Raw genomic sequence first — 50,805 nt, 5'->3', positions numbered from 1 at the left:
TTTCATCGAGAATCGCCATCGAAAGATTCACAGCCTCGTAGGGTGGGCAAAGCGGACGCCCGCAGGGCGGTCGCGTGCCCACCGTCGTGCCGCGCGGTCGGAGCCAGACGGTGGGCACGGCGCGCCCGTGAGCGTCGCACCAGACACGCAGCGCGGGCGCGCCTTTGCCCACCCTACTCCATCATCGTCACGACCCCGCCTGCCGCGCCGCCGGCTTGCGCTCCAAGGGGTGGATGTCGATGCCGCGCAGGCGGCCGAGGCGCAGCACGTCCATCGCGAGCGTGCGGCCGATGCGGTCGCGGTCGAGGACGCGGATCAGGTCGTCGACGCCGTTGATGTCGACGCCGTCGAGCTTGATGACAACATCGCCCGGCAACAGGCCGGCGCGCGCCGCCGGACCATCCGGCTCGATCTGCATCAGGAGCGCGCCGAGCTTGTTCTCGACGCCGGCCAGCACCGCATGGCGCCGCGGCACCGGCGCGGTCTGGCCGGACACGCCGATATAGGCGCGGCGGACATAGCCGTGGCGGATGATCTCCGACAGCACGAACTGCGCGGTGTTGCTGGCGACCGCAAAGCAGATGCCCTGCGCGCCCTGGATGATGGCGGTGTTGATGCCGATCACCTCGGCCGCCGACGACACCAGCGCGCCGCCCGAATTGCCGGGATTGAGCGCCGCATCCGTCTGAATCACGTCCTCGATCATGCGGCCCGAGACCGAGCGGATCGAGCGGCCCAGCGCCGAGACCACGCCGGCCGTGACCGTCGATTCGAACCCGAGCGGATTGCCGATCGCCACCACGAGTTGGCCGCGGCGCAGGCTCTTGGAGTTGCCGAGCGACGCATAGCGCAGGTCGCGCGCATGGTTGGCGCGCAGCAGCGCCAGATCGGTGTCGGGATCGACGCCGAGCACCTGCGCCTCGGTGACGACGCCCTCGACGTCGCGCAGCCGGATCGCCTTCGAGGTGCCGACCACATGGCTGTTGGTCAGCACGAGGCCGTCCGGCGAGATCACGATGCCGGAGCCGAGGCCGCCGCGCTCCGTGCGCCCGCCGGCTTTGGGCCCGGTCTCGACGCGCACGACGGCGGGACCGACGCGCTCGGTGACGTCGATGACGGCATTGGAATAGGCGTCGAGCAGCGTCTGGTCATCGACCGCAGCACTGGACGCCTGCGCCGGCGACAGCGCGTCACCGGCAACATCGGAGGTAAAGTCCAACATGGCAAGATTTCCTTCGCCACATCAGATGGGTAGCAGGCCCTGCGGGCGCAAGGCACCTGCCCCGGCGCTAGTCCGCCGGGCCGGTCACCTTGCCGCGGATCGCCTTGACCGCATCCGCCGCCACCGGGCTTGCCGCATTGCCCCAGCTGTTGCGGACATAGGTGACGACCGCCGCGATCTGCTCGTCGTTCAGGCGATAGCCGAACGAAGGCATGGTCGGCGCGGTCGGATGCGTCGCTGTCGCCGCCGCCTGCCCGCCGGTGATCACGATATGGATCAGCGAGGCCGGATCATCCTGGGTGACGACCGTCGCGCCCGCGAGCTTCGGGAACACACGCGCAATGCCTTCGCCAGAGCGGACATGGCAGGCCGCGCAGGTGTCGACGAAGATCGCCTCGCCGACCTTCATGCGGCCGTCGCTCGCAGCGACCGGGGTCGGCGCCGGCCCGCCGGCTGCGCCGCGATCCTTGAGAAAGACCGCCATCGCCTTCAGATCCGCATCCGGCATCTTCGCCGTCGAGTTCTCGACGACGTCCTTCATCGGACCACTGGCGATCACGCCGCGCGCCTGCCCGGTCTTGAGATATTGCACGACGTCGTCGACCGACCATTTGCCAAGCCCGGCCTGCATGTCATTGGTGATGTTCGGCGCGGTCCAGCTGTCGATCTGGCCGCCCTGCAGATAGCGATCGGCCTTGTTGGCGCCGAGGGCGTTGAGCGGGGTATGGCAAGCGCCGCAATGGCCGAGGCCTTCGACCAGATAGGCGCCGCGGTTGTACTCCTCCGATCTGTTCGGGTCCGGCTTGAACTCGCCGGCCGTGAAGAACATTCCGTTCCACACCGCCATCGAGCTGCGGATGCTGAACGGGAACGGCAGCGTGTTGCGGTCGACGCTGTTCGAGACCGGATCGAGCGAGCGCAGATAGGCGAAGATGGCATCCGAATCCGCCCGCGTCACCTTGGTGTAATAGGTGTAGGGAAACGCCGGATACAGCCGCGTGCCGTTGGGGCGCCTGCCCTCGTGCATGGCGCGGGCGAAATCGTCCGCGGTCCAGCTGCCGATGCCGGTCGCGTTGTCCGGCGTGATGTTCGGCGTCATGATCGCGCCGAATGGCGTCTGCAGGGCCAGGCCGCCGGCGAACGGCTTGCCGCCCGGCGCGGTGTGGCAGGCGACGCAGTCGCCCGCGGTCACCAGCGCCCGGCCGCGGCCCGCCTCGACGAAATTGTCGGAGTCGGCCAGAGCAGCCGCGGGCATGGCCAGCAGCGTGGCTGCGACAATCCTGCGCATCGGCATGCGACGCAGCCACGCGCGGGTCCCGGTCCAGTTCGTCTTCACGTTCGCACTCATTGCTGCACCAGGGCGCCAGGTGATTTCAGATATTTGCTCTGGATGGCATCGAGCGCCCAATAGGTCAGCGCTCCCACGGTCCCGGTCGGGTTGTAGCCGGCGTTCTGCGGGAAGGTCGACGCACCCATGACGAACACGTTCGGGACGTCCCAGCTTTGCAGATAGCGGTTCAGCACGCTGGTCCTGGGGTCGTTGCCGGTGACGGTGCCGCCGGTGTTGTGCGTGCTCTGATAGGGCACGGTCGACCACGGCGTGTTGAGCCGGTTGATCTGGGTGGTCTTGGCGCCCATCGCCTTGGCGATCGCCTCGCAGCGCTCGGCCATCCAGTTGGCCATCTTGATCTCGTTCGGCTGATAGTCGAACGTCATCCGCATCAGGGGCCGGCCGAGCGGATCCTTGTAGGTCGGATCGAGATCGAGATAGTTGGCGCGATAGCTCATCACGCTGCCCTGCGCGCCGACATTGGTGACGCGCTGATAGGTCTCGCGCACCGCCTTCTTCCAGGCCGAGCCCCAGGCCGGCGTGCCCCGCGGCGTCGGGCGGTACTGGATCGGCCGGCCGTTGGTGTAGGCATTGGTGATCGAGGCGCCGCCCACGAAGCCGTGAGGACCGTGGTCGAAATTGTCGCTGTTGTAGTCGTCGAGCGCCGCGCCGAGCGAGCCGGCCGCTGCGAACGGGTTGAAGTTGACGTTGTCGAAGAACGCGGTCGCGCCCGAGCCGGTCTGATAGGCGTAGTTGCGGCCCACCACGCCCTCGCCCGTGCTCGGGTCGTAGGGCTTGCCGATGCCGGACAGCAGCATCAGCCGGACGTTGAACAGGCCATAGGCGCACAAGAGCACCAGATCGGCCGGCTGCTCCCACTCCTCGCCGATGGCATCGACATAGACGACGCCGGTCGCCATCTTGCCGTCGCCGGAGAGCTTGACCTTGGTGACCTCGCATTCGGTGCGGGCCTCGAAATTGGGCTCGCGCACCAGCGCCGGCAGCACGCAGGTCTGAGGCGACGACTTCGAGTAGTTGGAGCAGCCGAAGCGCTCGCAGAAGCCGCAATAAGTGCAAGGCGCCATGCTGCAGCCATACGGGTTGGTGTAGCCCGTCGAAAGGTTCGCCGACGGACGCGGGAACGGGTGCAGCCCCAGCTCCTTGGCCGCCTTCGTGAACAGCTCCTGCGAATAGCCCTGCTTCATCGGCGGCGTCGGATAGTCGCGCTCACGCGCGCCCTCGAACGGATTGCCGCCGGGCTGGATCTGCCCCTTGATGTTGCCGGCCTTGCCGGAGATCCCCGCGACATATTCGAACTTGTCATAGAACGGCTCGAGCTCGTCATAGCTCATCGGCCAGTCCTGGATCTGATGGCCCTCGGGCATGATGCCCTCGCCATAGCGCTCGATCATGTGGCTGCGGATGCGGAAATCATCCGGCAGGAACCGCCAGGTCTGGCCGTTCCAGTGCGATCCGGCACCGCCGACGCCATTGCCGGGCAGGAAGCTGCCCCAGCGGCGGATCGGCAAAGCCGTCTGCGAGGAATTGTTGCGCATGGTCAGCGTTTCCTGACGCGTGCGCAGGAAGAGGTCGTGCCGGACCGCATAGCGCAGCTCGTCGGGCGCCGTGCCGATGTTGAAGTCGGTCGCGGTGTCGCGCCAGGGGCCGCGCTCGATGGCAACGACATCGAGGCCGGCACGGCACAGTTCGAGCGCCATGATCGACCCGGTCCAGCCGAGGCCGACGATGACGACATCCTTGCGTGGAAGACGACGTGTCATGTCAGCGGACTCCCCAGGCGGGCTGGCCCTGCATGCCGACCGGAGGCAGCGTGTAGGGCTTGTTCGGATTGTCGATCACGTCGCGGAAGTCGTAGCGGACGCCGGGGAAGCCGATCAGCTTCCAGCCCGCCATGTCCTTGTTGCCGCCGTAGATCGGATCGGCGAAGAAGCCTTCCATGGTGTTGGCATGCACCGCGTTGAACAGCATGCGGCTCGAGAAGCCGTCGAACTTCACGTCGCCCTTCTCCATGCCCGCGAGCAGTCTGTCCTTGTCCTCGGCGGAGAGATCGGCGAAGCCGCGGCCTCCGAAATTCGCCTTGCAATAGGCGGCGAGCGCAGCAAGGCCCTGGCGATATTGCTGCCGCGGCGTCAGCGGCGACTGAAGGCCCTGCGTCGGCAGCGGATTGGACGAGAACGGGCCCTGCATGTAGAGCCAGTCGTGGCCGCCATAGGGGCCGGTCAGCTGGCGATCGATGAAGGTGGTGACGCCGGAGTCCTTGGCGCCGGGTCCGAGTTCATCAGCCGGGATCAGCCGATCGACGATCGCGTCGACGACGGAAGCTTCCTCCGCGGTGAAGAACAGCCAGCCGCCCGGCACGACCGGGGGGACCGGATAGGCCTCGTTCGGCCGCCACGGCAGCACCTTCGTCACCACCTTGGCGGTCGCGCCGGACGTGGTGATCAGCAGCGCAGCCGTCGCCAGCAGGCTGCGGCGCGACATGCCTGCATGTCGGGGTTTTTCGGCCGGTGGCGCGAACTTCGCGCGCATTGCCGATCGATCACTGGTGTCAATCATCTTCCCTCCGCCGAAGCTCGCTTCAGATGGTCCGCAGGCTCCCTCTCCTTAGACGGATTCGTAAAACAAATTGCCGCCGATGGAATGCAATCGGCTCATGAAGCTCTGCGCCGGAGGCGGCGAGCGGCAGCGCCGACGATTCCCAAGCATGAAATTGATCCCGCGAGGCGCCGGGTGCTAGGACTACAGGATGGATCGCGGGGGACAAGGCATGCAGGGGTGGTGCACGGTGGGGCGGACAGGTGTGATCATCGCTCTCGCGATCGGCGGCGCGCTGAGCCCAGCGCTGGGTGCCGGCACCATCGTCCGCAGCGGCGACACCATCCAGCTTGGCGACACGGTGTTCCGGCTCGACGGCATCGATGCGCCGGAGGTCGACCAGCTCTGCATCGACGACCACGCCGATCCCTGGAGCTGCGGCGTCGAGGCACGGGAGCAGCTGACCAAGCTGATCGGCGGCCGCTCCGTGCGTTGCGACGATCTCGGTCCCGACAAGCCGCTGAAGACCCGCAAGATCGGCCTCTGCACTGTCGATGGCGACAAGGCCAGCCTGAACCTACAGATCGCCCGCGCCGGCTATGCCGTCAGCGCCGACCCGGCCGTCAAGGTCCGCGCCAAGGACGATATCGCCGCAGCCAAGGAGGCGTTGCGCGGGCTATGGAAGGGCTGCTTCGTCGCGCCAGCCGAGTTCCGCATCGACAAGAAGGACGGCGCCCTGCTCGGCGCCTCCTGCCGCACCGACCGCGACCGCGAGATCCGCGCCGTGCTGTTCCCGGACGCGCCGAGCGCGCCGCCCGGCTGCACCATCAAGGGCAAGTTCGCGGTGCGCGCCCGCGTCACCGGCAATATCGGCATCTATCATCTGCAGGGCTGCCCGAGCTATCCGGCGACCACCGAGCCCGACCGCTGGTTCTGCTCGGAGGACGACGCAAGGGCCTCCGGCTTCCGCCGCGCCTTCAACTGCCGGGCGGCGAAGAAATAGCAGCTCGTGGCCGCTTAACGGGTGACGCGCCAGATCGTGCCGTTGCCGTCCTCGGAGATGAGAAGGCTGCCGTCGCGGGCCACGGTGACGCCGACCGGCCGGCCCCAGACCTCGCGGTCGTTGATGACGAAGCCGGTGACGAAGTCCTCGTACTCGCCGGTGGGCACGCCGTCCTTGAGCCTGACGCGGATGACCTTGTAGCCGGTGCGCTTCGACCGGTTCCACGAGCCGTGCTCGGCGGCAAAAGCGTCACCGCGATACTCAGGAGGAAACAAGGTTGCGTCATAGAAGGTGAGGCCGAGCGAAGCCGAATGCGGCTGCAGCAGCACATCGGGCACGGTGACCCTGCCCTTGAGGTCGGCGCGCTCGCCGCGATGCCGCGGGTCCTCATTGTCGCCCATGTAGTACCAGGGCCAGCCATAGAAGCCGCCCTCCTTCACCCGCGTCACGTAGTCCGGCACGAGATCGTCGCCGAGGCCGTCGCGCTCGTTGGTCGAGCACCAGGGCAGGCCGGTGGAGGGCTGGATGGCGAGGCCGACGCAGTTGCGGATACCGGTCGCGAACAGGCTCTGGTTCCTGCCATCGGGATCGAAGGCGAGCACGCCGGCACGATCGCTCTCGCCGCCCCAGGCCGCCCCCAGCGGATGCGCCTTGATCCAGGCGGTGAGGCCCCCTGCGGGATCTCCCAGCGCTTCGCCGACATTGCCGGCCGACCCGACCGACACCAGCATGCGCTTGTCGTCCCTGGTGAAGACGACGTCACGGGTCGAATGGCCGTAGCCGGCAGGCAGATCGGCGATGGCCTGCGGCGCCGCCGAAGCCTTCATGTCGCCCGGACGATAGGGAAAGCGCATGACGCGCTCGGTGCTCGCGACATAGACCCATTGCGGATCGCTGCTCGGATAGAACGCGATGCCGAAGGGATGGCCGAGCCGGTCGGCGAAGATCTCGCTGGATGCGACCTTGCTGCCGTCCTCGCTCGGGCGCAGCACGCGGACGCGGCCTGCCCTGGTCTCGGCGACGAAGATATCGCCATTCGGCGCGGTGCGGATGATGCGCGGCCCGCTCAGCCCCTCCGCGAACAGCGCGATCTTGAAGCCGTCGGCGACCTTGGGCACGGCCGAGGCCGGCCGCTGCACCACGCGCGAGACGTTGGCGGCCGAGGCCGTCGCGCCGGGCTTCGGCAGATCCTCGGGGCGGATCAGCCTGATTGTGCCGGGCGCATCGCCCTGCCAGCTGCCGAACGCGTCCCTGCCCTTGAGCACCGCAGGCTCCGCGACAGCGACCGTCGCTGCCAGCACACCCAGGGCCGCCACGACAGCCACTCTCGTCCGTCTCGTCATGCAGTCCTCACGTGTCTCGAACGGCCCGCAGACTACTCCGTTCCCGGCCCTGACATCAGCCGTCGCGGCGATGTGACGCGATCACGACAGCGCGCCGAGCACGCCGCGCGTCGCCTGGTCGATCTCCTCGACATAGCGGCGGCGCGCAAAGGATTCGGTCAGGAAGCCGATCACCTTGCGGCTGGTCTCGGACTCCAGCACAGCAAGCTCCTCGGCACCGGAATCGTCGAAGATCTTCATCGCCGTCTTGACGTTCATTTCAGGCAGCAGCGCGACCTCGAAATATTTGGCGAGCTCGACCACCTGGATCTCGTCGGCGATGGAGTCCAGCTCGCCCGAGAACAGGTCGGGCAAGGACACCAGCCCGCAATAATCGTCGCTGTTGTTGACCACCACCACCGCCTGCCGCGTGCCCAGCGCGAATTCGCGCCGGCAGGCCGCGATCGTGGTCGTGGTCGGCACCTTGGCAACGTCGGAGCGCATCAGGCGCTCGACGGTGAGGTTGCGCAGCCAACCGACGTCATTGGCGCTGCGGATGGTCTCGCCGCGCAGATGGAGCCGCCAGGTGGAGAACGAGTGCCCGAACAAGACGCGGACGCAGACCGAGGTGACGATGCAGGTGGCCAGCACCACGGCGGTGACATCGACGCTGCGGGTCATCTCCAGCACCAGGAACGACATCGTCAGCGGCCCGCCGACGATGGCCACGCCCAGCGTCGCCATGCCGGTCAGCATGGCGACCAGCGGGTCGATCGCGAGCCCGAGGCCGGCCATCGCGAGCAGCCCTGCGAACAGCTTGCCGAGCAGGCTGCCGATGAACAGCGACGCGAAAAAAAGTCCGCCGCGGAAGCCGGAGGCCAGCGAGATCAGGCAGGCGGCGAGCTTGAGCACGATGATGGTCGCGATGAGGCCGACCGCCATCTCGCGATGCAGGTCGAGCAGCATCGCGCCGTGGCCCGCCGCCAGCACCTGCGGCGTCACGATCGCCATCGCGCCCACGCAGAGCCCGCCGATGACGGGCCGAAGCCAGACCGGGATGCGCACGAACAGCCGCTCCACCGCCGGCGAGGCGCGCATCACCACGATGCCGATGCCGGCGACGAGCAGCGCGAGCACGAACAGCGCGACGTACTGCTCGAAACCGACCGCGCCGACCTTCTGGACCTCGAGCGAATACGGCGCACCGGCGAGATATCGCGAGGTCAGCGCGCCGGCCAGCGAGGCCGCCAGGATCGGTGCCGCGCTGCCGACCGCGTAGACGCCGACGATCAGCTCGCAGGCATAGAACGCGCCCGTGATCGGCGCGCCGAACGCGGCGGCAATCGCGGCGGCGGCGCCGCAGCCGAGGATGAGGCGCATATCGTTGCGGCGAAGGGTGAGGTACTGGCCGAGCAGCGAGGCGATGCCGGCGCCGATCTGGGTATAGCCGGCCTCGAGACCGACCGAGGCGCCGGAGCCGTTGGAGACCAGGGTCTGGCTGCTCACCACGATGCTGTCGCGCATCGACAGCCGTCCGCCGCGCAGTGCATTGGCCTCGACCGGGTCGACCGCCGGTGCGATCTTCCAGCGCCGCCGCAACCATTCCATTACGCCGAGGATGAGACCGCCGCAGGCCGGCGCGATCAGCGCGGTGGCCGGATTGACCCAGGCATTGGCGCTGAGCCGGACGTCGATCGGGATGCCGTAGATGATCATGTGGGCGAATTGCGCGATCAGGCTCATCACCGTCACGGTCGCACCGGTGGCGACGCCGATCACGAGCGCCAGCGGTATCAGGTAGAACTCGTTGCTGCGCAGCAGCGCCCGCAGCCGCGTGACCACCCGGTTCGAGGCCTTGCGATCGATGATATGCGACAGCGTCGACAGCACGGAGAGCCATTTCTTCTACGAGGAGGCCTCTCCGTGGCAATAACCTGCTGCATTTTGCGGAACAAGCGCGAATTCTTGTTTACGCGAAACTTGGTTGACCGGTTCGGAAAGTGGAACCGCCGCATCCCGAAAACGACGGCGCCCGCGACAGCGGCCTGCAGCGGGCGCCGGCAATGGTGATCAGGGAGACGGACCGTCAGACCCTCTCGATGATGATGGCTGGCGCCATGCCGCTGGCGGCGCACATCGTGACCAGGCCGCGCTTGAGATCGCGACGCTCGAGTTCATCGAGCACGGTGCCGATCAGGATGGACCCGGTGGCGCCGATCGGATGTCCCAGGGCGATCGAGCCGCCGTTGACGTTGACCTTGGCGCGGTCGAGCTTGAGGTCGCGGATATACTTCTCGGCGACGACCGCGAACGCCTCGTTGATTTCGAACAGGTCGATGTCATCGATGCTGAGCCCGGCCTTGGCGAGCACCTTGCGGGTCGCCGGCACCGGCGCGTTCAGCATCAAGGTCGGGTCGTCGCCCATATTGGCCATCGCCACCACGCGGGCGCGGGGCTTGAGGCCATGCGCCTTGGCGTAGGATGGCGAGGCGAGAAGGATTGCGGCCGAACCGTCGACGACGCCCGACGAATTGCCGGCGTGATGCATGAACGAGATCTCGAGGCCGGGATAGCGCTGCAGGATCAGGCCGCGATAGGTCGTGCCCTTGTCATCGAGCGCGTAGTCGGCGACTGCCGGAAACGCCGGCTTCAGCCCGGCCAGCGCCTCGGCCGTGGTCTGCGGCCGCGGATACTCCTCGTGGTCGAGCGCGAGGCTGCCGTCCTCGCGATGCACCGGCACCAGGCTCTTCTTGAAACGGCCGGCCGCAATCGCCGCCGCCGCCCGCTTCTGGCTCTCCAGCCCGAGCGCATCGACATCGGCGCGGGTGATGCCTTCCATGGTGGCGATGGCGTCGGCGCAGACGCCCTGGTGCGACTGCGGATGCAGCGCGCGCAGATGCAGATTGCCGGCATCCATCATCAGCGGCCCCTCGCCGCGCCGGCCCTCCATCGACATCATCTCGCAGCCGCCCGCGATGACGAGATCCTCTTGGCCCGCCATGATCGAGGCTGCGGCGATATTCACGCTGGTGATGCCGGAGCCGCAGAAGCGGTCGAGCGTGACGCCGGATGCGCGGACATCGTAGCCAGCGTCGAGCGCCGACATGCGGCCGAGATCACCGCTCTGCGGCCCGCGTTGCGACGAGCAGCCCCAGATGATGTCGTCGACGTCGCCGGTGTTGATGCCGGTGCGGTCGGCCAGCGCGCGCAGCACGGTGGCGCCGAGATGCTGCGGATGCAGCCCGGCGAGCGCGCCCTTCCCGGCCTTGCCAATGCCGCGCGGAGTCCTGCAGGCGTCGATGATGAGCGCGTCGACCATGGTGTTTCCTTTGCCCGATAGTGTTGTGAGCTTTGCAGTCAGGCAGCGTCAGCACGACCGCCATTTCTTGCTGTCGCATAACATTCCACCCGCGGTGCCGACAACGCCGCTCGACGCTGTCACCGTATGCCGAGAACGCGCCTCATATCTTTGAAACGGCTTACCTTTCCGCCACGCGAACAATTCACTTCAACCGCGCGCGGGAAGAGCTCCTCGGAGCAAGGTTGAAGACGCCCCGTTGCTCGCGCGGAGCTGCTGCAGCGCACATCGGCTTCCTGCTTCGGTCAAAGCCGCCGATCACGCTTCAGGTCATTGTCCAAACGGGCGAACTGACCGTTCGCCTAACGCTCCTTGTCAACTCCGAAGCGCTGCAGAATCCTGGGATGCCAGAACGGACCAGATCGCTGCGCCGGAGCGCGCGGCGCCCATGCCCGTGCCGGGCACGTCATCTGGCGTCGTCCCGCTACGGCAGGTTGCCCGCGCGACAATGACGTCTCGAGAGCGGGAAGCCGACCTTCGTCAGAGACGCTCACCGTCAGCTGTCGACGATCAAGAGCGCGGAAGCAAAAAAAAATCACAGGTGGGAGGATACGATGAAGATACGCGGAGGTGTCGTCCTAGCCCTGCTGGCACTGTGGCCTCTGGCCGCCCAGGCCGCCGATCCGATCAAGCTCGGCATGGTGGTGCCGCTGACCGGGCCGATCGCCGACGCCGGCCGCTACGGCGTACAAGGCGCGAAGCTCGCGGTGGAGGAGATCAACGCCGCGGGCGGCGTCCTGGGCCGTCCGATCGAGCTGATCATCGAGGATGACCAGACGCAGAATCCGACGACGGTCCTCGCCTTCACCAAGCTCGCCGACAACAAGGACATCGTCGCGTTCCTGGGGCCGACGCGCAGCACTCAGATCCAGGCCATCGCGCCCAGCGTGCTGCAGGCGGGCCGGCCGGTGATGATCGGCGGCACCGACCCGACCCTGACCAAGTCGGGCAATCCCTGGTTCTTCCGCTTCCGCCCGAACGACACCTACACCGCACGCGCGATGACGGCCTTCGGGATCGGCAAGCTCGGCAAGAAGAGCTGGGCCATCGTGCATGCGACGGACGCCTTCGGCAGCAATGCCAAAAGCCTGTTTGCGGAGGCGCTGAAGGCCAACGGCATCACCCCGGTTCTGATCGAGGGACAGCCGAACAATGCTCCCGACTACACCGCCGTCGTGCTAGCCGTGAAGCAGTCCGGCGCCGACGTCCTCGCCACCTTCATCACCTTCGAACCCGACGTCGCGATCTTCGCGCGGCAATTGAAGCAGCTGGGCGTCAACCCCGTCTGGCTCGGCTCCCCCTCGATCACCACCACGACCGCACGCAAGCTCGCAGGCCCGTCCCTGCACGGCACCTATGCCGTGGCGGATTTCCACCCCGATGCCAATCCGGAGGCCAAGGCTTTTGCCGCGAGATACACCGCGGCCTACAAGACCACGCCCGATTTCTTCGCATCCTGGCCCTATGATGCTGTGCATGTGCTGGCCAAAGCCATCGCAGCCGCCGGCGACACCAGTCCGGAGAAGATCCGGCAGGCGCTGCTCGCGGTCAAGGACTACCACGGCGTGGAAGGCACCTACAATTTCGACGCCAATGGCGATGGCCTGCATGGCTACAACATCGTCAAGAACAGCAACGGCGAGATCGTCGTCGAGCAGCGCATCGACTTCAACGATTGAGAAAGAGAATGCAATGACACGAATCCTGGTGCTGCAGGGCGCCAACATGTCGGCGCTCGGCAAACGCGAGCCCGAGCTCTACGGCACCACGACGGCCGCGGAGCTCGACGCCTTGATGCACAAGCATGCAGACAAGCGCGGCCTCACGCTCGACATCCTCTACACCAACCACGAAGGCGACGCGATCGACCGCGTCTATGCAGCCGTCGAGGACGGCATCGAGGGCGTGCTGATCAACCCGGCCGGCTTTCTCCATGCAGGCTTCGCGCTGCGCGACTGTCTGCATGGCATCAAGCCGCCGGTGGTCGAAGTCCACATGACCAACATCGACAAGCGCGGCAGGCGCTCGGTGACGGCCGAGGCGGCCCAGGGTGTGATCACCGGCTTCGGCATCCGTTCCTACCTTTTGGGACTGGACGTTCTGGGTGAGCTGATCGGCGATCGCCGGACCAACGCGGCGACGTGATCGCCGCAAAGATTCTGAGCAAAGGAAGAGCATGATGTTGCGACGAGAGCTATTGGCGGCAATGACCGGGTTGGGCGTTGCCTCGGCGCTCGCTGCGGGCGGGTCACCGCTCGCGGCAGAGGACGCCAAGATCCCCGCCATTGCCGGCCCGGATCCGGCGACGAAAACCCCAAGCTACAAGGCGCCGCCGGGCAGCGTCGACACCCACACCCACATCTTCGGGCCGGCAGCGACCTATCCGTTCTCGCCCACCCGCCCCTACACGCCGCCGGATGCGCCGCTCGAGACGTTCCGGGCGCTGCATGAGAAGATCGGCGTCGAGCGTGCCGTCATCGTCAATGCGACCGTGCACGGCACCGACAATCGCGTCGTCACCGACGCGATTGCGCAGAGCAACGGCAACTACAAGGGCGTTGCCAATGTCAACGCCGCGATGTCGGACGCCGACCTCGCGGCGCTCGGCAAGGCCGGCATCTGCGCCTGCCGCTTTCCGTTCCTGCGCCGTCTCGGCGGCGTCGGCGACATGAAGGTGTTCCGCACCTTGGTCGACCGCGTCGCGGCGATCGGCTGGCATGTCGACATCTATCTCGAGGCCGGCACGATCCAGGAGTTCGTGCCGATCCTGAAGGCGCTGCCGGTCACCTATGTGATCGACCACATGGGCACGATCAGCGCCGCCAAGGGCATCGACGACGCGGAATTCAAGGCGCTGCTCGACCTGCAGGCCAGCGACGACAAGTGCTGGGTCAAGATCACCGGTCCCGAGCGTGCATCCGCCTCCGGCCCTCCGTTCCACGACGCGGTCCCGTTCGCCAAGAAGCTGATCGACAACGCGCCGGACCGCGTCATCTGGGGCACCGACTGGCCGCATCCGAACGTCAAGATCATGCCCAATGACGGTGATCTGGTCGACCTGATCCCGCTCTATGCCCCGGATCCTGCGATCCAGCGCAAATTGCTTGTCAGCAATCCCGAACGGCTGTTCAAGTTCGCCCCCAAAGCTTGAGTCACAGCCGCATCTCAAGGCCAACCGACAGGACCGATCATGACTGCCACGACCCTCACCGCCGACAGCAAAGCAGGCGCCCGCCGCGCCTGGTGGAAGGAGCTGTGGGTCCAGGTCATGATCGCGATGGCCGCCGGCATCCTGCTCGGCGCGCTGAACCCGGACCTCGGCGCGCAGATGCAGCCGCTGGGCGATGCCTTCATCAAGGCGATCCGGATGCTGATCGCCCCGATCATCTTCTGCACCGTGGTCAACGGCATCGCCCACATGGCCGACATGGCCAAGGTCGGCCGCGTCGCGATCAAGGCGCTGCTCTATTTCGAGGCGATCACGACACTGGCGCTGATCATCGGCCTTGCGGCGGTGAACCTGTTCCAGCCGGGCGCCGGCATGAATGTCGACCCGGCGACAATCAACTCCGCGACCGTCGAGCCCTACGTCAAGCAGACCGCGGCGGTCGGCTTCGTGCCGTTCCTGCTCAACATCATTCCGCAGACCTTCATCGGCGCCTTTGCGGAAGGCAACATCCTGCAGGTGTTGTTCATCTCGGTCATGTGCGGCTTCTCGCTGATCTGGCTCGGCGATCGCGCCAAGGCGGTGACCGACGTGATCGAGATCGCCGGACAGATGATCTTCGGGGTGGTCAAGATCGTCATGTGGGCAGCGCCGCTCGGCGCCTTCGGCGCCATTGCGTTCACGGTCGGCAAGTTCGGTATCGGCTCGCTGGCCAAGCTCGGCCTGCTGCTCGGCAGCTTCTACGTGACCTGCCTGATCTTCATCGCCGCGGTGCTCGGGCCGATCGCTGCCTTCACCGGCTTCAGCCTGTGGAAGCTGATCCGCTATCTCCGCGACGAGGTGCTGGTCTGCATCGCGACCACGTCGTCGGAGACCGTGCTGCCGCGCATGCTGGCAAAGCTCGAAGCCGCCGGCTGCGAGCGCAGCATCGTCGGCCTGGTGATTCCGACCGGCTATTCCTTCAATCTCGACGGCACCTGCCTTTACCTCGCCACTGCCGCGGTCTTCCTCGCGCAGGCCACCAACACCCATCTCGACATCGGCCACCAGATCGGGCTGCTGCTGATCCTGCTGGTGACCTCGAAGGGCGCGGCCGGCATCGCCGGTGCCGCTTTCGTCGTGCTGGCCGCGACGCTCGCGGCGACCGGGACGATTCCCGTGGCCAGTGTGGCGCTGGTGCTCGGCATCCATCGCCTGATGTCGCAGGGCCTGACGCCAACCAACCTGATCGGCAACGCGGTCGCGACCATCGTCATCGCGCGCTGGGAGAATGCGCTGGACAAGACCCGTCTCAAGCAGGTGCTGGATGGCAACACCGACAGCAGCGCAACCGGCTAGACGTCTCACCAACGGGAGATCGGCATGAGAAGCGTCACGTCCGTCTTGCGGCATGCCCTGATCGTCACCCTGCTTGCGTGCGCGGTCATCCGGCCTGATCCGGGCACGGCCGCGGACACCGACGTCGCGCGTGTTCTCGCACCAAGCGGACACCTGCGCGCCGGCCTCTACCCGGGCACCCCAACCTCGATCCTGCCCGATGGCACCGACAATCCGCGCGGAGTCGGCTACGCCATCGGCAAGGAATTGGCCCTCCGGCTTCACGTCGACTACGAGCCGGTGGTGTTCGCCAAGAATGCCGAGGTGCTCGAGGCCGTCAAGACCGGCGCCGTCGATGTCGCCTTCACCAATGCATCGCCGGCGCGGGCGAAGGAGATGGATTTCGGCCCCGTCTATCTCGCGATCGAGCTCGGCTATCTCGTGCCCGACGGCTCGCCGCTTTCCGGCGTCGGCGATGTCGATGCAGCCGGCCGCAAGGTCGGCGTCACCGCCGGCAGCACCTCGGATGCCACGCTCGGACGCGAGCTGAAGAACGCGGCGCTCGTTCGCGCGCCGACCCTGAAGGATGCGGTTGCCATGCTGGCCAATCGCCAGATCGACGCCTTCGCGACCAACAAGGCCACGCTGTTCGAGATGGCCGAGCAGATCCCCGGCTCGCGCGTGCTCGACGGACGCTGGGGCGAGGAGCGCCACGCCATTGCGATCCCGAAGGGCCGCGAGGCCGGACTCGATGTCCTGCGCAGCTTCACGGACGAGATCCGTTCATCCGGCCTCGTCAGCGCCGCCGCCGAGCGCGCCGGACTAAGGGGCGTCGTCGCCCCCTGACCACGGTCCGACTGTGCGCGACGGCCTTGCGCCACGTGCGTCGATGGCCTCAGCTCAGCTTGAACAGCCGTCGCGCGTTGCCGCCAAGAATCGCACTCTTCTCCGCCTCTGACAGCGACAGGCTGCGGATCAGCGGGACGCCATCCTGGAACCAGTCGCGCCGGATCGGATAGGACGCGCCATACAGAATGTGGTCGGCGCCGAACACCTTGACCGCGCATTCGAGCTGCGCCCGGCCCCATTGCGGCGCGCCTGACAGATCGAAGAAGATGTTGCGGGCGAGATAGCCGCGCAGCTTGGCGCTCTCGTCCTCGAACCGGTCGACGGCGTCGCGACCGCCCGTCGACGGCGGCACCAGCATGTCGGCGAAGGCGAAGAAGCCGCCGCCGAGCATCGAGTGCACCAGCTTGAGATTCGGAAACTCGTCGAACAGGCCGCTGAACAGCTCGCGTCCGACCGCGGTGCCCTGCGCGAGGCAGCGCCCATATTGCCGGCGCAGATTGGGGTATTTGACAATCGAGCCGTAGTCGACCGGCAGCGGCGTGTGATGCACCACGACCGGCACGCCGAGCTGGTCGAGGAATTTCAGGTGCGGCTTGAAGGCAGGATCGTCGAGATAGAGCTGGCCGTAATGCGCCGCCATCTGCACGCCGACGAAGCCGAGCTCCTTGATGCAGCGCTCGATCTCCTTCTGCGCGTCGGCCGTTCCCCAGGGCGGCACCACGGCGAGCGCCTGGAAGCGGCCTGGATTGCGCTTGAGATGCGCGGCGAGACCGTCATTGACGCGCCTACACAGCTCGAGCGGCAGCCATTCCTGCCAGCACGGCAACCGCAGGATCGCCTGCTCGATCCCGGCCTGATCCATGTCCGCCACCTGCCCGGTCGCGCTGTACTGGTTCTCGGCGTAGTTGAGCACCTCGTAGCCCAGCGGCTGCTCGATCACGATCTGGCGCAGCGACTTGCCGGGGACAGGCATGACCCTGGAGTGGATGCCGTATTCCCGCGGCACGGCGCCGACGAAGGCCGAAAGCAGCTTGTCGTCGCTGAACAGGTCCTCCGGCAACCAATGCATGTTGGCGTCGATCACCGGGCCGCCGGCTTCGGCGTGCGCTTCGCCGGCGGCAACACTGGCGATCGCCCCCACGGCTGCGAGCTGCATCACCTCACGTCTGCTTCGTTCCATCATCACGGCCTCCTCACGCTGAACCAAGATCTCAAGCGGTCAACCGGCTTGATATCTTTCTAGAAAGACATATACATCGGTATATATCTTTCCAGGAAGATATCTCAGCATGATATTTTGGTAAGACTCATGACGGTCAAGCGAACGCCGGTTGGCGACTTTCTGGCGATGCGGGCGCAGACATGGCCCGAGGCGGTCACGCCGACCGCCGAGCTGATGGTCCGGATCTACCGCCTGAGCAGCCTGGTGCTGGATCAGAGCAGGGCTCAGGCCGCGGCCCACGGTCTCGGCTTCACCGAATTCGAAGTGCTGGTGACCTTGCGGGGACAGCCTGCGCCGCACGAATTGCTGCCGACCGATCTCTACGGCGCGATCCTGATCTCGTCCGGCGGGCTGACGAAAGTGCTGCACGGCCTGCAGGCGCGCGGCCTGATCGGGCGCGGCCAGAGCAAGGACGACCGCCGCAGCAAGCCGGTGCGGCTGACGGCCAAGGGCCGCGCCCTGGCCGAACGAGCGATGCGCGACGTTCTCTCAGCGGACGACAAGCTCGTTCACGGCGCGCTGTCCGCGTCCGAGCTGACACAGCTGATCCGGCTGGTCGGCAAGCTGCTGCACGTCGTCGAGCCAGGCGGCCCTGATAGCAACCAGACGCAACTGCAGAGTCCTGGCGGCAAGGCGGAGCGGACTCATTCAGACACATCCGGTCGAAGCAGCGCCGCATTGACGCCGATCAAACGGCGCATGACCTAAAATTAATAGTTCTGTTCTTTCGTGGGGACCGCGCATTCCGCTAATGAATGAGTAGCAGCGACGGACTCATCCCAGCCTTGTCGCACGAGAAGCGATCAGAAAAGTTCACGGAGCGAGCGCCTGCAAACAACCGTCTCGCCACCACGCAGTCTGTGCGGGACGATCATCTGGAGACGATCATGAACAAGCAGTTGCTGCTCAAACTTCACCGCTGGATCAGTCTGACATTCGCGCTCCCACTGCTCGTGATCATCGTGACCGGGCTGATCCTGTCGTTCGAGCCGATGGCGCAGGTCGCCGCCGTCAAGCCCGGAAGCGTCGACCCGGCGCGTGTCGTCGCGCTGATCAAGCAGTATGATCCGGATGGCAAGGCCCGCGGCATCTCGATCAATCCGAGCAGCCAGCATCTGACCCTGCAGGGCCGACCCGCCACGGAGGTCGACATGACCACCGGCAATTTGGCGGACAAGCCGGCGATGGGAAGCGTGTTTCAGTGGGCCCGCATGACCCATGAGCACCTGATCGGGATCGAGGGCCTGACGACGATCTCGACCATCGCGATGATCAGCGTCATGATCATCGGCATCCTGATGGGGCTGCCGCGGCTGCGCAACACGCTGTCCGGCTGGCACAAGGGTGCGGCGTGGTTCACGCTGCCGCTGATCCTGCTGAGCCCGCTGACCGGGCTCCTGCTCGACGCCAGCAACAGCTTTTTCGGTGCGCCGCCGGCGGCAGCCAAGCGCATCTCGCTGCCGGAGGCGGTCAGCCTCATCGCCAGGGATCATGATCTCGCCACCGTCAACATGATCGGCAATCGCGGTGGGCGGATGATCGCGCGGATCATCGAGGGCGACGAACTGCGCGCCTATGCGGTCACGGCCGACGGGCTCTCCGCACTGCCGCGCAACTGGGTGCGGCTGCTGCACGAAGGCAACTGGTCGCTGGTCGGCAGCGCCGCGAACGTGCTGATCTCGGTGGTGCTGCTCGGACTGCTGCTCACCGGGGTGCTGATCTGGACGCAGCGCCGGCTGCGGCGGCCGAAGCGCACGCGCGAGCTCCCGGCGGCCGTCGCGTCCTCGATGCCATCCTGACGATGTCGGACGATGGGGCGCGGCGCTCCGCCGCGCTCACCGCATGACCGGGGCGCGCACATTGTTGCGGCAGCACTCGCAGTCACCATGAGAAGCCATGCCCTGGCTGGCGTGCGCTACGCACAGCCCACACCACCCGCTCCCGATCACCCCAGCAGCACCGCTCACAGGCGCGCGTCGCGCCCCCCGTGTCCAATGAGCTGTGCGCTTCGCCAAGCTGGCATCAACGTGACTTGACGACTCCTGCAGGGCCACGCATCGTTGCCTTGCAAAACGAAACGGTTTAGTTTTATGTCAGATCATGTCCGATTGTTTCGCGCCTGTCTGGCGCTGATCCCCAGACGCGGCACAACGTCAGTGCCGCTCAGTCTCGTCGGCTGCGGCGTCCTGCTCACGTCTTGCGCTGTCGGCCCGGATTTCATGTCGCCGGACGCACCGGCGGCAAGCGGTTATGTCGCCGAGCGTCGCCTCGCCTCCACCGCCGGCGCCGCGACGCCGGGCGGCAATCCGCAGAGCTTCGCATCCGGGAGCGACCTCCCCGGCACCTGGTGGGCACTGCTTCGCTCGCGGCAGATCAACGCCTTTGTCGAGGAAGCTATCCGCAACCATCCGGACATCGAGGCCGCGCAACTGGCGCTGCGCGCCGCGCGCGAGAATGCCCTGTCGCAACAGGGCGCGCTGTTTCCGCAGGTGAGCGCGAGCGGGTCCGCCGAACGCACGCAGGCCTCGACGACGCAGAACGGGCAATGGCCCGGCCAGACCTCGCTCTACACGCTCTATGGCGCCTCCGTCAGCGTCAGCTATGCGCTCGATCTATGGGGCGGCACGCGGCGCCAGGTCGAGGCGCTGCAGGCGCAGGCCGACTACCAGGCGTTCAAGCTGGAGGCGACGTATCTCGCGCTGACCGCCAATGTCGTCACCGCTGCGATCACCGACGCCTCGCTGCGCGACCAGATTGCGGCCACTGAGGAGATCATCAAGGCCGAGACCGATCAGCTCGGCCGCATCCAGCGCCAGTTCGACGTCGGCGCCATCTCGAAATCCGACGTGCTGGCGCAGGAGGCAACGCTGGCACAGGCAAAAGCGACCTTGGCACCGCTGCAGAAGCAGCTCGCGCAGCAGCGCGACCAGCTGATGGCCTATCTCGGCCGGCTGCCCAACCAGGACCGCGGCGAGCACGTCACGCTCGCGGAGCTCAAGCTGCCGCGCAAGCTGCCGGTGTCGCTGCCCTCCTCGCTCGTCCGCCAGCGTCCCGACATCCGGCAGGCCGAGGCGACCTTGCACCAGGCCACCGCGACGGTCGGCGTCGGCATCGCCAACCTGCTGCCGCAGCTGACCTTGTCGGGCAGCTATGGCGCCAGCGGATCGGAGCGGCTGTTCTCGCCGACGACGATCGTGTGGGATGCGGCCTCCAGCGTCAGCCAGAAGCTGATCGACGGTGGCGCGCTCTACCACACCAAGGAGGCCGACGTCGCGACCTTCGAGCAGGACCTGTCGCTCTACAAGAGCACGGTCATCACGGCATTCCAGAACGTCGCCGACTCGCTGCGCGCCATCCAGTTCGACGCCGAGGCGCTGAAGGCGCAGGCCGCGGCCGAGAAGGCCACGGCCGACAGCCTCGCCATGGCCATCGAGCAGTTCAAGAGCGGCGCCGTGCCCTACGCCAACGTCATCACGGCGCAGCAATCCTATCTCAATGCCCGCGTCTCCCGCATCAAGTCGCAGGCGACGCGCTTCACCGACACCGCGGCGCTGTTCCAGGCGCTCGGCGGCGGCTGGTGGAATCGCCAGGACGAAACCTCGGCGGCGCTGCCGCGCGCCAATCCCGGCTATTTCGCCGGCCCCAATCGCACGACCCAGGAAGCAATGTAATGACCAAGCGCATGACGATCATGCTGGCCGCCATGGCCGTTCTGTTCGGCGGCCTCTACGGCTTCCAGACCTTCAAAGGCATCATGATCGCCAAGGCGATCGGCGCCATGGCCAATCCGCCGCAGACGGTCTCGACGGCGGTCGCGGCGACGGCACCGTGGCGCTCCAACCTCACCGCCGTCGGCTCGCTGCGCGCCGTCAACGGCGCCGATCTGGCATTGCAGGCGGCAGGCATCGTGCAGAGCATCCAGTTCAATTCGGGCGATAGCGTCGAGGCCGGTCAGCAATTGCTGCAGTTGGTCGCGACCGACGATGTCGCCAAGCTGCAATCGCTGCAGGCCACCGCCGAGAACAATGCCATCGTCGTAAAGCGCGACGAGGAGCAGATCAAGTTCAATGCCGTCAGCCAGGCCACGCTCGACAGCGACCGCGCCAACCTGAAGAACGCGCAGGCTCTGGTGGCGCAGCAGAAGGCGGTCGTCGAGCAGAAAACCTTGAAGGCGCCGTTCGCCGGCCGGCTCGGCATCCGCGCCGTCGATCTCGGGCAGTTTCTCAGCGCCGGCACCACCATCGTGACGCTGCAAAGTCTCGATCCGATCTTCGTCGACTTCTACCTGCCGCAGCAGTCGCTCGCCGACATCCGCATCGGTCAGGACGTCGGCCTATCCGTCGATGCCTTTCCCGCGGAGCGCTTCACCGGCCAGATCTCGGCGATCAACGCCAAGGTCGATTCCACCAGCCGCAACGTCCAGGTCCGCGCCACCCTGCACAACGAGGCCGCCCGGCTGCTGCCGGGCATGTTCGCGAAGGTCGAGATCGCGACCGGCAGCCCTGAGCAGTTCGTCACCCTGCCGTTGACGGCTGTCGTCAGCAATCCCTATGGCGACCTCGTCTATGTCGTCGACGATCTCAAGGACGGCCAGGGCAAGGCGCGGCAGATGTTCATCAAGAGCAAGCCGGCCAAGGGCGACCGCATCGCGATCACCGACGGCGTCAAGCCGGGCGAGACGGTGGTGATCGCCGGGCAGATCAAGCTGCGCAACGGCAGCCCGGTCAAGATCGACAACTCGCACGTGCCCGTCGCCGAGGCGGCGCCGAACGTCGTCGATCAATAAATCAGCGCAAGCCTCCGACCGTCAGAGCAAGCCCATGCGTTTCACAGACATCTTCATCCGCCGGCCGGTGCTGGCGCTCGTGGTCAGCGCGCTGATCCTCGTGCTCGGCCTGCGCTCGATGACGACGCTCGCCATCCTGCAATATCCGCGCACGCAGAACGCCATCGTCACGGTCAGCACCGCCTATGCCGGCGCCGATTCCGACATCATCGCCGGCTTCATCACGACGCCGCTGGAGAATGCGATCGCCCAGGCCAACGGCATCGACTACATGAACTCGACCAGCGTCACCGGCAGCAGCACCATCACGGTGAACCTGCGGCTTAACTACGACTCGGGCAAGGCGATGACCGAGATCAACGCCAAGGTGAACTCGGTGCTGAACCAGCTGCCGACCGGCACGCAGCAGCCGACTCTGACCCTGAAGGTCGGCCAGACGATCGATTCCATGTATCTCGGCTTTGCCAGCGACGTGCTCGCGCCCAACCAGATCACCGACTATCTGACCCGCGTGGTGCAGCCGAAGCTGCAGGCCGTCTCCGGGGTGCAGACCGCCGAGCTGCTCGGCGCCAAGAAATTCGCGCTGCGCGCCTGGCTCGATCCCGACAAGCTCGCAGCCTACGGCCTGACCGCGACCGACGTGTCGACGGCGCTGTCCGGCAACGACTACATCTCCGGGCTCGGCACCACCAAGGGCCGCCTGGTTCAGGTCGACCTCGCCGCCGCGACCAATCTGCACTCGCTCGAGCAATATCGCAACCTCGTCGTCAAGCAGGTCAATGGCGCCATCATCCGGCTGCGCGATGTCGCAAATGTCACGCTCGGCAATGACGATTACGACAGCGCAACGCGCTTCAACGGCAAGACGGCGGTCTATATCGGCATCCAGGTGGCGCCGACCGCCAATCTGCTCGACGTCATCAACGGCGTGAAGGCGGTCTATCCGGAGCTGCAGCGGCAATTGCCGAACGGCATCACCAGCGAGGTCCTCTACGACTCCACCGACTTCGTGAACTCCTCGATCGACGAGGTGATCCATACGCTGGTGGAGGCGATCGGCATCGTCATCGTCGTGGTGTTCATGTTCTTAGGCTCATGGCGCTCGGTGCTGATCCCGGTGATCGCCATCCCGCTGTCGCTGATCGGCACCTTCGGCCTGATGCTGCTGATGGGTTTTTCCATCAACCTGCTGACCTTGCTGGCGCTGGTGCTCGCGATCGGCCTCGTCGTCGACGACGCCATCATCGTCGTCGAAAGCGTCCACCGCCTGATCGACGAGGGTGTGCCACCGGCCGAGGCAGCGATCCAGTCGGCGCGGGCGCTGGCGAGCCCGATCATCGCCATGACCGTGGTGCTGATCGCGGTCTACGTGCCCGTCGGATTCCAGGGCGGCCTGACCGGCGCCCTGTTCACCGAGTTTGCCTTCACGCTCGCCGGCGCCGTCACCGTCTCGGCAGTGATCGCGCTGACGCTGTCGCCGATGAACTGCGCCTGGCTGCTGCGCCGGACCGAGCGCGACGCCACCACGATCGAGGCGCGGCTGGTGCGCACCATTGACCATGTGCTCGAACGCCTCGCCCATGGCTATCGCCGCTGGCTCGAAAGCGTGTTCACGACCAAGCCGGTGGTCGTGGTGTTCGCGCTCTTGCTGCTGGCGATGATCCCGTGGCTCTATGTCAGCTCGACCAGCGAGCTGGCGCCGGACGAGGACCAGGGCATCGTGCTGTCGCTGACCAACTCCGCGCCCTCGGCGACGCTGGAGCAGCGCCAGTTCTATGGCCAGCAGCTGTACGGCCTGATCGCCGAGCGCCCGGAGACGCGCACGGTGTTCCAGATCGACACGTCAACGCAGGTGATCGGCGGCTGGGTGCTCAAGCCCTGGGATCAGCGCAAGGCGACGACCAAGACCCTGCAGCCGGAATTCCAGCAGCTCTTGAACGGCATCGCCGGCGCCCGCTCGGTCGCCTTCCAGCCCTCGCCGCTGCCGGGCAGCAACGGCCTGCCGATCCAGTTCGTGATCGGCACCACCGGCGCGTTCTCCGAACTCAACGGCGTCGCGCGCGATTTCATGGCCAAGGCGCTGGCGAGCGGCAAGTTCATCTTCCTCGACAGCGACCTGAAGATCGACAAGCCGCAGACCACGGTCGTGTTCGACCGCGACAAGGCCGCCGATCTCGGCCTCAAGATGAGCGATCTCGGCGGCGCGCTCGCGACCATGCTGGGCGGCAACTATCTCGATTATTTCAGCCTGGAGGGCCGCTCCTACAAGGTGATCCCGCAGGTCCGGCAGAACGATCGCCTGACCGACAGCCAGTTGCTCGACTATTCGATCCGCACCAGCGGCAACGCCATGGTGCCGCTATCGACCGTCGCCCGGCTCGAGCACAAGACGATCCCCGAGCAGCTCAATCACTTCCAGCAGATCAACGCGGCCACCATCTCCGGCGTGGCGATGCCGGGCGTCGCGATGGGTGATGCGCTTGCGGCGTTGAAGGAGATCGCAACGTCGCTGCCGACGGGCTATTCGATCGACTATGGCGGCGCCTCGCGGCAGCTGGAGCAGGAATCCGGCGGCTTCGTCACCACCTTCGTGTTCGCGCTGATCATCATCTTCCTGGCGCTCGCCGCGCTGTTCAACAGCTTCGTCGATCCGATCATCATCCTCGTCTCGGTGCCGATGTCGCTCGCCGGCGCGCTGATCTTCATCAGCCTCGGCCTCGGCGGCGCTAGCATCAACATCTACACCCAGGTCGGCCTGGTCACCCTGATGGGCCTCGTCAGCAAGCACGGCATCCTGATGGTCGAGGTCGCCAACGAGCTGCGCGAACACGGCAAGGATCGCACAGAGGCGATCATCGAAGCCGCGACCGTGCGGCTGCGACCGATCCTGATGACGACGGCCGCCATGGTGCTCGGCGTGATCCCATTGATCACCGCGAGCGGCGCCGGCGCGGTGTCGCGCTTCAACATGGGCCTCGTGATCGCCACCGGCCTCAGCATCGGCACCCTGTTCACGCTGTTCGTGGTCCCCGTCGCCTACGCGCTGATCGCCCATCGCGGCACGGCGCACCAAGCCGTGGCCGGACATGCGGTATCGGCCACGCCATAACGGGGAAAAATATAAGCTGACTCAAAGCATTACATGAAAACTCGGAGCTTCCCGCCGACCGGCATTGACAAACGACACACAAAAACGATATATCGTTCGTACACAACGGAGATCATATCGTATGAGACATCATCATCATTGGACATTCGGCCGCCCGGGTTGGGACGACGATCGCGAGCATCGCGGCTGGAATCATCGCCGCCACCCTGAGGGCCGACACGGCTTCGACGAGGCCGGCGAGGACGTTCGTCTTGCCGGCCGCGGCCCCGGCTTCGGCCGCCACCGCGGACCCGGCCTGTTCGAAGGCGACGGCCGCCGCGGTGGTCGTGAGGAGTTCGGGCGCGGCGGCGGCGGACGGTTCTTCGGCCCCGGCGATCTGCGCAGCCTGCTGCTGTGGCTGATCGGCGAGAAGCCGCGCCATGGCTATGAGCTGATCAAGGCGGTCGAGCAGCTGGTCGGCGGCGCCTACTCGCCGAGCCCCGGCTCGGTCTATCCGATCCTCAGCCTGCTCGAGGACATGGGCCAGATCGAAGCGGCGTCGGCCGAGGGCGGCAAGAAACTGTTCGCCATCACCGACGCCGGACGCGCGGTGTTGAAGGACGACGCGGCGGCGATCGAGGGCCTGCTCAGCCGAATGCGCATCATGGCGCGCACCATGGGCGGCATGCGGCCGCCCGAGCAGGTGCTGCAGACCGTGCAGACGCTGAAGATGGCGCTCAAGATGCACCGCCCCGGCTGGAGCGAGGCAGAAGCGAAGCGCGTCAGCGACATCCTCACCCGCGCCATCGCCGAGATTCAGGGCGACGAGGACGGCGCCGCGACCTGACCACTCTGCCATCTGTGAGGAGCCAAGAGATGCCCCACGCCTACGCCATCGAAGTGACCGACATCAGCCCACGCACCGACGACCGCGTGGGACCGAGCTACGACTTCACCTTCACCAACCATGACGATCTCAACGAGATCGTCGCCCGCTTCCAGCGCCGCGGCCTGTTCGACCACAATGAGAGCAAGGCCTTCGTCACCGGGCTCAAGCTGCTCGGCGGCGTGATGCTGAACCATCGCGCCGAGCCGCTGTTCGCCGAGTTCGCACCGGCGTTCAAGCAGTTCATGAAGACGCTGAAATCGGGCGCGCAGCCGCAGGAGGCGCAGGCATAGCGTCTGGCACTTGAGTCGGCCACGTGCCTTTCGAACGGTGCGCTCCCTCTCCCCGTTCTTCACGGGGAGAGGGTTGGGGTGAGGGGCAGCCGCACGGGAAGTGGACGTCGTTTAGACCCGTCCCCCCTCACACGAATCGCATCTTTCGATGAAATCCGACCTCTCCCGGCAAGCGGCAGGGCTATCGCATATGACATTCGAAGTGTTGCGCTCGTCTGTCTCCACATCGTCATGCCCGGGCTTGTCCCGGGCATCCACGTCGTTCTCAGTATGCCGGACAACGTGGATGGCCGGGACAAGCCCGGCCATGACGACGTGGAGACGGTTTCGTGAAAAACTCCGATTGGTCAAATACGATTGCCCTGCCGCAGGCGGGGACAGGTGAGCCGACCAAGCCGTGAGATATGGGCTCAAGTCAAACATCTGAGTGGTCGGACAACCCACTTTAGCTCGTCAGCTCGTAACGAAAAGCGCGCGGGACATCTGGCCCGCGCGCTTGTTCCTTCTTGAAATGCCGCAACGATGCGCCGCTAGCCCGCCGGCTCCAGCACCATCAGCCCCGTCGCGGTATTCGAGATTGGGATGTGATAGTTGGCGTGCTCCTTGCGCACCTTCTCCGGCAAGGTGCCGCGCGCGACCATCCAGTTCAGCAATTCGACGCCCTGGGTGCCCGACAGCTCGACCAGCTCGGCGGTCGAATATTTCGTCGCCCAGGCCGGGTCGTCGACCATGCTGGCCATGAACTTCTCGTCGAAATCCTTGTTGATGAAGCCGGCGCGCTCGCCGTCGAGCTGGTGCGACAGGCCGCCGGTGCCCATCACGACCACGCGCTCGTCCTTCGGCCAGGATTCAATCGCCCGCGCCAGCGCCTGGCCGAGCTTGTAGCAGCGCGCGGCCGACGGCAGCGGTGCCTGCACGGTGTTGACGACCACCGGCACCACGCGCACCGGCCATTTCTGGTCCGGCCAGCACAAGGCCATGGGCAGCGTGAAGGCATGATCGACCGTCATCTCCTGGCAGGTCACGAGATCGAAATCCTCTTTCACCAGATGCTCGATCAGGTGCCAGGACAATTCGCTGTCGCCCTTGAACGGCGCGGTCTGCGGAATGCCCCAGCCCTCGTCAGCGTTGCTGTAGCTGTCGGCGGCGCCGACGGCGAAGGTCGGCATCTTGTCGAGGAAGAAGTTGAGGCCGTGGTCGTTGTAGACGAGCACGACGACATCCGGCTTCACCTTGGCGAGCCATTCGCGCACATGCGGGAAGCCGTCGAAGAACGGCTTCCAATACGGATCCTGCTGCAGCCCCTTGGCGATCGCGCCGCCGATGGCCGGCACATGAGAGGTGGTGATTGCGCCTACGATCTTCGCCATGATGATTACCCTCTTGCCGCCAGAAGCTTGGCCTTGAACTGGTCCTTGGTGAGCCCGGTCTGCTGCGCGCCGATGTCCTGCATGTCGAGCCCGAAGATGCCGGCGAACTTGGCGAGGTAGTAGGCGTTGCCGCCGGCCTCGATCAGCTGAAGCACGTTGCGGTTCCTGATCGCCTCGCGCTGCTGCGCATTGAGGCCGTATTTGGCGCAATAGGCGTCCTCGTCGGCCACGAACGCCTTGCGGTTGGCGGCGTCGTTGAACGAGTAGCACATCTTGTTGAGCGCATAACCTTTGCGGGCCTGCTCGCCATCGAAGATGACGGTGCCGGGCACGGGCTGCCGGGCTGTTGTGGCGGACATCTGAGCCTCCCCTGATCGATGTTTCGAACGGCCGCGTTTGATCTGGATCAAATGCAGCGCGTTTCATGCCGCCAGTATCGCCCGAAGACACCGCCGATAAAGGCCGCCCGACCGATCTGATCCATGAGCCAATTCGATCATTTGGACCTCGACGGCCATCTGCTGCAGCTGCTGCTCGCCGTGATCGAGGAAGGCTCGATCACGCGTGCCGCACAGCGGCTCGGCGTGACGCAATCGGCCGTCAGCCATCTGCTCGACAAGCTGCGCGGCATCACCGGCGATCCGCTGTTCGTCAAATCCGGCCGCGGCATCGTGCCGACCGCGCATGCGCAACTGCTGGCGCTGCGCGCCCGCGCTCTGCTCGACGATCTCCGGAGCTTCTCGCATGCGGCCGCATTCGAGCCGGCCAAGATCTCCGCCCAGGTCACGATCGCCGCCAACGATCTGCAGCGCGACCTGCTGCTGCCCTCCCTGCTCCGCTATGCCCGCGCGCAGGCGCCGGGACTCCGCCTGCGCGTGATCCCCTCCGGCGCACCCGTGCCCGAGATGCTGCGCGACGAGCACTGCCAGCTGATCATCACGCCGCGCCCGCCCGAGGGCAGCGACATCCTGCAGAAGCGGCTGTTCGAGGACAGCTATCGCGTGTTCTACGATGCAAGCCAGCGCGAGCCGCCGCAGAGCCTGGAGGACTACCTCGCCAGCGACCACGTCACCGTGGTCTACGAGCCGCGCCGCCGGCTCGACATCGACGAGGTCATGGCCGAGCGTGGCATCGTCAGGCGGTTCGCGGTGCAGGTGCCGGGCTTCGGCGGCATCGGCCCATTCCTGCGCGGCAGCCGCATGATCGCGACCCTGCCGAGCCTGCTGCGCGCATACATGCTGCGCGGGCTGGCCGTCGCGCCGGTGCCGGTGCCCTGCCCTGTCATGCCGATGTACATGGTCTGGCACTTGCGCCACCACGACGACCCGATGCACCGCTGGCTGCGCCAGCAGCTCGAGATCGTGGTCGCGCCGAGCCTGGCCGCCGCCGCCGAGCACATGCCGGTGATGGTGTAGCCCGTCGGCGGCCGATCGGCTGGCCTACTCCGGCGTATGGCAGACCGCCTCGACATTATTGCCATCGGCATCGCGCACGAAGGCACCGTAGTAGGTCGCATGATAGTGCGGCCGCAGTCCTGGCGCGCCATTGTCACGTCCGCCAGCCGCGATCGCCGCCTGGTAGAACGCATCGACCGTGGCGCGGTCCTTGGCGTGAAAGGCGACATGGGTCGAGGTCGCGGCCGTTCCACCGGTGCCGATCCAGAAATCCGGACGGCCATCGCCGAAGCCGGCGTGCTCACCATGGCCGCCGGTCTGTTCGTTGGTGATCTCCATCATCAGGACATAGCCGAGCGGCGCAAGCGCGGCCGCATAGAAGGCCTTGGCGCGCGCGAAGTCGGAGACGGGAAAGCCGACGTGGTCGAGCATGACGATCCTTTCTTGTCGCGAGAGCGCGACGATAGGCCCGTCGCGCCGCAACCGCAACGCTGTGCGAGATCATTGCGCGAGGATGCGACGCGCCGTCGCAAGGCCGCTCGCCAGCGCCGCCTCGACCGTGCCCATGTCACGGCCGCGATACAGCGCCTCGCCGGAGATCAGCACGGGCCCGCCTTCCCAGCGTGTCAGCACATCCTGCGCGTCGCGCGTCGCCAGCGTCGCGTAGGAATAGGCGCCACGGGCGAATGGGTCCTTCGCCCAGTCGATCGCTTGCGCTGCGACCAGCGCGGGCCTGAGAATGGTCACGGGCTTTGCGAAGATGTCACCGAGTGCCGCAAGTCCGGCTTCGATCAGCGTCGCCTCGTCGAGCGCAGCGAAGCTGCTGGTCGGTGGCCCAGCGAGCCAGCCGGTCAACACCGCCTGATCGCCTGGATGCTGCGTCCACCACACCGGCACCGTGGCGTCTGACAGCAGGAACAGCATGTCCGAGAGATCGGGAGCCGGCATCGCCGTCCACCAGCGGCGCTCGAACCGCAACAGCAGCTTGATGACATTGCCGAAGCCGATATCGGCCGTCGCCGCCAGCTGCCTTTGCATGGCGGTCGGCAGCGCGATGGTATGCAGCAATGGCAGCGGCACCGTCAGAATGACGATATCGCCACGATGCGCTCGGCCATCCGCGCAGCGCACGATCGCGCCCTCCTCCGCGCTCTCGATTGCGCTGACCGCGGATTTGAACGCGAATGCCACACCGCGCGCACGGCACTCGGCCACGAGATGATCGAGCAGCAGGCCATAGCCGGCGACGATCCGCGCCTGGTCACCGCGTTCGCCGCCCATCCACTCCTCGCGCAATGCGAACACGCTGGCACGATCGGGATCGGCGGCGTCATAGCCCTGCACCATGCCGAGCACGAAGGCGCGCAGCTCGGCGAACTCCGCATCCGAGAAATGGCGATCGAGCAGCGCCGTGACGGTGAGGTCCTCGTCGAGCTGTGACAGCACCTGGTGCAGCCGGCCGATCTGCCGATCGGCCGGCTCGTCGCTTGAGAGCACGCCATTCTCGGCATGCCAGCGCGCGCCTTCGATCGGCTGTGCCGACAGTCCGGCCTCGGCCAGCAGCTGATAGGTGACCGGCGCCGCGCCATGGATGAATTCCGCGCCGGCATCGGCCCTGTATCCGAACACGCTCTCGGCCAGGGGATGGATACGGCCGCCGCAGCGATCACGCGCTTCGAGCAGCGTCACCTTGCGCCCGGCGGACGCCAGCTCGCGCGCGGCCATCAGGCCCGCAGCGCCGGCACCGACGATGATGATGTGCTCACGTCGCTCAGCCATAACGGGCCTGGGCCGGCAAGGCCGGGCCGTTGGTGATCTTGTAGCGCAGCCACACCGCCCCGCCCTCCAGCGCCCTGGTGCTTTCCAGCGTCATCGCTGTAATCGGCGCCCGCTCGCCGGCCTCGCTCTCGGTCGAGTCGAACACGCTCGGCGCGCCCTTGGCGCCGTCCACGGCGGGACACAGAACCAGGTTGAACTCGTCGACCAGGCCGGCGCGCAGAAAGGCGCCATTGCGCCACCGCCGCCTTCGAGCAGCAGACGCTTCACGCCGAGCTCGCGCGCGACGATGTCGAGCACCAAGACGAGATCGATCTGTGTCTTCCCCGCAAAGATGTACGATACGCCTTCGCCGCGCAGCCCGGCAAGATGCGCGTCCGAGACGGCCTCCGTCAGCACGACCACGATCGGATCACCGCCGATGTCGGCGCGGCCCCAGCAGATCTTGCCGCTGCCATCGAGCACGATGCCATAGGCCTTGGCATCGCGCCTGATGATCCAGTTGTCGCGCGGGAAGCGCTCGGTCGTCGTGGCCGGATAGGCGGTGCCCTTGGCGAATTCCTGACCGGTGACACGGCCGATCAGCCAGGCGTCGCCGCCGAGCTGCTCATGCACCTGCTCGAACAGATCGCCGGAGCTCTTCGGACGCCAGCGGCTCGGCAGGGTCCGGCCATCGACGCTCGAGGCCATCAGGCAGATCACGTCCGGCTTCATGCATCCTCCATTCCGTCGTCGGCTGGGCTCACCGAACAGGTCTCTCTCAGCCTTGTCAACGAAACCGCGTGCGTTTCGTTCGACTGTGGCCGCAGCGAAGCCCGGCGCTGTCACCGCGCGCATCCCTGCGCTAGGTTCGTCCGGACACGGAGCAACTCATGACAAGCGAAATTCCGCCGCGCAAGCGCAGCGCCATCGGTTTGCGCGGAGCGGCCTTGCTGGCTGCAGCGCTCGCCGGCCTTGCCTGCTGCGTCGCCGGAATCTGGTGGCTCGAAGCCGAGCGCGCGGGTGTGACGATCACCCGGCTCCAGGCCGGCACGACCCCCATCACGGTGTATCGCCGCGACGGCGCCGCGGCTGGGCCGGTGGTCGTGATCGCACACGGTTTCGCAGGTTCGCGCCAGTTCATGGAGGCCTATGCGCTGACCCTGGCGCACGCCGGCTACATCGCCATCTCGTTCGACTTCGAGGGCCACGGCCGCAACCCGGTGCCGATGTCCGGCGACGTCACCCGCGTCGACGGCACCACCCGCAAGCTGATGAGCGAGATCGGCCGCGTCACCGATGCGGCGCTGTCACTGCCCGGCGCCGACGGCCGGGTGGCGCTGCTCGGGCACTCGATGGCCTCCGATATCATCGTCCGCCAGGCGCTGGCCGAACCGCGCATCTCGGCCACGATCGCGATCTCGATGTTCTCCGAAGCGGTCACCGCAAGCGCGCCACGCAACCTGCTGATCATCACCGGCGAATGGGAGAGCGCGCTGCGCCGGGACGCCTTGCGCAACCTGCAACTCGCCGACCCCGCCGCGCGCGAGGACGACACCGTGGGCGATCCGTCCGGAACCGGCGGGCGCCGCGCCGTGGTCGCCCCGGGCGTCGAGCATGTCAGCGTGCTGTATTCAGCGACAGGAATGCGCGAGGCGCGCGACTGGCTCGACCGCGTGTTCGGCCGCACCGGCGGCGGCGCGGTTGCCGCGACCGGCGGCGCGATCGCGCTGCTGCTGGCCGGCATCGTGCTGCTGGCGTGGCCGCTGGCCGAGCTGCTCCCGAAAGGCGATGCGCCGCCGCCAAGGATTCCACTGCGCAGACTGGCGATCGCGACGCTGGTTCCGGCGGTCGTGACGCCGATCACGCTGAGATTCGTCGAGACCCGCTTCCTGCCCGTGCTGGTCGCGGACTATCTCGCCGTGCATCTCTTCGTCTATGGCTCACTGTCGCTGCTGCTGCTGCGCCTGCAGGGCGTGCGCTTCGGCCGCCTGGCCTGGTTCGCCGCGCTGGCGCTGGCCGCCTATGGCATCGCCATCTTCGGCGGCGCGCTCGACCGCTACGTCGCCTCCTTCATGCCGATCGCGGCCCGGCTGCCGATCATCGCCGCGATCGCCGTCGGCGCGGTGCCCTACATGCTGGCCGACAGCATCGCCAACCAGGGCGGACACGCCGCGCTGTGGCGCACGCTGTGGATCCGCACCGCATTCCTCGCCTCGCTCGGCGGCGCCGTGGCGCTCGATTTCAAACGGCTGTTCTTCCTGCTGATCATCATCCCGGTGATCGTGCTGTTCTTCATCGTGTTCGGGCTGATCGGCGGCTCGGTCGGCCGCAGGACCTGCTCGCCGCTGGCCGAAGGCATCGGCCTCGGCCTGATCCTGGCGTGGTCGCTCGGCGTGTCGTTCCCGATGTTCCTGCCGGGCTGATGGCGGCGAGGGCGCCGCCGCGCCGTCAGTCGTGCTCCTGCCCGGGCGTCGGCCTCAGCATGAAATGACCGAAGGCGGTGGCGTGCGGCTTGGTTGCATCGTCCTGCCAGGCGCGCGCCTCGAAGGCGACGATGCGGCGGCCCTGCTTGACGATCGAGGCCGAGGCGATGCTGTCGAGCGCGCGGCCCGAGCGCAGATAGTTGATGGTCAGGCCGATCGGCTTCGGCGGTGCCGACACGCCGAGCTCGCGCATGACCGTGACGATCGCAGCCGTCTCGAGGAACGCACCTGTCATGCCGCCATGGATCGCCGGCAGCACGGGATTGCCGATGATCTGCTGCGAGAACGGCATCACGAGCGTGTCGTCGCCGGCGACGCGGATGCCGAGACAGCGCGCGAACGGACTGGCGGCGAACAGCCCCGTTGCATCATCGTCCGGCGCTTCGAGCGGCGGCGGCGCACCGGCGAACGCCGGCCGATCCGTCAGCATGTTGGTGCGGTTGGCGCCGATCATGAAGCAGGCGGTCGCGGTGGCGACGGGATCGCTTTCCTCGTCCTGATAGGCGGTGGCGCGCACGAAGGCGATCGAGCGGGTGACGCGGAAGCACACCGCATGGGCCTTGATGTCGAGGCCTGGCGTCGCCGGCTTCTGATAGTCGATGCGCAAATCGAGCGTGGCGATCGCACTGTTGCCGTCGAGCGCGAGCTGCACCGCCATGCCGCAGCTCTCGTCGAGCATCGCGGTGACGACGCCGCCATGGATCACGCCGGTGTCGCTGTCACCGACGAACACCGGACGATAGGGCAAGATCGACCACGCTTCGCCGGGCGCGAAACGCTCCATCCTGAGCCCACTGATATGTCCATAGACCGAGCGGCGATTCCTGATCGCCTCGGCGAGCGCATCGAAAGCAGGCGGTGCTGCGTTGGTCGAAAAGTCGGACATGACTGAGATCTAACCCAAGATCGCGACGACCTGCCAAGTCTTTTCCGGACAGGCGTCGTATGCGAACGAGCGTGATCCGCTGGCGCACGGTTACGCAGCAAAAGACCGCTCCTTCTCGGCCGGATCACATGCCGCAACTCTTGGATGCGCCCGCCGTTCGCGGCACCGTCAAGCCTGTATCTTTGTAGTTGAGCGCCAACATCATGCACGCGCGCACCCCGCAAATATACGTGCTGCGAATGTCGAGCGGACGCCGCGCGCTTAGAACATTGGCAACCTTAATATGGTCATAATGGTCTCAATCGAATCCCCGGAGACCTGTGATGCACAAATCCACCAAGACGCCGGACGTTCCGCCGAAGAGCGGCACGGCCTCTCTACGTATCGTCATGAGCCTGGCGCTCGCCGCGAGCGCCGGCGTGATCTGGTGGAGCGGCGGCGGGGCCAATGGCTTCACCTTGGCGATGGGCGGGCCTTCCTCGCTTGAGACCCGCGTCGCCGCCCTGAGCTCGGAGCTCAGCCAGCTGAAGGCGGAAACCGCCAGGCTGCGCGATCGCCAGAACGATGCGTCCGGGGAGCTGATCCAGCTGCGCGCCAGCCTCACCAGCGCGGAGACCGGCCTTGCGACGCTGCGCACCGCTGCGGACGACACCGAGGCGCGCCGCCGCGATGTGGCCGACAGGATCGAATCCGATATCGCGCTTCTGAAGCGGCAGGCCATCCGCCTGCGCACCGCGCAGGAAGATACCTCGGCCGAGCTGAGCGGGATGCGCGCCGCCGCCGCCACCAACGAGATCGGCATCGATCAGCTGCGGACCACCACGGGTGAGATCCGCCAGCAGGTCGCCCGCATCGAGACGGCCCGCGAGGCGACCAGCTCGATCAGCCGCATGCACAAGCATCGTGCCCGCCGCGTCGCGCGCGCCGCAGACGCCGAGCCGCAGCTCGCCCAGCCGTTCGCGATGCAGTGGCCGGGCGTAGTGCCGGCAACCTCGAACGCGGCGGGACGCTAACTTCGACGATCTGCAACTTCACCATCGGCGGCAGCCGACCCTCGCCGGCTGCCGCATCGTTATTTCATTGCTTCCGCTTTCGGACGTCCCTCTCAATGGTCGAGCCGGCGCGAGACCTTTCAGCTGCGGGTCATCAAACCGACCTCCGCCTTGTGGCCGCGGTCGTCACAGCCCGATCGCAAAATCTTCCCGCGATACAACGGGTGAGCTCCGCGAGCGGGGCAGGCGCCGAGGGCGCCGGCGTGCCTCAAGTCACGACCAGGGTGATATTCGAATTGGTCGATTGCACCATGTTACCGCGATCGATCCAAGCGGGATGCACGCCTAACCGCGGGATTTGCAGCAGCAAATCAGCAAGCGCGTGGGTTCTCAAACGCTCGACTCTGGATTATCTTAGGTTGATCGGATGTTGCGCGCGCCTTTTCTGGTTGCCGTTTTGGCAGCGTCGTTTGAATAAATTCGTTTGAGCAGACGAGGATCGAGACATGGATCCTGTGATAGTTGTGCTGATCGTCGCTTTCATCATTCTCGTCCTGACCGCAGTCCTCCGGTCCTGGTGGCAGCCTCCGGCGAGCCAAGTGCCGCCCGACGTCGACGATCACGCGCTGCGGCGGATCGAGGTACAAGATCGAATCCGACAGACAAACTTCCAGATCCTGACCACCTTGGGACTCGGAGCGACGTTCACGATCACGCTCTTGCAGTTCTGGGTCTCCATCGAGCATTGGCGTACCGATTTCGAATCCAAATCGGCCCAGGACCGCGCTGCGCAGTACATCGAAGCCGTCAAGCAGATCGATCATGCTTCGGCACCGACATCACCCCCCGGTTCAGGTGCTACGGATGGTTCTGCCACCAGCGTCGCGTCCATCCGCACCCTGGTCTTTCTCGGCACACGGTATCCCGACGAATATCATGAACAGGCGCATTCGATCTTGTCCGCGTATGTGCTTTCAAAGACGCTGAGCAAACACGTCTTGAAGGAGTCGCAGGAATGTCGGAACGACTTCGGGCTGTCGGCGACGGCGTTTCAGGAACTCCTGAATTCGGAGCAGATGAAGAAGGACAAAGGCAACGAGGTGCCACAGGATCGGGAAGAGCCATCTCCTGGTGTGCAATCTGCGATGCACGCCATTGGCGATCCCAAATTCTCACGCTTCCGTCTGCACCGCGACGGAGAAGGCTGTAGCTCACCTCTGGACGAGTCCTACGCCCTCAAGCTTGAGCACGCGATCTTCGACAATCTCGATCTGAGCGGCCGCGACCTGTCGTGCGCCCTGCTGTCGCAGACGAAATTCAGACGGGCCAGCTTGAACCAGGCAAATCTGTCCCATTCGGATCTTCGCGGCGCTGACTTCTCCGATTTCCACATCCCCGGAACGCCGGCCTGGACAGGCACGATCCGGGACCGCCTGTACAGCAAGGACGTCACCGCAGCTCCGCCTGAATGGAAGAAATACAGGTGCTGGGTCGCCGATCTGCGCGGAGCCGACCTTTCTCATGCCAATCTGGAAGGCGCGATCCTGGCCGGCGCCGACCTGACGGACGCCAATCTGACAAGCGCCAACCTCTGCCGGGTCGACGTCAGTCGCGCAAATTTCTCCGGAGCAAAGGTGACATCTGCCCAACTTCGGGATGCCTGCGCAGGGAAGCCCGGCAGCGACGACACGACTCGCCGTGAAGCCCAGCCCGTCGGCGTATCTGAGCCCGTTCGGGTCTGTGGCCAGTATACGTGCCAAGCCGAGCTGCAAAGAAATGCCAGCAGTCTTCCTTCCGGCCAGCCAGAATGAGATCGAGTGGCATCGACCGCATTCCACCCTCTCCTTTGATCTCTCGACGTTCGTACGACGCCTGGTCAGGCGGCGGGTGCAAGCCGAGACGTCCACGCCGGCTGATTGCCCCGGCTACCACCAGTTCGGCTGCACCGGCCGGTAATAGGTCGGGGGCGGACCGCGCCGGCGGGGCGGGGCCACGGGCTGGCCGTCCCAGCTGCGCTGGAAGAAATTGCCGAAGCCGTCATCGTAGCCGTCACCGCTGGCGACATCGACATTGGTGGTCGGCCGGCGCGTGATGAAGCCGCCCTGCGGCTGATTGCTCAGCACCGCAACGAACTCGGTGCGATAATTCGTCTCGCTCGACAGCGGCTCGTCCGAGACGATGATCGAGGAGCGCGCCACCGCCGTCGGTGCGATCCGGGCCAGCACATCCTTCGGAATGGTGATGCGGTCCAGCGCGTCCTTGGCATCGTCGCCGTCATCGATCGTGACGGCGGTCCAGCGCAGCCCGGCGCCGTTCTGCGCGACCGCCGTGAACACATGGGTGCCGAGCGGCCGGTCGGGGTCGCGGATCGTGACCGGCGACTCGATCGAGGTGTCGAACTCCTCGCCGCCGCCGTCGCGCGCCGGCTTGTGCGTGTTGCGCCTGACATACAGCATCTGCGTCGAGCGGCTGATGTAGACCGACACCGGCTCGACCGCGAGCTTCGCCTCGGTCGCCGCCTTGCTGGCATCCGTCTTCCTCGCCGCAGCCGCCTTGGCGGCCTCCTTCGTCGTGGTCGCAGCAGTGAGCCTGGCGCTCGTGTCCGATCGGGCTGCGTCGAGCTGCGCCGCGGCGTCGGCCGCCTTGGCCGCGGCCTTCTGCTTCGCATCCTCGGCCTGCGCCTTCGCCTGATCGGTCTTGGCGGCGGCAAGCTTCCTGTCAGCGAATTTCAGCTCGGCATCGGCGCGGACCTTCGCCTGCTCGAGCTTGCGCAGCGCAGCCTTCAGCGATTTCGCGTCGCGCTCGGCCGCCACCGCGGCGGCCTTGGCCTCATCTGCGGTCTTCGCGGCATCCTCGGCCTCGCGGCCGAGTGTCGCAGCGCGCGAGGGTGCGGCGGCCAGCGCCTCGGCGCTCGGGTTGAACAGAGCGGGGTGCGAGAACTCGACCGGCGCCGCATCGCCGGGCGCGATGATGACGCGCATGCCGATCCAGGTCCGTTCGAACAGCTTCTCGGCGAAACCATAGGGCATGCGGACGCAACCGTGCGAGGCGGCGTAGCCCGGCAGCGGCCCGCCATGCAGCGCGACGCCGTTCCAGGTGATGCGCTGCATGTTCGGCATCCAGGCATCGTCATAGAGCGTCGAGTGGTGGTCCTTGTCCTTCTCGATGATCGCGAACACACCGGCCGGCGTTTCGCGGCCGGAGACGCCGGTCGAGACCGGCGCCCGCCAGATCCAGCCCTCGGAATCGTAGAAGGTGACCTTCTGGGTCTTGATCGACACGATCGCCATGATCGGATCGCCATGCGCGCGCGGCGCCGTCGCCTCGATCACGGGTGCGGGCCGCGCCTGACGCGCGATGGCGCTGCCCCCTGGCAGAGCCAAGACCGCCAGCGCCGCAAGCACCATCAAGCCTGGTCCCCGACGCCGCCTCGTCGCGATGGCCCGAGCTCCCGTGGATCGTGTCACCATGCCGTGTCCCGCTTCAATGCTGTTCATCCGCCGCCGCGCGATCGGCGCGGGAGGATTTATAAGCTCGATTACGTCTTGGGGTGAAGTGAGGCGAAGTCTCACCAGAGCTGCGGCGCCCGCCGGGTCGTAATTGTGTCGAATTCTGGCGCACGGCGTGACGCGTCGTTGCCCGCTGCTTGATTCGCTCACCCCTTTCCCCGTCTTATCCATTCATCAAGCCGTTGCTGATGCATTAACGCCGAACTCCGCCGTGGAGGTCCCTCATCCACACGGAAGCCGCGTTCCATGAGACGCACGCCTGGCGGTGCCCGTTCACTGCAAGCCGACTCCGCCGGCGGACTGGCCGACCGACCGTTCGCTGTCGAACCGGTTCCAGGAGGCTGCAGGACGGTTGCATCATGGCGTTGAAGATTGTCGGCCGGCTGACCTGGGCAATCGTCGGCACGAGTTCCTCCGCAGCGGACAGCCGATCGAGACGAACCTGCGGCGCGGCCATGTGCGCCTCAAACTCCGACAGGCTTGGCCAATCTGGCGACACGCCTCATCGAGCTGCGGCACTAGCTGTCCGGCGCGTCGATAGCGCTGCGCGCATCCTGCAAATCGCAACCCTCCACTCATTTTTGCGGCCGTCAGCTTGCGGGCGAGTTGCTGCAATCCCATGCTTTATCGAGAAAGATGGCAGGCGACGTCGTCCTCTTCGACGCCTGGTCGTCATGAGGAGACGTGACCTTGCCCGATCCCCGCGATTTTCACACACCGCAATCGTCCTACACCAAGGAGGATCTCCTCCGATCCAGTGAGGGCGGCTATTTCGGCCCGGGCAATGCGCAGCTGCCGGCGCCGCCAATGCTGATGATGGATCGGATCACCGAGCTGAGGCTCGACGGCGGCCGCTACGGCAAAGGGCGGATCGTCGCCGAACTGGACATCACGCCCCGCCTCTGGTTCTTCGACTGCCTGTTCCGCGGCGATCCGGTGATGCCGGGCTGTCTCGGCCTCGATGCGATGTGGCAGATGGTCGGCTACTGGCTCGGCTGGTCGGGCTCGCCCGGCAAGGGCCGCGCCACCGGCGTCGGCGAGGTCAGCTTCAAGGGCCAGATCACGCCGGACGTCACCTGCGTGCGCTACGAAGTCGACATGCGCCAGGTCAAGCGCGGCCGCCTCGTGCTCGGCATCGCCGATGGACGCGTGCTGGCGGACGGCACGCCCGTCTATGAGGCCAATGCCATGAAGGTGGCGCTTGTTGGCGCAACCGGCTGAGAATCGGTCTCGGCGGCGGCGCTGTCAGTAGACCAATCTTCCAAGGGAACATGAGCAAACATTTTATTCTGATCCCGGGCCCAATGGTCCGTGCGTGCAGTTGGCACCCAACGGCAAGCCATCTCCATCGGGCCGGATTTTCGGTGCAGGTGCCGGACCTACTCGCGCATTGCACGACACCACCGGCATGGCACGCATGGTCCCGTCACCTGCTCGATCAGCTCATGCCGACCGATGCTCCTGTCCTTGTCGGCCACAGCTCTGCAAGCACTTTGGCTGCCGAATTGGCGACGAAGCTGCCCGCGCGCGGGATCATCATCGTCGATGGCGACATCCCGCCGGCGCAAGGCCGTGCACCGCCGGTCCGGCCCGCCCTACGCGATTTCATCCGCAACCTCGCACGCGCGGATGGAACGCTGCCGGTCTGGTCACGCTGGTTCGAGCAACATCCGGAGCGCGCCGCGCTGATCGGCCTGGATCGCCTGTCTCAGCGCCCCGGGGCTTTCGCGGCGTTTGAGAGCGGATTGCCCACGATGCATGTCGACTGGTTCGATGACTCGGTCGAACTGGCGCGATGGGACCACGTACCGGCCGGCTTCATTCAGGCCTCGCCCATCTACGATCATGCGACAGCCGAGGCGCTGAGGCGCGGCTGGCCGGTCGAGCGGCTGAACGGCACGCATCTTCACCCGACCCTTTGTCCGGCAGAGACAGCACAGGCTATCCTGAAGATCACGGATCAACTCATAACCTGAGCCAGTGGAACTCAGCTCACAACTGCTTCTCGAAGAACAGGTCCGGATACGGATCGTCGTTGAAGCGGGCGATCTCGGTCCAGCCGGTTTTGCGATAGAGCTGCATGGCCTCGCCGAGCGCGCTGTTGGTGTCCAGCCGCAGCGTCGTGATGGACAGCGCCCGCGCGGCGTCCTCGGCGGCCTGCATCAGTCGGCGGCCGAGGCCGAGACCGCGTGCGGACGGCGCGACCCAGAGACGCTTGATCTCGGCGACGGCGCCGCCATTGCCCTTCAGCCCGACGCAGCCGAGCGGCAGGCCGTCGGACAGCGCGACGAAGAACGCGCCGCGGGGCGAAATCATGTCGGCAGCATCGGGATCACGCGACAGGGTCACGTCGAAGCCGCGTTCGAAACGGCGCGACAGCTCGGCGTAATATTCGCCGAGGCAGTGGCGTGACGGCTCTGCCCGCGGGTCGGTCTGTTCGATGCTGATCCGGTTGCGGGCGAGCGCGGCGGCGACCATGTCCATGGCGGCCAGCAGCGCATCGGGCTGGCTGGTGCGCGCGAGCATCTGCTCGGCCTGCGCATTGGACAGCGTCTCATAAGCCTCGAACTCGCGCCGGCCGGCGGCGGTGAGCCGGACGATGCGGCGGCGCGCGTCGTCCGGATGCGGCTTCGTCGTGACGAGCTCTTCGTCCTCGAGGCTGCGCAGAAACCGGCTCATCAGTCCGGAGTCGAGCGCGAGATAGTCGCGCAGGTCGGCGACGTCGCTGCGGCCATGACCGATCGCGTTGAGCACGCGCGCCGCGCCGAGCGGCCGGCCGCGCCCCAGGAACGAGGTGTCGAGCGCGCCGACCTCCGAGGTGACGGCGCGATTGAAGCGGCGGACGCGGGAGATGGGATCGAGCATGATATCTGACTTAGGTCAGATATTTCATTCTGTCAATTATGAGAGACGGCGCCTCCTCACTCACCGCCGTCATCATCCGCGCAGGCGGATGATCCAGTACGCCGCGGCGTCTCGATCATGCACGAGCGCCTCTCAATATTGGATGGTCCGCCTGCGCGGACGATGACGGTTGGGGAGACGATCGACGCCATCGTGACGGCGCGGAGCTACGTAAACGCACGCAATCTTAGCCGCCCGCTACATGCGACGCCCCCCACAAACAAAAAGGGCGGCCCGGCCGCCGGCCGAAGCCGGATGCCGAACCGCCAGGCTTTCCCCGGGAGGAACTCAGATCAGTTCAACAGCTTCGCGACGTTGTCCTTGGTCACGAGGTCGAGGCCGGTGTAGATCACCTCCGGCACCTTCTCGCCCTTCTTGATCGCGAGCAGTGCGTCCATCGACTTCTCGCCCATCTCGAACGGGCGCTGGCCGGTGAGCGCGTTGGAATAGCCGTCGCGCAGCAGCTCGAGCTGCATCTTCAGGGTATCGGCGACGACCAGCGTCAGCTTGCCGGCGTCGATGTCCTTCTTGTTCTTGTTGACGAAGGCCTTGTAGCCTTCGGGCGCGAACATCGGCCAGCCGCCGACCGGAACGATCGCCGCGAGATCGGGCGTCGCGGTGCGCAGATCCGTCATCTGCTGCACGGCGAGTGCGGAATCGTCGTTGCAGAACGTCGGCGAGCCCGCGACTTCCGTCCACTTCGAGCCCTTCAGAGCCTCACGCACGCCATCGACACGCTCAGCAAGGTTCTTGGCGCCCGGGCCGCCCGAGACCATGGCGTATTTGCCGCCATCGGGCCGAAGCTCGCGCAGTTGCTTGCCGAGCGCCAGACCGAAATCCTTGTTGTTGGTGCCGATATAGGCGAGCCGCTTGGAGCCCGGCGCGTCCGCGTCGAAGGTGATGACGGGGATGCCGGCCGCAGCCGCGGCATCGATCGACTTGGTCATCGCGGCAACGTCGGCCACCGAGATCGCCAGGCCGTCGACCTTCTGGGTGATGAAGTCCTGGATGATCTGCGCCTGCGTGGCGGGCTCGTGCTCGATCGGGCCCTTGTAGATGCACTCGACATTGCCGAGCTCCTTGGCCCGCTTCATGCAGCCGTCGCGGGCGACGTCGAAGAACGGGTTGTTCATCGCCTTCGGCACCACGGCGAAGCGATATTTGGTCTCGGCTTGCGCCGGGCCCACCAAGATCGCGAGCGATGCGACCGCAAACAGCAACTTTCTCATGGCTTCCCTCCTCCATGTCTATCCGGATGATTGTCTGTTCCGGGAGCGGATAGACGTGAACAGTCACATCCCGGACAGTATCTCGTCGCAGCAACCTTCGTCGCAGCAGCCTTCGTCACAACAGTCTTGCGCGGATGCGATCGACCAGCACGGCGGCGATGATGATCACGCCGACCAGCGTCTGCTGCCAGTAGGAGTTGACCTGCGCCAGCACCAGCCCGTTCCTGATGACCTCGAGCAGCACGCAGCCGACGATGGCGCCGAGCGGACCGCCGATGCCGCCGGCGAGATTGGCGCCGCCGATCACGGCCGCCGCGATCACGTTGAGCTCATAGGACGTCGCCATGTTGGCCGGCGCCGAGCCGAGCCAGCCGGAAATGATGATGCCCTGCAGGCCGGCGGCGACCGCGCCGATCACATAGACCTCGATCTTGACGCGCGTCACCGAGATGCCCGTCAGCTCCGCGGCCTTCTCGTTGCCGCCGATCGCGAACACATGGCGGCCGAACGCGCTGTGATGCAGCACTACGGCCATCACCAGCGCCAGCGCGATCAGGTAGATGAACGGCGCAGGCACGTCATAGACATCGCCGGAGGTGAGTGCGTAGAAATAATCGGCGTCGGGACCGCCGGGGAAGCTGCCCCGGCCGTTGGAAATGACGTAGGCGAGACCGCGCACGATCGACAGCATGCCGAGCGTGGTCACGAACGGCGACAGGCCGATGACGGCAATGCATATGCCGTTGACGAGCCCGACGAGCACCGACACGGCGAGGCCCGCCAGCACCGAAACGATCAGGATCAGGCCGGGCACGTTGGCGACCACGGTCTTGCCGTCGGCCGCGAGATGCACGAACAGCGACGACAGCGGCGCGCCGGGGGTCGACAGCGTCACCATCACCATGGAGGTGATCATCGCCGCGAAGCACATCAGCGAGCCGACGGAGAGGTCGATGCCGCCGGTGATGATCACGAAGGTGATGCCGAGCGTGGCGATGGCGATGAAGGAGAAGTTCTTGGCGACGTTCTGCAGATTGCCTTCCGTGAGGAAATAAGGGCTGGCGAAGCTCATCAGGATGATGAGCGCGATCAGCGCCAGGGTCACGTAGGCCGTCTGCGAGGCGAACACGCCGCGATTCCACCATCTGATGGCACCGACATTGGTGAAGGTGACTTCGCTGCTCGGCACCGGAGTCTCCGAAGGAACAGACATCACGCAGCCTCCTTTGCGCCAGTGATCAGCGCGGTGACCTCGTCCGGGCTGGTCTGGCCGACCGGCTTGTCCGCCTTCTTCTCGCCGCGCCGCATGACGACGACGCGATCACACACCGCAAAGATGTCGGGCATGCGGTGCGAGATCAGGATCACGGCGATGCCCTGCTCCTTGAGGCGGTGGATCAGGCTCAGCACCTGCTCGACCTGGCGCACCGAGATCGCAGCCGTCGGCTCGTCCATCATCACGAGCTTCGCGTTGGACAGCCGCGTGCGCGCGATCGCCACCGCCTGGCGCTGGCCGCCCGACATGTCCTTGACGAGGTCGTGCGGCCGCGTCTCCGAGCGCAGCTCGCGGAACAGCTCCAGCGCGCGCGCCTCCATGCCCTTGTGGTCGAGCAGCACCAGCGGACCGAAATTGCGCTTCAGCTCGCGGCCGAGAAAGACGTTGGCCGCGGCGGTGAGATTGTTGGCGAGCGCGAGATCCTGGTAGACCACCTCGATGCCGATGCTGCGCGAATCCATCGGGCGATGGAAATGCACCTCGCGGCCGCAGAATTGGATGGTGCCCTGGCTCGGCGGAAAATTGCCGGCGATGATGCGCACCAGGGTCGACTTGCCGGCGCCATTGTCGCCCATCAGGCCGACCACCTCGCCGGCGCCGATCGTGAGATCAACGCCGTGCAGCGCGCGGATCGCGCCGAACTGCTTGCCGATGCCTTTCAGCTCCAGCACCGGCTGCGCAGCCGTGCTGATCGCCGCGGCCATCGTTTCGTTGGTCATTGCGCGCAGGCTGCTGTTATCAGACATAGCGGTTCACCACGCTTTCGAGATATTCCTGCCGGCCGGAGCGCGGCTGCGGATCGAGGCCGGTGTTGACGGCGCGGTCGGCGAGCTCGGCGAGCGAACGGCGGCCGGCGAGGATCGCCTGCCCCTCCTCAGCCTCCCAGCCGGCATAGCGGGCCGTGAGCGGCGCCGTCAGCGCCTCCTCTTCCAGCATCGCGTCCGCCGCAATCAAGGCCCGCGCGCAGGCATCCATCGAGCCGACATGGGCGTGCAGCAGATCGTCCGGATCGATCGACTGCCGCCGGATCTTGGCATCGAAGTTCAACCCGCCAGTGGTGAAGCCGCCGCCCTTGAGCATGTCGTGGAACACCAGCGCCAGCTCGGGCACGTTCATCGCGAACTGGTCGGTGTCCCAGCCCAGCAGATCGTCGCCGCGGTTGATGTCGAGCGAGCCGAACACGCCGAGCGCCTGCGCCAGGGCGATTTCGTGCTGGAACGAATGGCCGGCGAGGATGGCGTGGTTCTGCTCGATGTTGAGCTTGACGTCGTCAAGCAGATCATAGCGCTGCAGGAAGCCGTAGCAGGTGGCGACGTCGAAATCATACTGATGCTTGGTCGGCTCCTTCGGCTTCGGCTCGATCAGCAGCGGGCCCTTGAAGCCGATCTTGTGCTTGTGTTCGACGACCAGCGCGACGAAACGGCCGAGCTGGTCGAGCTCGCGCTTCAAATCGGTGTTGAGCAGGGTCTCATAGCCCTCGCGGCCGCCCCACAGCACGTAGTTGGCGCCGCCGAGCCGATGCGTCACCTCGAGCGCGGCGCGCACCTGGCCGGCCGCATAGGTGAAGACATCCGGATCGGGGTTGGTCGCGGCGCCCGCCATGTAGCGGCGATGCGAGAACAGGTTCGCCGTGCCCCACAGCAGCCGCACCTTGGCCGAGGCCATCTTCTGCTCGAACAGGTCGCCGATGGCGTTGAGGTTGGCAACCGACTCCTTCAGCGTCGCGCCCTCCGGCGCGGCGTCGACGTCGTGGAAGGTGAAGAACGGCACGTCGAGCAGGCGGAACAGCTCGAAGGCAACGTCGGCCTTGGCGCGCGCCATTGCGAGCGCGTCGTTGCCGTGCTGCCACGGCCGCAGAAACGTCTCGCCGCCGAACGGATCGCTGCCCGGCCAGCAGAACGAATGCCAGTAGCAGACCGCGAAGCGCAGATGATCCTCCATCCGCTTGCCGCGGATGATCCGGTCCTTGTCGTACCAGCGGAACGACAGCGGGCTGCGCGACTCCGGGCCGCCATAGGCCACGGTCGCGCCGGTCTGGAAGAAGGGAGCCTGGACGTTCACGGGTGACACTCCTTGAGAGCAGGATAGAGCTTGCGCCAATGCGCATAGGCGTCGTCATAGGCGGCGCGCTGTGCGGCACGCGGGGTGAAACTTTGCAGCCGCCGCGGCTTGCGACAGACCTCAGCGGGCGCGGCGCCGGTCGCAGCGAGGCGGCCGAGCCGTGCCGCGCCGATGGCGGCGCCGACCTCGCCCTCCTCGACGCGGTGCACGGTGACACCGAGCACGTCGGCCATGATCTGCGCCCACAGCAGAGAGCGCGAGCCGCCGCCGACGAGATCGATCTCGGGAATCGGCTGCGCGCTGCGGCCAAGCGCGGCGAGCATGTCACGCGCGGCAAAGGCCACGCCTTCCAGCACCGCCTGCACGAGATCGCTACGCGACGCCGCGCTGCGCAGGCCGACAAGGGCACCGGCGGCATGCGCGTCATTATGCGGCGTCCGCTCGCCGTCGAGATAAGGCAGGAACTGCACCGGGCTCGGGCGCGCAACGCTCGTCCCGAGCGGCGCCAGCAGCTCGGCTTCCGGCATTTCGAGAATGCGGGCGAGCCAGGACAGCGAGGCCGCCGCCGACAGCATCACGCCCATCTGGTGCCAGAGCCCGCCGAGCGCATGGCAGAAGGCGTGCACGGCGGCCTCCGGCGCCGGCGCGAAGCGGTCGGTGACGCGGAACAGCACGCCCGATGTGCCGAGCGACAGGAACGCATCGCCGGGCGTGATCGCGCCGAGGCCGATCGCGCTGGCGGCATTGTCGCCGGCGCCGCCGGCGATCACGACATCGCCGCTCATGCCCCAGCGCTGCGCCAGCTCGCGCGACAACATCGCGCTCGGCTCGTTACCTTCGACCAGCCGCGGCATGTGAGCGAGACCGAGTCCCGTCGCCGCCAGCAGCGCCTCGGACCAGCGCCGCGCGCCGACGTCGAGCCACAATGTGCCGGCGGCATCCGACATGTCCTCGACCATCTCGCCGGACAGCCGATAGCGCACATAGGCCTTCGGCAGCAGCACCTTCGCGACGTCAGCAAAGATCTTCGGTTCGTGCTTCGCCACCCAGACGAGCTTCGGCGCGGTGAAGCCGGGCATTGCGAGATTGCCGGCGATCGCGTGCAGCTGCGGACAGCGCCGCTCCAGCTCGGCGCATTCGCCTTGCGAGCGGCCGTCGTTCCACAGGATCGCCGGACGCAGCGGCCGGCCATCGCGGCCGAGCAAGGTGGCGCCATGCATCTGGCCGGACAGGCCGATGCCGCGCACGGCCGCCAGCTCGCGCGGATGGAGGCGGGCGAGATCGTCGACGGCGCCAAGCGTCGCCTCGACCCAGTGATCCGGATTCTGCTCCGACCACAGCGGCTGCGGATGCGACAGCGCCAGCGGACGCGACGCGCTCGCGACCAGCGCGCCCGACTCGTCCTCCAGCACGGCCTTCACGCCGGATGTGCCGACATCCAGTCCGAGAAACACGACTCACTCCTCCCACACGGGTCACCCGGTCGTGAGCGATCTGCGTCGCTTCGAAACCTGGGCCCACTCATTTCACGTCCGTCTACTTCCATGACTGGTTCGACCGCGTCAGCCGCGGCCGCCCAGCTTACGGCAGATTGTCCCGCATCACGATGTCGATGCGGATCATTTCCTGTTCGCTCAGGATCGGCTCGCCGCGCGCCAGCGCCAGCAGCACACGCACCGCGGAGCGCGCCTCGTGCCCCGGGTTCTGCGAGATCGCAGCATCCATCACGCCATTCAAAAGCAGCTTGCGCGTCACCGCGGTCACGTCGTGCCCGACGAAGGCGACGTCGCCGGCGCGTCCGGACTCCGTTAGCGCCTTGGCGACGCCTGCCGTGCCGGCGCCCACATTGTAGAGACCGATGATGTCGCGATGCGCGGCCAGCAGCTGGCGCATGAGGTGCTCTGAACGATCATCCTCGTCATGCCCCTCAGCGACCGCTAAAACCTCGAGTTGTCGAAACTCACCCGCCATCACCTGGCTGAAGCCGAAGATGCGCTCGGCATGGTCGCGCAGGGCCTGCGACCCCGCCATGATCGCGATCCGCCCCGTCCTGCCGCCGGCGAAACGCCCGACCAGCGCGCCTGCGGTCCGGCCCGCCGCGATATTGTCGATGCCGACATAATGGTGCCGCCGCGACGACGGCACGTCCGACACCAGCGTCACCACCTTGGCTCCGGACTCGACGAGATCGTTGATCGCCGCGCGCACGCTCGGATGGTCGAGTGCGACCACGGCGGCGCCGTCGACCCGGCCGACCAGATCTTCGAGCTTGCCGGCCAGCACGGCCGGATCGAACACATCGGTGGTCACAACATCGACTGAGAGCCGGCGCGCGGCCATCCAGCTCGCCATCTCGCCGAGCTGCACCTGGATCTGCTGCATGAACGGGTTGGCGCCGGAGGGCATCACGAAAGCGAAGCGCCTCGCACGCGCACGCGCCAGCTCGGAGGCCGCCGCATGCGGCTGGAACGCGCTGCGCGTCATCGCATCCTTGACGCGCCGCACCGTGTCCGGACGCACGCCCGGCCGATTGTGCAGCACGCGATCGACCGTGGCGAGGCTCACGCCCGCCTGCCGCGCAATGTCCCGCAATGTCAGCGGTGCGTCCATGCTCCTCCCCTTGAGGTTGAGGAACTTAGCGCTATTTTTGAGGTGCGCAACTCATTTTTGAGGGGCGCGTGTGATCCGTGGCTGCGAATTCAGGCGGCCGTGCCGCGACGTCGAACCTCATCATATGGACGGTGTGTCGGGTCGGGCGCAGGCGCCGCCTCGCGTCCTGCCCCACGACCCTAATCGATCCTCTGGCCACCGGAGACACCGGAGATGCAGCACGGATTGGCCCGCGCGCGCGGCACAACGCGCTTCAGCCAGCAGCGAGCCGGCGGCTGCTGCAGCCCGTGCCAGAAGGTCGGCGCCTTGACGTAGGTCCAGGCGCGACATCGCGGCATCTCGCGGGTACAGGTCTGCCGGCAGGCCTGCGCATCGTCGAACGTGTCGAAACTGCGGTAGTCGCCGCCGGGACGGTCGATACTGGTGGAGAAGGCGTCGTTCGCCGAAGCGGGCGAGGCAAGCAGCGAAACGAGCAGAACCGCCGTCGCGGCCGTCGAGTGACGAAGATGCATGGCAGCCTCCTGTCAACTTGCGCGTTTATATAAGAAGCGCCTGGTCGCGCTTTGTCAAACCCCCGCCTTTCCTTAAGCAGCAAACTCCATGGATCTGGACAATTCAGCAGATGACCAAACCGCCACACGAGCGCTCGGATCAGAATATGCCTTCGAGCCCAGAGCACTCCCGTCGTGTGCAGCCATACCAACGCGAATTGACGAAAACCGGTGTGTGGCGCGGACTCTCGCGAATGAACTCGCACCTGTCGAACGCAGTTTCGACGACGACACAATTCTCGACCTTGCATGGACCCTGGAGATTATCGAGCACGAAGCGGCAGTCTTCGAAGCGGCAGACCACGAGCTCGCAGCTGCCCAATGACGTGCCGCGGAAGATGCAGCTCTTGAAGGTGGTGTGCGAGATCAGCGTTGTATTGAACAGACCCCGGTACCAGTCGACCTCGCGCAGTTCACAGCCCAACAGCGCGCCACCGATCATCTGCCCTTCGATCTCGAGCTGAGCGAAGTTGCACCAGCGAAACACGGCGTCATCCCACGAGCGGCCGCGTGGCGGACCGGTCTCCGGCCCGAACGTCTCGTGCTCGATCAACATGCGGCATCTCTGCTCCTGGACTCCGCGGGCCGGCCGCGTTCCGTCGGACATTGAATGCGATCTGACCGCACCCTTCAAGAAATTTCCGTTTCCCAGAAGATTTCTCTTTCGCTTATTCGGAATTCGTGCTTATCTCCCGCCATCCCGCCTCAACGAAAGGGGCGTTGCGCGCGATCGTCACGACACGCGAGGCGGGGATGCGGTGGCCGCGAGGGTTCGCAGCAGGCTCGATGAGGGCATGCGGACGAACGATCCCTTGCGGACGTGAAGTCGCAGCGTCCTGACACCCCGAAGCTGGTGTTACGTTCGCGACGGCGCCAACGCGCCGTGCGGATCATGGTGGCCAGAAAGCCCGGCGCACCAGGGAGACTGCGTATAAGCGTGAGACCATCGCGCAGGGAATGCCGGTGATCGGCTGCACCTGTGGTACCTGCCGCCTGCATTTTTTTCGCAGGCGGGCCATGGGTGAGGCCTTCACCCGGCATTCCCTGCGCCCTCTCATCTCGAGAGGGACGACCTGATCGCAGAGCTCGGGCCTGATCAGCCGCGAGATGACGTCCTCATGTCAATCGCTGTTTGAGCCGTGAATCCGATTGCCCCACCACTGTCCTCCCGGGCAAGCCGTGACGCGCAACGCGCGTAGCGGCGCCGACTAGTGATCCACGCGGTGGCAAACGCCGGCGCGAGGTCCGAACGACCAGCCTGCCTCAAATCGCTCCGGGGCGGGGGATGGGTCCTGGCTCAAGGCCGAGACGACAGCGGAGCTCGTAGCTTGCCGTAGAGCTTGTGAGCCAATTTGAGTTCGCAGCTGAGCTTACGCCGCGGGGG

At 66.2% G+C, this 50,805-nt stretch carries 42 protein-coding genes and 1 pseudogene; 19 read left to right on the top strand and 24 right to left on the bottom strand.

Annotated features, from left to right (window positions below):
* Positions 1-187: 187 nt before the first annotated feature.
* The 4 genes from QQL87_RS33805 to QQL87_RS33790 all read right to left on the bottom strand — a co-directional run bounded on the left by QQL87_RS33805 (position 188) and on the right by QQL87_RS33790 (position 5,054).
* On the bottom strand, positions 188-1,222 hold the full coding sequence (locus tag QQL87_RS33805; protein ID WP_284423468.1) for a S1C family serine protease: 1,035 nt from the start codon (positions 1,220-1,222) through the stop codon (positions 188-190).
* Positions 1,223-1,289: 67 nt separating this feature from the next.
* Entirely contained in the window at positions 1,290-2,570 is a 1,281-nt protein-coding gene (locus QQL87_RS33800) for a cytochrome c (protein ID WP_284423467.1), read from the bottom strand.
* Positions 2,567-4,333 carry a GMC family oxidoreductase gene (locus QQL87_RS33795; protein ID WP_284423466.1) on the bottom strand — a complete coding sequence of 589 codons (1,767 nt, stop codon included), beginning with the start codon at positions 4,331-4,333 and terminating at the stop codon, positions 2,567-2,569. The genes QQL87_RS33800 and QQL87_RS33795 overlap by 4 nt, the downstream gene beginning before the upstream one ends.
* A 1-nt stretch (position 4,334) precedes the next feature.
* Positions 4,335-5,054, bottom strand: coding sequence for a gluconate 2-dehydrogenase subunit 3 family protein (locus QQL87_RS33790; RefSeq protein ID WP_284423465.1), 720 nt, complete (start codon positions 5,052-5,054; stop codon positions 4,335-4,337).
* A 286-nt stretch (positions 5,055-5,340) separates the two neighbouring features.
* Here QQL87_RS33790 and QQL87_RS33785 point away from each other — a divergent pair, with 286 nt between their 5' ends.
* A complete protein-coding gene (locus QQL87_RS33785; RefSeq protein ID WP_502871251.1) occupies positions 5,341-6,111 on the top strand; it encodes a thermonuclease family protein in 771 nt (256 codons plus the stop codon).
* Positions 6,112-6,125: 14 nt separating this feature from the next.
* Here the strand turns inward: QQL87_RS33785 and QQL87_RS33780 are convergent, their stop codons facing one another.
* From QQL87_RS33780 to QQL87_RS33770, 3 genes are all read right to left on the bottom strand, one after another.
* Positions 6,126-7,454 (bottom strand): PQQ-dependent sugar dehydrogenase, encoded by a 1,329-nt coding sequence (locus QQL87_RS33780; RefSeq protein WP_284423463.1) that lies wholly within the window; start codon positions 7,452-7,454, stop codon positions 6,126-6,128.
* 81 nt (positions 7,455-7,535) lie between these two features.
* Positions 7,536-9,323: a chloride channel protein gene (locus QQL87_RS33775; protein ID WP_284423462.1), complete on the bottom strand. Its 1,788-nt coding sequence runs from the start codon at positions 9,321-9,323 to the stop codon at positions 7,536-7,538.
* A 196-nt stretch (positions 9,324-9,519) separates the two neighbouring features.
* Positions 9,520-10,752: an acetyl-CoA C-acetyltransferase gene (locus QQL87_RS33770; protein WP_284423461.1), complete on the bottom strand. Its 1,233-nt coding sequence runs from the start codon at positions 10,750-10,752 to the stop codon at positions 9,520-9,522.
* A gap of 593 nt (positions 10,753-11,345) precedes the next feature.
* Here QQL87_RS33770 and QQL87_RS33765 point away from each other — a divergent pair.
* The 5 genes from QQL87_RS33765 to QQL87_RS33745 are packed head-to-tail and all read left to right on the top strand — an operon-like array spanning position 11,346 to position 16,120.
* On the top strand, positions 11,346-12,470 hold the full coding sequence (locus QQL87_RS33765) for an ABC transporter substrate-binding protein (RefSeq protein WP_284423460.1): 1,125 nt from the start codon (positions 11,346-11,348) through the stop codon (positions 12,468-12,470).
* 13 nt (positions 12,471-12,483) lie between these two features.
* Positions 12,484-12,936, top strand: a complete 453-nt coding sequence (locus QQL87_RS33760; RefSeq protein WP_284423459.1) for a type II 3-dehydroquinate dehydratase — start codon at positions 12,484-12,486, stop codon at positions 12,934-12,936.
* Positions 12,937-12,970: 34 nt separating this feature from the next.
* A complete protein-coding gene (locus QQL87_RS33755; protein WP_284423469.1) occupies positions 12,971-13,942 on the top strand; it encodes an amidohydrolase family protein in 972 nt (323 codons plus the stop codon).
* Positions 13,943-13,981: 39 nt separating this feature from the next.
* A complete protein-coding gene (gene dctA, locus QQL87_RS33750; protein WP_284423458.1) occupies positions 13,982-15,295 on the top strand; it encodes a C4-dicarboxylate transporter DctA in 1,314 nt (437 codons plus the stop codon).
* Between the two features lie 24 nt (positions 15,296-15,319).
* A complete protein-coding gene (locus QQL87_RS33745; RefSeq protein ID WP_284423457.1) occupies positions 15,320-16,120 on the top strand; it encodes an ABC transporter substrate-binding protein in 801 nt (266 codons plus the stop codon).
* Between the two features lie 49 nt (positions 16,121-16,169).
* Here the strand turns inward: QQL87_RS33745 and QQL87_RS33740 are convergent, their stop codons facing one another.
* Positions 16,170-17,306: an amidohydrolase family protein gene (locus tag QQL87_RS33740; RefSeq protein ID WP_284423456.1), complete on the bottom strand. Its 1,137-nt coding sequence runs from the start codon at positions 17,304-17,306 to the stop codon at positions 16,170-16,172.
* Positions 17,307-17,432: 126 nt separating this feature from the next.
* On the opposite strand from QQL87_RS33740, the gene QQL87_RS33735 reads away from it, so the two are divergent.
* The 7 genes from QQL87_RS33735 to QQL87_RS33705 all read left to right on the top strand — a co-directional run bounded on the left by QQL87_RS33735 (position 17,433) and on the right by QQL87_RS33705 (position 26,398).
* On the top strand, positions 17,433-18,053 hold the full coding sequence (locus QQL87_RS33735; protein ID WP_284423455.1) for a MarR family winged helix-turn-helix transcriptional regulator: 621 nt from the start codon (positions 17,433-17,435) through the stop codon (positions 18,051-18,053).
* A 179-nt stretch (positions 18,054-18,232) separates the two neighbouring features.
* Entirely contained in the window at positions 18,233-19,144 is a 912-nt protein-coding gene (locus tag QQL87_RS33730) for a PepSY domain-containing protein (protein ID WP_284423454.1), read from the top strand.
* 291 nt (positions 19,145-19,435) lie between these two features.
* On the top strand, positions 19,436-21,016 hold the full coding sequence (locus QQL87_RS33725; protein WP_284423453.1) for an efflux transporter outer membrane subunit: 1,581 nt from the start codon (positions 19,436-19,438) through the stop codon (positions 21,014-21,016).
* Positions 21,016-22,131 carry an efflux RND transporter periplasmic adaptor subunit gene (locus QQL87_RS33720; RefSeq protein ID WP_284423452.1) on the top strand — a complete coding sequence of 372 codons (1,116 nt, stop codon included), beginning with the start codon at positions 21,016-21,018 and terminating at the stop codon, positions 22,129-22,131. Before QQL87_RS33725 ends, QQL87_RS33720 begins: the two co-directional genes overlap by 1 nt.
* A gap of 34 nt (positions 22,132-22,165) precedes the next feature.
* Positions 22,166-25,240: an efflux RND transporter permease subunit gene (locus QQL87_RS33715; protein ID WP_284423451.1), complete on the top strand. Its 3,075-nt coding sequence runs from the start codon at positions 22,166-22,168 to the stop codon at positions 25,238-25,240.
* Between the two features lie 121 nt (positions 25,241-25,361).
* Complete coding sequence (locus QQL87_RS33710; RefSeq protein ID WP_284423450.1) at positions 25,362-26,066, top strand: PadR family transcriptional regulator; 705 nt, start codon at positions 25,362-25,364, stop codon at positions 26,064-26,066.
* Positions 26,067-26,095: 29 nt separating this feature from the next.
* The gene (locus QQL87_RS33705; protein ID WP_284423449.1) at positions 26,096-26,398 is read left to right on the top strand and encodes a DUF3861 domain-containing protein; all 303 of its coding nucleotides are present in this window, start codon (positions 26,096-26,098) and stop codon (positions 26,396-26,398) included.
* A 530-nt stretch (positions 26,399-26,928) separates the two neighbouring features.
* Here the strand turns inward: QQL87_RS33705 and QQL87_RS33700 are convergent.
* Both QQL87_RS33700 and QQL87_RS33695 read right to left on the bottom strand, forming a co-directional pair.
* Positions 26,929-27,768: a class III extradiol dioxygenase family protein gene (locus tag QQL87_RS33700; protein ID WP_284423448.1), complete on the bottom strand. Its 840-nt coding sequence runs from the start codon at positions 27,766-27,768 to the stop codon at positions 26,929-26,931.
* 5 nt (positions 27,769-27,773) lie between these two features.
* The gene (locus QQL87_RS33695) at positions 27,774-28,127 is read right to left on the bottom strand and encodes a protocatechuate 4,5-dioxygenase subunit alpha (RefSeq protein ID WP_284423447.1); all 354 of its coding nucleotides are present in this window, start codon (positions 28,125-28,127) and stop codon (positions 27,774-27,776) included.
* Between the two features lie 123 nt (positions 28,128-28,250).
* Here QQL87_RS33695 and QQL87_RS33690 point away from each other — a divergent pair, with 123 nt between their 5' ends.
* Positions 28,251-29,183, top strand: a complete 933-nt coding sequence (locus QQL87_RS33690; protein WP_284423446.1) for a LysR family transcriptional regulator — start codon at positions 28,251-28,253, stop codon at positions 29,181-29,183.
* Positions 29,184-29,207: 24 nt separating this feature from the next.
* On the opposite strand, the gene QQL87_RS33685 is transcribed toward QQL87_RS33690, so the two are convergent.
* The 3 genes and pseudogenes from QQL87_RS33685 to QQL87_RS33675 all read right to left on the bottom strand — a co-directional run bounded on the left by QQL87_RS33685 (position 29,208) and on the right by QQL87_RS33675 (position 31,652).
* Positions 29,208-29,594, bottom strand: coding sequence for a VOC family protein (locus QQL87_RS33685; protein WP_284423445.1), 387 nt, complete (start codon positions 29,592-29,594; stop codon positions 29,208-29,210).
* A gap of 69 nt (positions 29,595-29,663) precedes the next feature.
* Positions 29,664-30,941 (bottom strand): flavin monoamine oxidase family protein, encoded by a 1,278-nt coding sequence (locus tag QQL87_RS33680; protein WP_284423444.1) that lies wholly within the window; start codon positions 30,939-30,941, stop codon positions 29,664-29,666.
* Positions 30,934-31,652, bottom strand: a pseudogene (locus QQL87_RS33675) (dihydrofolate reductase family protein). The gene QQL87_RS33680 and the pseudogene QQL87_RS33675 overlap by 8 nt, the downstream one beginning before the upstream one ends.
* A gap of 158 nt (positions 31,653-31,810) precedes the next feature.
* Here QQL87_RS33675 and QQL87_RS33670 point away from each other — a divergent pair.
* Positions 31,811-33,343, top strand: coding sequence for a serine aminopeptidase domain-containing protein (locus QQL87_RS33670; RefSeq protein WP_284423443.1), 1,533 nt, complete (start codon positions 31,811-31,813; stop codon positions 33,341-33,343).
* Between the two features lie 25 nt (positions 33,344-33,368).
* On the opposite strand, the gene QQL87_RS33665 is transcribed toward QQL87_RS33670, so the two are convergent.
* On the bottom strand, positions 33,369-34,289 hold the full coding sequence (locus tag QQL87_RS33665) for a PaaI family thioesterase (RefSeq protein ID WP_284423442.1): 921 nt from the start codon (positions 34,287-34,289) through the stop codon (positions 33,369-33,371).
* A gap of 323 nt (positions 34,290-34,612) precedes the next feature.
* Between QQL87_RS33665 and QQL87_RS33660 the strand changes: the two genes are divergently transcribed.
* Both QQL87_RS33660 and QQL87_RS33655 read left to right on the top strand, forming a co-directional pair.
* Positions 34,613-35,302, top strand: coding sequence for a hypothetical protein (locus QQL87_RS33660; RefSeq protein ID WP_284423441.1), 690 nt, complete (start codon positions 34,613-34,615; stop codon positions 35,300-35,302).
* 485 nt (positions 35,303-35,787) lie between these two features.
* A complete protein-coding gene (locus QQL87_RS33655) occupies positions 35,788-37,092 on the top strand; it encodes a pentapeptide repeat-containing protein (protein WP_284423440.1) in 1,305 nt (434 codons plus the stop codon).
* 114 nt (positions 37,093-37,206) lie between these two features.
* On the opposite strand, the gene QQL87_RS33650 is transcribed toward QQL87_RS33655, so the two are convergent.
* Positions 37,207-38,751, bottom strand: a complete 1,545-nt coding sequence (locus QQL87_RS33650; RefSeq protein WP_284423439.1) for a L,D-transpeptidase — start codon at positions 38,749-38,751, stop codon at positions 37,207-37,209.
* Positions 38,752-39,480: 729 nt separating this feature from the next.
* Between QQL87_RS33650 and fabA the strand changes: the two genes are divergently transcribed.
* Entirely contained in the window at positions 39,481-40,011 is a 531-nt protein-coding gene (gene fabA / locus QQL87_RS33645; RefSeq protein ID WP_284423438.1) for a bifunctional 3-hydroxydecanoyl-ACP dehydratase/trans-2-decenoyl-ACP isomerase, read from the top strand.
* 50 nt (positions 40,012-40,061) lie between these two features.
* Positions 40,062-40,766: an alpha/beta fold hydrolase gene (locus tag QQL87_RS33640; RefSeq protein WP_284423437.1), complete on the top strand. Its 705-nt coding sequence runs from the start codon at positions 40,062-40,064 to the stop codon at positions 40,764-40,766.
* A gap of 16 nt (positions 40,767-40,782) precedes the next feature.
* Here the strand turns inward: QQL87_RS33640 and QQL87_RS33635 are convergent, their stop codons facing one another.
* From QQL87_RS33635 to QQL87_RS33595, 9 genes are all read right to left on the bottom strand, one after another.
* Positions 40,783-41,655, bottom strand: a complete 873-nt coding sequence (locus QQL87_RS33635) for a bifunctional helix-turn-helix transcriptional regulator/GNAT family N-acetyltransferase (RefSeq protein ID WP_284423436.1) — start codon at positions 41,653-41,655, stop codon at positions 40,783-40,785.
* A 332-nt stretch (positions 41,656-41,987) separates the two neighbouring features.
* Positions 41,988-42,923 carry a sugar-binding protein gene (locus tag QQL87_RS33630; protein ID WP_284423435.1) on the bottom strand — a complete coding sequence of 312 codons (936 nt, stop codon included), beginning with the start codon at positions 42,921-42,923 and terminating at the stop codon, positions 41,988-41,990.
* A 115-nt stretch (positions 42,924-43,038) separates the two neighbouring features.
* Positions 43,039-44,136, bottom strand: coding sequence for an ABC transporter permease (locus tag QQL87_RS33625; RefSeq protein ID WP_284423434.1), 1,098 nt, complete (start codon positions 44,134-44,136; stop codon positions 43,039-43,041).
* Positions 44,136-44,918 carry an ATP-binding cassette domain-containing protein gene (locus QQL87_RS33620; protein ID WP_284423433.1) on the bottom strand — a complete coding sequence of 261 codons (783 nt, stop codon included), beginning with the start codon at positions 44,916-44,918 and terminating at the stop codon, positions 44,136-44,138. Before QQL87_RS33620 ends, QQL87_RS33625 begins: the two co-directional genes overlap by 1 nt.
* 19 nt (positions 44,919-44,937) lie before the next feature.
* On the bottom strand, positions 44,938-46,260 hold the full coding sequence (gene xylA, locus QQL87_RS33615; protein WP_284423432.1) for a xylose isomerase: 1,323 nt from the start codon (positions 46,258-46,260) through the stop codon (positions 44,938-44,940).
* Positions 46,257-47,714, bottom strand: a complete 1,458-nt coding sequence (gene xylB, locus QQL87_RS33610; RefSeq protein WP_284423431.1) for a xylulokinase — start codon at positions 47,712-47,714, stop codon at positions 46,257-46,259. The genes xylA and xylB overlap by 4 nt, the downstream gene beginning before the upstream one ends.
* Before the next feature lie 127 nt (positions 47,715-47,841).
* Positions 47,842-48,870 carry a LacI family DNA-binding transcriptional regulator gene (locus QQL87_RS33605; protein ID WP_284423430.1) on the bottom strand — a complete coding sequence of 343 codons (1,029 nt, stop codon included), beginning with the start codon at positions 48,868-48,870 and terminating at the stop codon, positions 47,842-47,844.
* A gap of 179 nt (positions 48,871-49,049) precedes the next feature.
* Positions 49,050-49,382 (bottom strand): PAN domain-containing protein, encoded by a 333-nt coding sequence (locus QQL87_RS33600; RefSeq protein ID WP_284423429.1) that lies wholly within the window; start codon positions 49,380-49,382, stop codon positions 49,050-49,052.
* 139 nt (positions 49,383-49,521) lie between these two features.
* Positions 49,522-49,977: a pentapeptide repeat-containing protein gene (locus QQL87_RS33595; protein WP_284423428.1), complete on the bottom strand. Its 456-nt coding sequence runs from the start codon at positions 49,975-49,977 to the stop codon at positions 49,522-49,524.
* Positions 49,978-50,805: the final 828 nt, after the last annotated feature.

It is taken from the genome of Bradyrhizobium sp. SSBR45G (genome assembly GCF_030159255.1).
GTDB lineage: Bacteria > Pseudomonadota > Alphaproteobacteria > Rhizobiales > Xanthobacteraceae > Bradyrhizobium.
The sequence above is the reverse complement of the archived record's forward strand: the minus strand, read 5'-3'. Positions and strand labels throughout refer to the sequence as shown.

Excerpts from the sequence above, each read along its gene's own strand:
- QQL87_RS33625 (WP_284423434.1), bottom strand. The coding sequence starts at position 44,136 with ATGTCTGTTCCTTCGGAGACTCCGGTGCCGAGCAGCGAAGTCACCTTC.
- QQL87_RS33780 (WP_284423463.1), bottom strand. The coding sequence starts at position 7,454 with ATGACGAGACGGACGAGAGTGGCTGTCGTGGCGGCCCTGGGTGTGCTG.
- QQL87_RS33800 (WP_284423467.1), bottom strand. The coding sequence starts at position 2,570 with ATGAGTGCGAACGTGAAGACGAACTGGACCGGGACCCGCGCGTGGCTG.
- QQL87_RS33650 (WP_284423439.1), bottom strand. The coding sequence starts at position 38,751 with ATGGTGACACGATCCACGGGAGCTCGGGCCATCGCGACGAGGCGGCGT.
- QQL87_RS33760 (WP_284423459.1), top strand. The coding sequence starts at position 12,484 with ATGACACGAATCCTGGTGCTGCAGGGCGCCAACATGTCGGCGCTCGGC.
- QQL87_RS33630 (WP_284423435.1), bottom strand. The coding sequence starts at position 42,923 with ATGAGAAAGTTGCTGTTTGCGGTCGCATCGCTCGCGATCTTGGTGGGC.
- QQL87_RS33755 (WP_284423469.1), top strand. The coding sequence starts at position 12,971 with ATGTTGCGACGAGAGCTATTGGCGGCAATGACCGGGTTGGGCGTTGCC.
- QQL87_RS33770 (WP_284423461.1), bottom strand. The coding sequence starts at position 10,752 with ATGGTCGACGCGCTCATCATCGACGCCTGCAGGACTCCGCGCGGCATT.
- QQL87_RS33660 (WP_284423441.1), top strand. The coding sequence starts at position 34,613 with ATGCACAAATCCACCAAGACGCCGGACGTTCCGCCGAAGAGCGGCACG.
- QQL87_RS33665 (WP_284423442.1), bottom strand. The coding sequence starts at position 34,289 with ATGTCCGACTTTTCGACCAACGCAGCACCGCCTGCTTTCGATGCGCTC.
- QQL87_RS33710 (WP_284423450.1), top strand. The coding sequence starts at position 25,362 with ATGAGACATCATCATCATTGGACATTCGGCCGCCCGGGTTGGGACGAC.
- QQL87_RS33725 (WP_284423453.1), top strand. The coding sequence starts at position 19,436 with ATGTCAGATCATGTCCGATTGTTTCGCGCCTGTCTGGCGCTGATCCCC.
- QQL87_RS33705 (WP_284423449.1), top strand. The coding sequence starts at position 26,096 with ATGCCCCACGCCTACGCCATCGAAGTGACCGACATCAGCCCACGCACC.
- QQL87_RS33695 (WP_284423447.1), bottom strand. The coding sequence starts at position 28,127 with ATGTCCGCCACAACAGCCCGGCAGCCCGTGCCCGGCACCGTCATCTTC.
- QQL87_RS33700 (WP_284423448.1), bottom strand. The coding sequence starts at position 27,768 with ATGGCGAAGATCGTAGGCGCAATCACCACCTCTCATGTGCCGGCCATC.
- QQL87_RS33670 (WP_284423443.1), top strand. The coding sequence starts at position 31,811 with ATGACAAGCGAAATTCCGCCGCGCAAGCGCAGCGCCATCGGTTTGCGC.
- QQL87_RS33595 (WP_284423428.1), bottom strand. The coding sequence starts at position 49,977 with ATGTTGATCGAGCACGAGACGTTCGGGCCGGAGACCGGTCCGCCACGC.
- QQL87_RS33680 (WP_284423444.1), bottom strand. The coding sequence starts at position 30,941 with ATGGCTGAGCGACGTGAGCACATCATCATCGTCGGTGCCGGCGCTGCG.
- QQL87_RS33690 (WP_284423446.1), top strand. The coding sequence starts at position 28,251 with ATGAGCCAATTCGATCATTTGGACCTCGACGGCCATCTGCTGCAGCTG.
- QQL87_RS33600 (WP_284423429.1), bottom strand. The coding sequence starts at position 49,382 with ATGCATCTTCGTCACTCGACGGCCGCGACGGCGGTTCTGCTCGTTTCG.
- QQL87_RS33740 (WP_284423456.1), bottom strand. The coding sequence starts at position 17,306 with ATGATGGAACGAAGCAGACGTGAGGTGATGCAGCTCGCAGCCGTGGGG.
- QQL87_RS33685 (WP_284423445.1), bottom strand. The coding sequence starts at position 29,594 with ATGCTCGACCACGTCGGCTTTCCCGTCTCCGACTTCGCGCGCGCCAAG.
- QQL87_RS33620 (WP_284423433.1), bottom strand. The coding sequence starts at position 44,918 with ATGACCAACGAAACGATGGCCGCGGCGATCAGCACGGCTGCGCAGCCG.
- QQL87_RS33655 (WP_284423440.1), top strand. The coding sequence starts at position 35,788 with ATGGATCCTGTGATAGTTGTGCTGATCGTCGCTTTCATCATTCTCGTC.
- QQL87_RS33605 (WP_284423430.1), bottom strand. The coding sequence starts at position 48,870 with ATGGACGCACCGCTGACATTGCGGGACATTGCGCGGCAGGCGGGCGTG.
- QQL87_RS33730 (WP_284423454.1), top strand. The coding sequence starts at position 18,233 with ATGAACAAGCAGTTGCTGCTCAAACTTCACCGCTGGATCAGTCTGACA.
- QQL87_RS33790 (WP_284423465.1), bottom strand. The coding sequence starts at position 5,054 with ATGTCGCGCCGCAGCCTGCTGGCGACGGCTGCGCTGCTGATCACCACG.
- QQL87_RS33785 (WP_502871251.1), top strand. The coding sequence starts at position 5,341 with ATGCAGGGGTGGTGCACGGTGGGGCGGACAGGTGTGATCATCGCTCTC.
- QQL87_RS33765 (WP_284423460.1), top strand. The coding sequence starts at position 11,346 with ATGAAGATACGCGGAGGTGTCGTCCTAGCCCTGCTGGCACTGTGGCCT.
- QQL87_RS33720 (WP_284423452.1), top strand. The coding sequence starts at position 21,016 with ATGACCAAGCGCATGACGATCATGCTGGCCGCCATGGCCGTTCTGTTC.
- QQL87_RS33795 (WP_284423466.1), bottom strand. The coding sequence starts at position 4,333 with ATGACACGTCGTCTTCCACGCAAGGATGTCGTCATCGTCGGCCTCGGC.
- QQL87_RS33635 (WP_284423436.1), bottom strand. The coding sequence starts at position 41,655 with ATGCTCGATCCCATCTCCCGCGTCCGCCGCTTCAATCGCGCCGTCACC.
- dctA (WP_284423458.1), top strand. The coding sequence starts at position 13,982 with ATGACTGCCACGACCCTCACCGCCGACAGCAAAGCAGGCGCCCGCCGC.
- QQL87_RS33735 (WP_284423455.1), top strand. The coding sequence starts at position 17,433 with ATGACGGTCAAGCGAACGCCGGTTGGCGACTTTCTGGCGATGCGGGCG.
- QQL87_RS33745 (WP_284423457.1), top strand. The coding sequence starts at position 15,320 with ATGAGAAGCGTCACGTCCGTCTTGCGGCATGCCCTGATCGTCACCCTG.
- QQL87_RS33640 (WP_284423437.1), top strand. The coding sequence starts at position 40,062 with ATGAGCAAACATTTTATTCTGATCCCGGGCCCAATGGTCCGTGCGTGC.
- QQL87_RS33715 (WP_284423451.1), top strand. The coding sequence starts at position 22,166 with ATGCGTTTCACAGACATCTTCATCCGCCGGCCGGTGCTGGCGCTCGTG.
- QQL87_RS33805 (WP_284423468.1), bottom strand. The coding sequence starts at position 1,222 with ATGTTGGACTTTACCTCCGATGTTGCCGGTGACGCGCTGTCGCCGGCG.